This is a genomic window from Pseudomonas mercuritolerans (assembly GCF_025706525.1).
In the GTDB taxonomy this organism is placed as follows: Bacteria; Pseudomonadota; Gammaproteobacteria; order Pseudomonadales; family Pseudomonadaceae; genus Aquipseudomonas; species Aquipseudomonas mercuritolerans.
Map to the genome: position 1 here is coordinate 115344 of NZ_JAMSHA010000007.1, position 57671 is coordinate 173014.

Annotated in this window: 45 protein-coding genes and 1 pseudogene (2 of these 46 cut by a window edge); 19 read left to right on the top strand and 27 right to left on the bottom strand. The window is 57.3% G+C overall.

What is annotated here, in order from left to right; all coding sequences use genetic code 11:
* The 12 genes from ND528_RS20225 to ND528_RS20280 form a co-directional block, all read right to left on the bottom strand.
* Positions 1 to 32 carry the start of a polyurethane esterase gene (locus tag ND528_RS20225; RefSeq protein ID WP_263471180.1) on the bottom strand. 1822 nt of this gene lie to the left of the window's left edge, so 32 of the gene's 1854 nt are visible here — the first part of the coding sequence; the start codon lies at positions 30 to 32; its stop codon lies off the left edge, out of view.
* Between the two features lie 312 nt (positions 33 to 344).
* The gene (locus tag ND528_RS20230) at positions 345 to 3422 is read right to left on the bottom strand and encodes an autotransporter serine protease (protein ID WP_263471037.1); all 3078 of its coding nucleotides are present in this window, start codon (positions 3420 to 3422) and stop codon (positions 345 to 347) included.
* 238 nt (positions 3423 to 3660) lie between these two features.
* Entirely contained in the window at positions 3661 to 6606 is a 2946-nt protein-coding gene (eprS, locus tag ND528_RS20235) for an autotransporter serine peptidase EprS (RefSeq protein ID WP_263471038.1), read from the bottom strand.
* A 294-nt stretch (positions 6607 to 6900) separates the two neighbouring features.
* Positions 6901 to 8271, bottom strand: coding sequence for a TolC family outer membrane protein (locus tag ND528_RS20240; RefSeq protein WP_263471039.1), 1371 nt, complete (start codon positions 8269 to 8271; stop codon positions 6901 to 6903).
* A 2-nt stretch (positions 8272 to 8273) separates the two neighbouring features.
* Entirely contained in the window at positions 8274 to 9623 is a 1350-nt protein-coding gene (locus ND528_RS20245) for an HlyD family type I secretion periplasmic adaptor subunit (RefSeq protein ID WP_263471040.1), read from the bottom strand.
* On the bottom strand, positions 9620 to 11395 hold the full coding sequence (locus ND528_RS20250) for a type I secretion system permease/ATPase (RefSeq protein WP_263471041.1): 1776 nt from the start codon (positions 11393 to 11395) through the stop codon (positions 9620 to 9622). Before ND528_RS20250 ends, ND528_RS20245 begins: the two co-directional genes overlap by 4 nt.
* 168 nt (positions 11396 to 11563) lie before the next feature.
* Positions 11564 to 11986, bottom strand: a complete 423-nt coding sequence (locus tag ND528_RS20255) for a protease inhibitor Inh/omp19 family protein (protein ID WP_263471042.1) — start codon at positions 11984 to 11986, stop codon at positions 11564 to 11566.
* Positions 11987 to 12077: 91 nt separating this feature from the next.
* A complete protein-coding gene (locus ND528_RS20260) occupies positions 12078 to 13523 on the bottom strand; it encodes a serralysin family metalloprotease (RefSeq protein WP_263471043.1) in 1446 nt (481 codons plus the stop codon).
* A 455-nt stretch (positions 13524 to 13978) separates the two neighbouring features.
* The gene (locus ND528_RS20265) at positions 13979 to 15064 is read right to left on the bottom strand and encodes a polyamine ABC transporter substrate-binding protein (protein ID WP_263471044.1); all 1086 of its coding nucleotides are present in this window, start codon (positions 15062 to 15064) and stop codon (positions 13979 to 13981) included.
* Between the two features lie 55 nt (positions 15065 to 15119).
* Positions 15120 to 15464, bottom strand: coding sequence for a cupin domain-containing protein (locus ND528_RS20270; protein ID WP_263471045.1), 345 nt, complete (start codon positions 15462 to 15464; stop codon positions 15120 to 15122).
* Between the two features lie 31 nt (positions 15465 to 15495).
* Positions 15496 to 16902 carry an NAD(P)/FAD-dependent oxidoreductase gene (locus ND528_RS20275; RefSeq protein ID WP_263471046.1) on the bottom strand — a complete coding sequence of 469 codons (1407 nt, stop codon included), beginning with the start codon at positions 16900 to 16902 and terminating at the stop codon, positions 15496 to 15498.
* A 52-nt stretch (positions 16903 to 16954) separates the two neighbouring features.
* Entirely contained in the window at positions 16955 to 17770 is an 816-nt protein-coding gene (locus ND528_RS20280) for a helix-turn-helix domain-containing protein (RefSeq protein ID WP_263471047.1), read from the bottom strand.
* Between the two features lie 265 nt (positions 17771 to 18035).
* On the opposite strand from ND528_RS20280, the gene ND528_RS20285 reads away from it, so the two are divergent.
* Entirely contained in the window at positions 18036 to 18308 is a 273-nt protein-coding gene (locus tag ND528_RS20285; protein WP_039761582.1) for a DUF1652 domain-containing protein, read from the top strand.
* 49 nt (positions 18309 to 18357) lie between these two features.
* On the opposite strand, the gene ND528_RS20290 is transcribed toward ND528_RS20285, so the two are convergent.
* Positions 18358 to 20832, bottom strand: a complete 2475-nt coding sequence (locus ND528_RS20290; protein ID WP_263471048.1) for a UvrD-helicase domain-containing protein — start codon at positions 20830 to 20832, stop codon at positions 18358 to 18360.
* A 257-nt stretch (positions 20833 to 21089) separates the two neighbouring features.
* Between ND528_RS20290 and ND528_RS20295 the strand changes: the two genes are divergently transcribed.
* Positions 21090 to 21785 (top strand): pirin family protein, encoded by a 696-nt coding sequence (locus tag ND528_RS20295; RefSeq protein ID WP_016774845.1) that lies wholly within the window; start codon positions 21090 to 21092, stop codon positions 21783 to 21785.
* A 54-nt stretch (positions 21786 to 21839) separates the two neighbouring features.
* Here ND528_RS20295 and pgm read toward each other — a convergent pair whose 3' ends face one another.
* The 4 genes from pgm to ND528_RS20315 form a co-directional block, all read right to left on the bottom strand.
* The gene (gene pgm / locus ND528_RS20300; RefSeq protein ID WP_263471049.1) at positions 21840 to 23486 is read right to left on the bottom strand and encodes a phosphoglucomutase (alpha-D-glucose-1,6-bisphosphate-dependent); all 1647 of its coding nucleotides are present in this window, start codon (positions 23484 to 23486) and stop codon (positions 21840 to 21842) included.
* A gap of 108 nt (positions 23487 to 23594) precedes the next feature.
* Positions 23595 to 24995, bottom strand: a complete 1401-nt coding sequence (locus ND528_RS20305; RefSeq protein ID WP_263471050.1) for an aminotransferase-like domain-containing protein — start codon at positions 24993 to 24995, stop codon at positions 23595 to 23597.
* A 49-nt stretch (positions 24996 to 25044) separates the two neighbouring features.
* On the bottom strand, positions 25045 to 26511 hold the full coding sequence (locus ND528_RS20310; RefSeq protein ID WP_263471051.1) for a hypothetical protein: 1467 nt from the start codon (positions 26509 to 26511) through the stop codon (positions 25045 to 25047).
* Positions 26512 to 27057: 546 nt separating this feature from the next.
* Positions 27058 to 28080, bottom strand: coding sequence for a zinc-dependent alcohol dehydrogenase family protein (locus ND528_RS20315; protein ID WP_064362651.1), 1023 nt, complete (start codon positions 28078 to 28080; stop codon positions 27058 to 27060).
* Between the two features lie 270 nt (positions 28081 to 28350).
* Between ND528_RS20315 and ND528_RS20320 the strand changes: the two genes are divergently transcribed.
* Together ND528_RS20320 and ND528_RS20325 are read left to right on the top strand one after the other, a co-directional pair.
* Entirely contained in the window at positions 28351 to 29265 is a 915-nt protein-coding gene (locus ND528_RS20320) for a LysR family transcriptional regulator (protein WP_016774850.1), read from the top strand.
* 153 nt (positions 29266 to 29418) lie between these two features.
* Positions 29419 to 30684, top strand: coding sequence for a tyrosine-type recombinase/integrase (locus ND528_RS20325; protein WP_263471052.1), 1266 nt, complete (start codon positions 29419 to 29421; stop codon positions 30682 to 30684).
* A 623-nt stretch (positions 30685 to 31307) separates the two neighbouring features.
* On the opposite strand, the gene ND528_RS20330 is transcribed toward ND528_RS20325, so the two are convergent.
* The 4 genes from ND528_RS20330 to ND528_RS20345 all read right to left on the bottom strand — a co-directional run bounded on the left by ND528_RS20330 (position 31308) and on the right by ND528_RS20345 (position 35448).
* Positions 31308 to 31562, bottom strand: a complete 255-nt coding sequence (locus ND528_RS20330; RefSeq protein WP_263471053.1) for a hypothetical protein — start codon at positions 31560 to 31562, stop codon at positions 31308 to 31310.
* 406 nt (positions 31563 to 31968) lie between these two features.
* Complete coding sequence (locus ND528_RS20335) at positions 31969 to 32202, bottom strand: SOS response-associated peptidase (protein WP_263471054.1); 234 nt, start codon at positions 32200 to 32202, stop codon at positions 31969 to 31971.
* 1002 nt (positions 32203 to 33204) lie between these two features.
* Positions 33205 to 34833, bottom strand: coding sequence for a methyl-accepting chemotaxis protein (locus tag ND528_RS28720; RefSeq protein ID WP_263471055.1), 1629 nt, complete (start codon positions 34831 to 34833; stop codon positions 33205 to 33207).
* 156 nt (positions 34834 to 34989) lie between these two features.
* Positions 34990 to 35448: a hypothetical protein gene (locus tag ND528_RS20345; RefSeq protein ID WP_263471056.1), complete on the bottom strand. Its 459-nt coding sequence runs from the start codon at positions 35446 to 35448 to the stop codon at positions 34990 to 34992.
* Between the two features lie 300 nt (positions 35449 to 35748).
* Here ND528_RS20345 and ND528_RS20350 point away from each other — a divergent pair, with 300 nt between their 5' ends.
* Positions 35749 to 36711 (top strand): GlxA family transcriptional regulator, encoded by a 963-nt coding sequence (locus ND528_RS20350; RefSeq protein ID WP_263471057.1) that lies wholly within the window; start codon positions 35749 to 35751, stop codon positions 36709 to 36711.
* A 715-nt stretch (positions 36712 to 37426) separates the two neighbouring features.
* Here the strand turns inward: ND528_RS20350 and ND528_RS20355 are convergent.
* Positions 37427 to 37921, bottom strand: coding sequence for an enoyl-CoA hydratase-related protein (locus ND528_RS20355; RefSeq protein WP_408005047.1), 495 nt, complete (start codon positions 37919 to 37921; stop codon positions 37427 to 37429).
* 539 nt (positions 37922 to 38460) lie between these two features.
* Positions 38461 to 39342, bottom strand: a complete 882-nt coding sequence (locus ND528_RS20360) for a DMT family transporter (protein ID WP_263471059.1) — start codon at positions 39340 to 39342, stop codon at positions 38461 to 38463.
* A gap of 192 nt (positions 39343 to 39534) precedes the next feature.
* Here ND528_RS20360 and ND528_RS20365 point away from each other — a divergent pair, with 192 nt between their 5' ends.
* From ND528_RS20365 to ND528_RS20385, 5 genes are all read left to right on the top strand, one after another.
* The gene (locus ND528_RS20365; RefSeq protein WP_263471060.1) at positions 39535 to 40152 is read left to right on the top strand and encodes a TetR/AcrR family transcriptional regulator; all 618 of its coding nucleotides are present in this window, start codon (positions 39535 to 39537) and stop codon (positions 40150 to 40152) included.
* A gap of 186 nt (positions 40153 to 40338) precedes the next feature.
* Complete coding sequence (gene soxC, locus ND528_RS20370) at positions 40339 to 41646, top strand: sulfite dehydrogenase (protein ID WP_263471061.1); 1308 nt, start codon at positions 40339 to 40341, stop codon at positions 41644 to 41646.
* Positions 41633 to 42208 (top strand): c-type cytochrome, encoded by a 576-nt coding sequence (locus tag ND528_RS20375; protein ID WP_027912464.1) that lies wholly within the window; start codon positions 41633 to 41635, stop codon positions 42206 to 42208. The genes soxC and ND528_RS20375 overlap by 14 nt, the downstream gene beginning before the upstream one ends.
* A gap of 61 nt (positions 42209 to 42269) precedes the next feature.
* Positions 42270 to 42659 (top strand): DUF2946 family protein, encoded by a 390-nt coding sequence (locus ND528_RS20380; RefSeq protein ID WP_263471062.1) that lies wholly within the window; start codon positions 42270 to 42272, stop codon positions 42657 to 42659.
* Between the two features lie 72 nt (positions 42660 to 42731).
* Positions 42732 to 44882 carry a TonB-dependent receptor gene (locus tag ND528_RS20385; RefSeq protein ID WP_263471063.1) on the top strand — a complete coding sequence of 717 codons (2151 nt, stop codon included), beginning with the start codon at positions 42732 to 42734 and terminating at the stop codon, positions 44880 to 44882.
* Between the two features lie 210 nt (positions 44883 to 45092).
* On the opposite strand, the gene ND528_RS28490 is transcribed toward ND528_RS20385, so the two are convergent.
* From ND528_RS28490 to ND528_RS20400, 4 genes and pseudogenes are all read right to left on the bottom strand, one after another.
* Positions 45093 to 45947 carry a methyl-accepting chemotaxis protein gene (locus ND528_RS28490; protein ID WP_408005054.1) on the bottom strand — a complete coding sequence of 285 codons (855 nt, stop codon included), beginning with the start codon at positions 45945 to 45947 and terminating at the stop codon, positions 45093 to 45095.
* Positions 45948 to 45956: 9 nt separating this feature from the next.
* Positions 45957 to 47078 (bottom strand): annotated as a pseudogene (locus ND528_RS28495) (HAMP domain-containing protein); the annotation flags it as partial.
* A gap of 139 nt (positions 47079 to 47217) precedes the next feature.
* Positions 47218 to 48453: an NAD(P)/FAD-dependent oxidoreductase gene (locus tag ND528_RS20395; RefSeq protein WP_263471065.1), complete on the bottom strand. Its 1236-nt coding sequence runs from the start codon at positions 48451 to 48453 to the stop codon at positions 47218 to 47220.
* Between the two features lie 12 nt (positions 48454 to 48465).
* The gene (locus ND528_RS20400; RefSeq protein WP_041020384.1) at positions 48466 to 48813 is read right to left on the bottom strand and encodes a RidA family protein; all 348 of its coding nucleotides are present in this window, start codon (positions 48811 to 48813) and stop codon (positions 48466 to 48468) included.
* A gap of 459 nt (positions 48814 to 49272) precedes the next feature.
* Between ND528_RS20400 and ND528_RS20405 the strand changes: the two genes are divergently transcribed.
* The 9 genes from ND528_RS20405 to hutH form a co-directional block, all read left to right on the top strand.
* Entirely contained in the window at positions 49273 to 49479 is a 207-nt protein-coding gene (locus ND528_RS20405) for a hypothetical protein (protein WP_263471066.1), read from the top strand.
* Positions 49476 to 50612 carry an aminotransferase class I/II-fold pyridoxal phosphate-dependent enzyme gene (locus ND528_RS20410; protein ID WP_025214427.1) on the top strand — a complete coding sequence of 379 codons (1137 nt, stop codon included), beginning with the start codon at positions 49476 to 49478 and terminating at the stop codon, positions 50610 to 50612. Before ND528_RS20405 ends, ND528_RS20410 begins: the two co-directional genes overlap by 4 nt.
* Complete coding sequence (hutC, locus tag ND528_RS20415; RefSeq protein WP_025214428.1) at positions 50612 to 51349, top strand: histidine utilization repressor; 738 nt, start codon at positions 50612 to 50614, stop codon at positions 51347 to 51349. Before ND528_RS20410 ends, hutC begins: the two co-directional genes overlap by 1 nt.
* A 367-nt stretch (positions 51350 to 51716) precedes the next feature.
* Positions 51717 to 52499, top strand: a complete 783-nt coding sequence (locus ND528_RS20420; protein ID WP_027912468.1) for a transporter substrate-binding domain-containing protein — start codon at positions 51717 to 51719, stop codon at positions 52497 to 52499.
* Between the two features lie 55 nt (positions 52500 to 52554).
* Positions 52555 to 53274, top strand: coding sequence for an ABC transporter permease (locus ND528_RS20425; protein ID WP_030141827.1), 720 nt, complete (start codon positions 52555 to 52557; stop codon positions 53272 to 53274).
* Positions 53271 to 53981, top strand: a complete 711-nt coding sequence (locus tag ND528_RS20430) for an ABC transporter permease (RefSeq protein ID WP_030141828.1) — start codon at positions 53271 to 53273, stop codon at positions 53979 to 53981. Before ND528_RS20425 ends, ND528_RS20430 begins: the two co-directional genes overlap by 4 nt.
* A 16-nt stretch (positions 53982 to 53997) precedes the next feature.
* Positions 53998 to 54762, top strand: coding sequence for an ABC transporter ATP-binding protein (locus tag ND528_RS20435; protein WP_263471067.1), 765 nt, complete (start codon positions 53998 to 54000; stop codon positions 54760 to 54762).
* 371 nt (positions 54763 to 55133) lie between these two features.
* Complete coding sequence (gene hutU, locus ND528_RS20440) at positions 55134 to 56825, top strand: urocanate hydratase (protein WP_263471068.1); 1692 nt, start codon at positions 55134 to 55136, stop codon at positions 56823 to 56825.
* Positions 56822 to 57671, top strand: the 5' portion of a protein-coding gene (hutH, locus tag ND528_RS20445) for a histidine ammonia-lyase (RefSeq protein WP_263471069.1). 686 nt of this gene lie beyond the right edge of the window; 850 of the gene's 1536 nt are visible here — the first part of the coding sequence; it begins with the start codon at positions 56822 to 56824; its stop codon lies off the right edge, out of view. Before hutU ends, hutH begins: the two co-directional genes overlap by 4 nt.

The window sequence follows — 57671 nt, forward strand, 5'->3', positions numbered from 1 at the left end:
GTGCCGAAGTTCTTGTAATCGTATACACCCATTGCCATTGCCTCTCTTGTTGTTGGAATTGTCAGAGATAGCTCACAGCCAGAGCGCAGGGCTCCGGAGCATTTCATTTGTCGTTCAATGGTCCCTCAAATGTCATGTGTACGCCGTACCTGTGGGAGCGAGCCTGCTCGCGAAGGCGGCAGCACATTCAACATCACAATCGCCTGAACCAGCGCATTCGCGAGCAGGCTCGCTCCCACATTTGGATCTTCTGCACATTTGGATTTTTGTACTCGAACAATCCCATGAGCAGCGCTCCCTTTTCTTGAAAAACCGGCAGCCCGAGAAGCGCTGCCGGTTACGCCTCAGAACTGCCAGTCGAGCGTCAGACCGACTCCGTGATCTTTCTCGTTGGAGCCGATCAAACCGTTGTAGTCGAGGCTGACCCGCACGTCGCGATTGAGCGCCAGCCCGGCGCGCACGCCCACCACGGCAGCGTCACGATCCATCGACACGCTCTGCACGGTGAACGCGCTGTTGCCGTTGGCGAAGGCCAGATGGCTGTCGGCATCGACGCTGCTCAGGTTGTGCTGCCAGCCGAGGCTGGCGCCCAGTTCCAACTGATGCTTATCCGACAAGGCGAAGCTGCGCTTGGCGCGCACGCCGAGGGTGGAGAGCACCACGTCGCGGTTGTCTTCGCCACCCTTGAGCGCGGCAGCGTCACCCTTTTCGGTGAAGCTGTCGGTGTTGAGGTGCACGTAGGACAGATTGGCGAACGGCTCCAGGTTCATCGGTTGCAGGCCCAGGTCGTATGCGACCTCGGTGAACAGTTGCGCGGTGGTCGCGTCACGTTTGGTTTTCTGTTTGCCGCTGACGTCGCCGAACTGCAGATCACGCTTCACATCGATGCGATGCCAGCTGTAGGCGCCGCCGACGGTCAGGCGCAACGCGTCGATTTCGTGGCCCAGGTACGCACCCAAATGGTAGCTGTCGACCGACGCCGAGGAATGCGTGCCGCTGCCCATGCTCAACGAACTGTCGCTGTAACCGGTGACGAAACCGAGACGGGTATCTTCAGCGATCAGCCCGTCGACACCGGCCAGCAGCCCACCGATGGAGCTGTTGGAGTCGGCATTGTCATGCCCGCCATCGCTTTCGCCCCACGATCCGAGGACCTTGACCCAGACGTTGCTGCGCTCATCAGTCGGCGCATCGGCGTTGAACAGATCACGCTCCCGCAGGCGCTCGCCGACGGCTTCGCGCAGGTAGCGGCTGTCGTTGATCAGCAGCGTGCCGATGGCCGGGTGAATCTCGCCGGACAACTGTTGAAAGGCCTGCTGCGCCGACGCCGCGTTGGGCGACAGCAACAGGGTTTCGAACAGCGCATTGCCCGCGCCCAAACTTTCGGCGGCGGCACCGACGGCGCGTTGGTTCGGTGTCAGACCGACGCTGGCAAACGATGCCTCATTACGCCCGACCGCCAGCTGGATGCCGCCCGCCGAGTAATCGAGGGTGCCGCCGAGGAACGCGTAATTCGGCAAGACCTGCCCGAAGCGCCCTTCAATGCCGCCCGCCGCTTGCAGAATGTTGTAGCGGGTGCCGAGCAGGCTTTGCACTTCGCCGGTGCTGAGCAAGGTCGGGCTGTTTTCCAGCGACAGGCTCACCGTGGCGCCGTCGATGACGGCTTTGCCGCCCGCGACGATCTGGTCGCTGCTGGTTGGCGACAGCTCTACGGCGTAGGTTGAGCCCGGCGCGAAGGTCACGTCCCCCGCCACATTCAGGGTGCCGATGGAGTTGCCCGGCGCCACCGTACCACCGCTGTTCACCGCCAGCGCGCCGATGCGGCCATTGCCGCCGAGGATGCCGCCGTTGTTGACGGTGACCGCCGATTGCAGCGAACCGTTGATGGCCAGACGGCCTTGATTGACCAGGGTCGGGCCGCTGTAAGTGTTGTTGCCGGTCAGCACCAAAGTGCCGATGCCTTGCTTGGTCAGACCACCGTGGCCGCCGATGTCGTTGCGCCAGGTGTCGAGGCCGCACGTGATGTCGCTGCACACGCGTTCGGTCGGTTTGCCCTGATCGATGATCGCGCCGATGCCCGGCAGATCGGCGACAAACTGGCCGGAACCGTAAGCGCCCTGCACGCGGAACTCCTCGGGAATGTCCTGCTCAGTGACGAACATTGCCGGGCCGTCGATGGCCTTGCGCAGGTTGATCATGCCCCAGCCGTACAAGGCGTCGATGCCCGGTGCGCCAAGGTCGGTGGCGGTGGTGCGCAATACGCTGGCGACTTGATCGCCGGACATATACGGGAAGCGTTCCATCAACACCGCGATGGAACCGGCCACGTGTGGCGCGGCCATCGAGGTGCCGTTGTAGTTTTTGTAGCTGGTGGTCAGGTTGTCGGCGTTGGTACCTTCGATGATCGAGCTGTAGATCTTGGTGCCCGGCGCCGACACGCAATAACTCGCCGTATAGCCGCAACGCGAGGAGAACGTGCTGATCACGTAGGGATTGGCGCTGGCGGTGTCCGGGTTCTGCTGCAATGCGGCGACGGTGATCCAGTTCGGCGCGATGTCCGGAACGAAATAACCGAGGCCGGCAATGGCATCCGGGTTGTTCAGGTTGTAGTCGTTGCCGGCGGCAAAAATGGTGACGATGCCGCTGCGTGCGGCGGCAATCGCGCCGTCGTAGGCGCCGCCGGGTTTGGTGCCGAGCAGGGTGCGGATTTCGTTGAACTGCAACTGCGCGTCGTTGACGGTGAAGTGCGGATACGCCGGATCGCGGCCGCCGAGGTCGAAGCGGTCGGTGATGCCGATGCCCCAGCTGTTATTGATGATCCGCGCTCCGCTGGCGATCAGCGCATCCCAACCGGCCTTGTACACCGCGCCGTCGTTGCCACGCACGATGCCGTCTTCAGGCCCCGGGTCGCCGTTGTCGGCGCTGATGATCTGCGCCCCGAATGCGACGCCATGCATCACCCCGCCGTCGCGACTGCCCGCCGCGATACCGCCGACGTGGGTGCCATGGGCACCGAGCTTGCCGTCGGAGCCGACCGAGGGCGAACCGTCATAGCGGAACGCGTCGCCGGCTTTCACCGGAATATACGGGTCGGTGTATTCGCGGATACCACTGGTGACCAGGGTGACGACTTTGTTACTGCCAGAGAACTCCGGATGCGCGGCGTAGACCGGCTGATCGAAGATGCCCAGCTTCACGCCTTTGCCGGTGTAGCCGGCGGCGTAGGCGTAATCCGCGCCGATCGCGCCCAGGCCCCAGTCGGCCTTGAATTCATTGCTGCGCCAGCTCGACGGATCGCCGTTGTGGCCGTTTTCCACATAAGGCGCTGCCTGCGCCATCGCACTGGCACAGAGCATGGCGACTGTCAGGGTTTTCAGGGCAAAGCGGCCGCCCGATTGCGCGGGGGTATTGTTGTTATCCATCCACGACCTTCCTTAGTGATGTTGCGAAAAATCCGGTTGTTTCAATAGCTGTGGCGAGAGGCACCTTTGTCCGCTGTAGCCAATGACAAACCGCACCTGTGGCGAGGGGATTCATCCCCGTTGGGTTGCGAAGCGACCCCCCGGCAATTTTTCCAACCTACGTAAACACTGGTTTTGCGACTGCTGCGGAGTCGAGCGGGGATGAATCCCCTCGCCACAGTGGCTCAAACACATGCAATCAGAACTGCCAGTTCAGGCTCAGCCCTACGCCATGCAGCTTCTCGCGGCTGGCCAGTTGGCCGTTGTAATCGAGGTTGACCCGCACGTCCTTGCTCAACGCCAGACTGGCCTGCACCCCAACCAGTGCGGCATCGCGAACCAGCGCCGAGCTCTCCACTGAGTACGGCGTGCCGCCGCTGGCAAAGCGCAAATGTTGTTCCGATTCGATATCGCTGAGGCTGTGCTGCCAGCCGAGCCGCGCGCTGACGTCCAGCGCTTGCTGGTTCGCCAGATTGAAGGTTTTGCTCGCCCGCACGCCCAGGGTGCTCAACACCACATCGCGCTGATCGCCAGAGCTTTTCAACGCCGCGGCATCTCCTTTTTCGGTAAAACCTTCGGTGTCCAGATGCAGGTAGGTCAGGTTGGCGAACGGTTCCAGCGCCAGAGGTTGCAGCTGCAAGCGATACGCCGCCTCGGCGAAAACCTGAGTGGTGGTCGCATCAAGCTTGGCTTTCTGCTTGGCGCTGACCTCGTCGTATTGCAGATCGCGCTTCACATCGCCGCGATGCCAGCTGTACGCCGCGCCGCTACTCAGGCGCCAGGCGCCAATGTCGTGTCCGGCGTAAGCACCGAGGTGGTAGCTGTCGACTTTTGCCGAGGAATGGGTGCCCGAGCCCATGCTCAAGGAGCTGTCGCTGTAGCCGGTGACCAGACCGATGCGGGTCTGCTCATCAAGTGCGCCGTCGACACCGGCCAGCAGCCCGCCGATCGAGGTGTTGTAGCCGGCCGTGTCGTGGCCCGAATCGGTGCTGCCCCAAGCGCCAAGGGCTTTGATCCAGCCGTTGCTGCGGGTCGCCGATTCATCGTGCAACCGCTCGCCGACCGCATCACGCAACTGGCGGCTGTCGTTGATCAGCATTGTCCCCAGCGCTGGATAAATCTCGCCGCTCAGTTGCTGGAAGGCTTGTCGCGCCGAGGCCTGAGTCGGTGCACGAAGAACGCTTTCGTAAACTGAATTGCCAGCGCCCAGCCCTTCGACTGCAGCGGCCACCGAACGCTGGTTCGGCGTTTGCCCGACGCTGGCGAAGCTGGTCGCGTTGCGTTGGATATTCAGCTGAATGCCGGTTGCGGCGTAGTCGAGGGCGCCGCCGATGAACAGGTAGTTCGGCACCACCGCAGCGAACTGCCCCTGCACGCCACCTGCCGCTTGCAGGATGTTGTACTGGCGACCGAGCAGGCTTTGCGCTTCGGCGCTGCTGAGCAAGCTCGGGCTGTTTTCCAGCGCCAGGCTGACGCTGGCGCCGCTGACGGTTGCCGTGCCGCCGGCGACGATACGGTCGCTGCTGGAGGGCGATAGCTCGACGGCGTAAGTCGAGCCCGGGGCAAGTGTCACATCACCGCCGACGTTCAAGGTGCCGATGGAATTGCCCGGTGCGACCCGGCCACCGCTGTTGGCAGTCAACGCGCCGATGCGTCCGGAGCCGCCGAGGGTGCCGCTGTTGTTGACGGTGACCGCTGAGGTCAGCGAACCGTTGACCGTCAGCAGACCGCCGTTGACGGTGGTCGGGCCGCGATAGGTGTTTGCGCCGCTGAGCAGCAATTGTCCGGCACCGGACTTGATCAGGCTGCCCTCGTACACCCGGTTCGCCGCTGCCGCATCACGCAGCATGCCGACGGCGTAATCGGTCTGGTCCTGCTGACTGGCGCCGGCCGGGACACCGTTCTGCCAGCCTTTGTCCTGCAGGGTTTGCTGCCAGGCGCTGTGCTCGGCGAGGTCTTCGCCCTGGCGCTGGAGCAGCGCCTTGTCGGAGATGTCATTGCTCCAGACATCGCGCTGCCCTGCCCCCAGATTGGCATCGAACGCACCGAGCAATTGCCCCGGCCCGCGCATCGCCCGATTGAGATTGGCAACGCCCCAGCCGACGCGCTCGTTCGGTGCGTCGGTGACCGAGCCATCAAGTTGCGTGGCGGTGGTCAGCAGCACTTCGAGCGCCTGCTGGTTGTTCATGTACGGATAACGCTCCATCACCAGCGCCAGGGCGCCGGTCGCGTGCGGCGCCGCCATCGAGGTGCCGGATTTGATCGCGAAGCCGCCCCCGGGAATGGTGCTGTCGATCTTCGCCCCCGGTGTGGTGATGCACCAGTATTTGGCGATGCCGCACTGGTTGTATTTCTGCTGATTGCTCTGATCGAGCCCGGACACCGCCAGCCAGTGGCCCTCCAGATCCGGCTGAAAATACGGCAGCGCGGAACGTACACTGGCGTTCGGGTAGCCGCTGTTGCCGGCGCTGAAGACGTTGATCACACCGCGCCGGGAAACGTCGGCAGCGGCGTCGAGCCAGGTGCCCTTGTTCCAGTGCTGCGCGTAGGCGGCGTGCAGATCCGCGAGAGTGCGATAGCTGACATCCGGCGGCTGACTGCCCCAACTGTTGTTGATCGCCCGCACCCCGGCATCGGCGAGGCTGTCGTACACCGCTTTGAAATAACGCGGATCAGGGCTTGGACCGAAGAGGAAACTGTCGTTCTTGTTGGTGTTGCCGACGTAGATCTGCGCGTTGTACGCCACCCCGTGCATGCCGCTGCCGTCACGGGCGGCGCCCATGGTGCCGACCACGTGGGTGCCGTGGGAATCGTTGTTGGGGTTGAGCGTGCCGTCGACGTTGAACGCTGAGCCATCGACGTAGCTGCCGCTGGCGGTTACCGGGTGATAGCGATCGGCGGCGAATTCCGGGTGGGCGGCATCGAAACCGGAATCGAGCGCGCCGATCTTCACGCCCTTGCCGGTGATGCCGGCGGCATAGGCCTGATCAGCCTGCATGCGTTCCAGGCCCCAGTCACGCAGGAACTCGGCGCTGCGCCAACTGGCCGGATTGCCGGGCTCGCCGGGTTCGAGGTATTGCGCCTGAGTCGCCGAGGTCACCAGCAACAGCGTGCCGAGCGAAATCGGTTTGATGCGTACGTCCATGGTCATCACTCTCGTTTTTGTTGTTTTGTTCAGGGCTGAATTGCGTTGTCGCCTGTTCCCCTCACCCCAGCCCTCTCCCCGAGGAGAGGGAGCCGATTTGTATTGATGTAAACCTGCGTCCGGCTCGGTCGTTCAGGTCGATGCATCTCGCCAATTTCCCCGAATCGGTTTCCTCTCCCTGTGGGAAATGGAGCCGATTTCTATTGATGTCAAAACCTGCGTCCGGCTCGGTCGTTCAGGTCGATGCAGCTATCGCAGGCAACTCGGTCGATCCCCTCTCCCTCCGGGAGAGGGTTAGGGTGAGGGCTGTTGCGCGACCACAAATGCTTCGTCCACCCGCGCCAGATCCTGCTCATTCAGCGTCCCGGCGTAGTAATGCAATTTGGTCCACGCCATCAGATAGTCATAACGCGCCTGGGCCAGGTCGCGGCGGGTGGTGAACAGTTGCTGCTCGGCATTCAACGCATCGAGATTGGTGCGTTCGCCGCCCAAAATGCTTTGTCGGGTCGAGACCACCAGCGCCTCGGCCGACTTCAAGGCTTTCTGATAAGCGCGCAATTTGTTCACCCCGGACAGGCAGGCGCTGAACTGGCGGCGCAGTTCGATCAAGGTTTCGCGGGTTTTGCCATCCAGTTCGTATTCGGCCTGTTCCATGGTGCGGCTGGCTTGCCGTGTGGAGGCGGACACCCCGCCGCCGGCATACAGCGGCACGCTGACTTCCAGGCCGATGGTGTTGGTTTCGTAGCGCTGGTTATAGGTGTTGCCGCTTTCGGACTCGTTGTCGCGCATCGAGGCATAAGCACTGACTTTCGGCAGATGCCCGGCGCGGTTGCGCTCGACTTCATAGCGCGCCACTTCCACGGCCTGACGCTGCGAAGCGAGATTCGGGTTGTTGCTGATTGCCAGCTCATGCCAGGTGTCGAAGTTGGCCGGTTGCAGGGTGAAGGTCTGAAATTGCTGACCAAGCGGAGCCAGATCGACGATGTCCACCGCCGGCACGCCCACCAGCGCGCCCAGCTCGCGCAAAGCGGCATCCTGCTCGTTGCGCGCTTCGATCTCTTCGGCAGTCGCCAGCTCATAGCGCGACTCGGCTTCGAGAATATCGGTGCGCGTGCCCTCGCCCTGCTTGAACATGTGTTCGTTCTGCTGGAACTGCTGTTCGTAGGCCTTCTTCTTCGCCTGGGCGATGTCGATCTGGTCCTGGGCAAACAAGGCTTTGGTGTAGTTGTCCAGCACGCGCACCAACAGCTCCTGACTCTTGCCGCGAAAGGCTTCGTCGGCGAACAACGACTGCGCGACGCCCTTGCGATACGCCGCGTAAGCCTCGTAATCGAGCAGCGGTTGCTGCACCGTGAGCGCCGAGCCGTAACTGCTGTAATTACGCTCATCGGTGCGGTTGCGCGCACGATCATCCAGAGACGTAGCCTTGGACGAGTTGCGGCCCTTGTTGTAGGTGTAGCCGATCCGTGGCAGCAACCCGGCGCGGCCAATCGCGCGGTTTTCCAGGCCGGCATCGCGCTCCTTGATCGCCCCCAGGAACACCGGATCATTGCGCAACGCCTGTTCGTAAATCTCGAATGGCCCCATGGCCGCGACTGCCGAGTGACTCGCGAGCAGCGTCATTGCGGCCCCCAGCATGCAAAGCTTTTTCATACAGCCGAACATCCTTATTCCTCGGTCAACGCAGAACCGGCGCGATCGAGCAGCGGTTTGAACAGGTAGTTGAGGAGTGAACGCTCACCGGTGCGCACGAACATTTCCGCCGGCATGCCGGGTTTGATCACCAGGCCGTTGAGCTTTTCCATGGCCTGATCGCTGACGCTGCTGCGCAACACGTAATACGGCATACCGGTTTTCTCATCGACCATCTGGTCGGCGGAGATCAGGCTGACTTCGCCGGGCACACGCGGGGTTTTGCTCTGGTTGAACGCGGTGAACAGGATGTCCACCGGCAAATGCGTGCCGACCTTGTCGATCAGGTTGATCGGCAAGTGCCCTTCCACTTCCAGGGTGGTGCCCTGCGGAACGATCTCCAGCAAGGTTTCGCCCTGACGCACCACGGCGCCTTCAGTGTGCACACCGAGGTTGACCGCCACGCCATCGGCGGTGGCGAGGATCTCGCTGTGTTGCAGATCGAAACCGGCGGAGGTCAGCTGTTCGGACAGCGTCACGCTTTTCAACTGCGCATCGGCCAGTTGCGTACGCACTTCCTTCTGGTATTCCTCGCCGTGCTGCTGCAACTTCAGGCGCGACTCAAGGATGCCCTGCTCCACGCGCCCGCTTTCACCGGTGTTTTCTGCCAGCTGCTGCTGCACTTGCGACAGTTGCCGCTGGTAGTCCATCAAGCGGTTGCGCGGGATGTAGCCGTTGTCGGCCAGCGGTTGCAGATTGCTCAATTGTTGCTGCAAGGAACTGGCCTGAGCATTGAGGTCGCTGCGGGCGCGGCGCATGCCGGCCAGTTGCGCAGTGGCGCCTTCAATGTTGGCGCGCAGTGCCGCTTGTTCCCGGGAGAACGCTTCGCGGCGGCTGCTGAACAGTTGCCGCTGGCCTTCCAGCACCAAGGCCAGGCGCGGATCCGGGTCGTTGCTCAGCTCGGCCGGAAAGCTCACTTCCTTGAGGTTGTCGCGCTCGGCCTGCCAGCGCGCGAGGCTGGCCCAGGCCATGCGGTATTGCGCCTGCAGCGATTGCACATCGGCAGCCACTTGCGTCTGGTCAAGGCGGAACAGCGGCTGGCCCTGCTTCACGATCTGGCCTTCGCGCACCAGAATCCGGCTGACCACGCCGCTGCTCATCGACTGCACAGCCTTGCGTTTGCCCGACACCACCACGGTGCCCTGCACTGGAATGCCCTGATCCAGCGGCGCCAGCGCCGCCCAGGTGAAGAAACTGCCAGCGCCGACGATGGCCAGAATCCAGCCCATGCGCGCGAAGAATTTCGCGTCGCGTTCCGGGCGTTCGGTGATGTAGCCGTGTTCCATGGTCGCTTCGTTTTCAGTGTTCATGCTGGCGCTGCTCATACACCCGAATTCCTTGTCGAGGGCTGATACTGCCGGCTCATGCTGAGCCCGCCCGGTGTTTGTGCGGCTTTTTCACGTTGCTGTTCGTGCTGACCGGAAAGTGCCTTGAGCACATCCTGACTCGGGCCGAACGCCTGCAAACGGCCGTCGTTGAGCACGAGCAATTTGTCAGCCTGAGCCAGCACCGAAGAACGATGGGTGACCAGAATCACCGTGGTGCCCTGAGCCTTGAGTTGCGCGATGGCGCTGGCCAGTGCCGCTTCGCCGACGGTATCGAGATTGGAATTGGGTTCATCCAGCACCACCAGACTTGGCGTGCCGTACAGCGCGCGGGCCAAGGCCACGCGTTGCTTCTGGCCACCGGACAAACCGCTGCCGTCCTCGCCCAGTTGCGTGTCGTAGCCTTGCGGCAGGCGCAGGATCATCTCGTGAACGCCGGCCTGCTGCGCGGCGGCTACGACTTTTTGCGGGTCGGCTTCGCTGAAGCGCGCGATGTTTTCGGCAATGGAGCCGCTGAACAGCTCGATGTCTTGCGGCAAATAACCGATATACGGGCCGAGCTGGTCGCGGTTCCAGCGGTGAATATCGGCACCGTCGAGGCGCACGGTGCCGCCCAGAACCGGCCACACGCCGACCAGCACCCGAGCCAGCGTCGACTTGCCGGAACCGGAGGCGCCGAGCACGCCGAGCACTTCACCAGCGCCCAGATTGAAATTGACCAGATGCAGCGTCGCCGCACGCTGCCCAGGCGGGCCGGCGCTGACTTGTTCGAAGGTGATCTGGCCTTTCGGTGCCGGCAGTGCCATCGCCTCGTCGCTTGGCGGAAACGCCTGCAACAGCGCATCCAGACGCCGGTAAGCCAGCTTCGCCCCGCTCCACTGCTTCCATACGGCGATCAACTGGTCGATCGGGCTCAGCACGCGGCCCATCAGGATCGAACCGGCGATCATCATCCCCGCAGTCATGTCGCCCTTGATCACCAGCAACGCGCCCAGGCCCAGCACCAACGATTGCAGGCATAGACGCAAGGTCTTGCTCAGCGAACTGATCACCGCGCCAGTGTCGCTGGCCTGGTTCTGCAAGCCGAGAAAGCGCGTATGCATGCCAAACCAGCGCTTGCGCAGCGAGCCGAGCATGCCCATGGCCTGAATGGTTTCGGCGTTGTGCAGATGGCTGGTGGCCAACTGGCTGGATTGCTGGGAAAAACCGGCGGCTTCGCCCAGCGGTTTTTTGGTCATGTATTCGTTGAGGCAGGCCAGTGCAATCAGCAATAACGCGCCCGCCGTGGCCAGCACGCCGAGCCAGACGTTGAACAGGTAAATGACAAACAGATAGACCGGGAACCACGGCGCATCGAAGAAGGCGAACAGCGCCGGGCCGGTGACGAACTGGCGGATATGGGTCAGATCGCCCAGCGACTGCCCGGCATTGCCTTCGCCCTTGAACAGATTGCGCTCGAACGCGGCTTGATAGACCCGCAGGTTGAAGCGGCGCTCAAGCTGACTGCCGATACGGATGACGATGAAGCTGCGGATCAGTTCCAGCAGCCCGATAAAGGCGAAGAACCCGACCACCATCAGCGACAGCATTGCCAGGGTGGTTTCGTTCTGCGACGAGAGCACCCGGTCGTAGACTTGCAGCATGTAGATCGACGGTACCAGCATCAATACGTTGATCAACGCCGTAAAACAACCGACGCTGATCAAGATGCTTTTGTAGTCACCCAGTGCCTTGATTAACGGAGCGGTGGCCGGAGACTTCGCCATCTTCATTGATTCTTCCTGAATTCATGTTCTCGTCATTACGGACGAGCATTCCATTGATATTTCGCCTACCTGCCGAAGAGGACTTGCAAGTAGTGCTTACAATTTCATAACAAGTTAACCAGTGGTCGCTTATTACTTATGATCACTGGTGCTTATCAACTTTCCAGGCATTGCTTATTGCGGCGCACGCTCTAGCGTGATGACTAATCCGCCATCCAGTTTTTTTGTATAAACGCTCCCACGCTGGCGGCTGAAAAACGCAATTTTCGAACCTTTCTCGCCGATGATGGCAACGCCATCGGGCTCCGGAAACCAGCTTATCGGCGCTTCGCCCAACCACGCGGCCAGACATTCAGTGCCCTCGCCCAAAGTCTGGTTCGGCGCAAGCTCGACCAGGCAAGTGTTCGACGGCTTGTCTTGCAACGACCGCGTTTCGGGTGTGTCGTTGTGACCGGTCAATGTGGCCTGCCAGCGCCCGGCAAATGCCGAGGGGTCATCGAGTCTGAGGCTGCTCGCCATGCTTGTCGCTCCGGTCATCATCAGCGTGACTGCCATCAGCCATGCCATCGTTGTGTACGTAAAAACATTTCCGCGCATAGGACATTTCACTTCCGCTCGTAGCCTTGCTCGGCGATCAGGCCGATGCAAGCGAAGAAAGCGACGCACGAGGCGCCGCTTTCCTTTCACATCACGCCACGATGTCGCTGGTCGCTGCCTGGCCAACGGTGCTGACGATGAAGTCAGCCACGCCATGCCCGGAGAAATCCACCGACAACAGGCTGTTGCCGCCCGACGAGGTCAGCACTGCGTCGCCGGCAGAACCGGTGAAGCTGTTGACGAAGTGCAGGCCCGCGCCGTTGGTGATGCCGGTCAGGTCGATTTTGTCCAGACCGCTGACGAAATCGAGAATCTGATCGATCGCCCCCGGCTTGGAGTCCGAGCTGGCGGCGAACACAAAGGTGTCCGAACCGGCGCCGCCCCACAGTTTGTCGGCACCGCCAGCGCCGAAGAGGATGTCGTTGCCGGCACCGCCCTTCAGTTCGTTGGCCACGCTGTTACCGATCAACAGATCACTGCCCGAACCACCAATCGCGTTCTCGATGACTGCGCCCTTGGCGATCGACACGTTGCCGACCATGCCGCCAACGTCGGAGAACGAAGCGCTATTGAGGTTGATTTTCTGGTTCTGGGTAAACCCGGAAAAGTCCAGGGTATCCTTGCCGCCGGCATCCCAGACCGAGAACACCACCTTGTCGCTCGACGAAGAAGCGCTGAGGAAATCACGGCCGGCATTGGAATTGAAGCCGTAGGTGGTGTCGCCGGTGCGGGTGCTGGTGTTGGCGCCGTAGAGTTTCTGGATGGCTGCGATGTCATCCATCAGCGGGCCGGACGAATAGGCTTCGACGCCACCCTTGCTGAAGTTCTGGTTGGTGTTGCTTTCGCTCCAGTAACTCATGACGCTGTAGCCACGGGTGTCCTGGCCATAAGTCGCGTCGTTGTAAGTCGGGTTGCCGTTGCCGGCGTTGTAGTCGCCGGGGTGCGCAAGGCCAAGGGTATGGCCGATTTCGTGGGTCAGGGTCTGACGCCCGTAGTTGTTCAGATCCGGGTTCTTGTTCTGCGTGTAACCGCTGTTGATCAGGTACCACGAAGTACCGTCATAACCAGCTCCAGTGCCTGGCAGATAGGCAAACGCCGCAGCGCCATCCTGACCACCGCTGTAGTTACCGAAGGTCATGTGCCCGTCACCGCCCGAGGCTTTCTCGGTAAAGGTGACATTGGCCACGTCGGCCCACGACTGCATGGCGAGCTTGGCCTGCGCCTGTTGCTGCGCGCTGAACTGACTGAACCCGCTGATGCCGTGCTTGTTCATCGTGCTGTTCGAGGCCGAGGTCAGGAACGTATAAGTGAGCTCGATCTTGCCGCTGCCGTCCTTGTCCTGGTAGGCAGCGCCGTCACGCAGCAATTGCGTAGCCGCCTGGTCGACGGTGTACGAGGGTTTGCCATTGACCGTGAGGTTGCCGCCACGGTCGTACTGATGGCTGAAGCTATTGATCTGGTTGTACGCCGAGCTGAACGCGGCCAGTTGGAAAGCCTGTTCGGCGGAATCAACAGCATTGGTTTTAACTTTCGACATAAACACACTTCCTTGTTTAGCAATGGAACAGTTTTTGTCCGACAGGACGATCTTTGGCGAGATCGTCCTATTACTCGCCCAATGAAGGCGTAACGAACCTGACACAATTGGAAATCTGTCGTAAAGAGTTTTTTTGCGATCCAATTTGGTGGTATCAGGAAACTGCCGTAAACAAAGCGCGCGGGGAGGAAAGATTGTTTTTAGTTGCGATGAGGGTGGAAATTGTCTGACGATTTTCTATTTAAATATTAAATATCGCTAAGTTTGAATTTGTTGGGCAAGTCACACTTTCAGTCGGCAGTGCCAGTGCTTTGATATCAACTCCGCGACGATATTCGAACTGTAGGAGCTGACGAGTGAAACGAGGCTGCGATCTCTTGATCTTGATCTTCAAAAAATCAAATCAAAAGATCGCAGCCTCGTTGCACTCGTCAGCTCCGACAGAGGACGGAGGTTCAGCTACCGGTGCGGATCTTGTTCCACACCCGCGTCCGGATCCGGTCGATATTCAGCGGCATCGCTTCCAGCGCGAACAGCTTGCCCATCATCTCCGGGCTCGGGTAAACCTTGGTGTCGTTCTTGATTGCCGGGTCGATCAGTTTGTCGGCTTGTTCGTTGCCATTGGCGTAATGCACGTAATTGGTGATACCGGCCATGACATCGGGGCGCAGCAGGTAGTTCATGAAGGCGTAGCCGGCCTTTTCGTCCGGTGCGTCGGCGGGCATGGCGACCATGTCGAACCAGATCGCCGCGCCTTCCTTGGGAATCGCATAACCGATCTCGACGCCGTTCTTGGCTTCCTTGGCGCGGTTCTCCGCTTGCAGGATGTCGCCGGAAAAGCCTACTGCTACGCAGATGTCGCCGTTGGCCAAATCACTGGTGTACTTGGAGGAATGGAAGTAGCTGACGTAAGGCCGCACTTTCATCAGCAGCGCTTCGGCTTTCTTGTAGTCTTCGGGATTTTTGCTGTGGTGCGGCAGGCCCAGGTAGTTGAGCGCCGCCGGGAGCAATTCCGGGCCGTTGTCGAGGATCGCCACGCCGCACTTCTGCAGTTTTTCCATGTATTCGGGCTTGAAGATCAGATCCCAGGAATCCACCGGCGCGTTGTCGCCCAGCACCGCTTTGACCTTGGCAATGTTGTAGCCGATACCGGTGCTGCCCCACAGATAAGGGAAACCGTGCTCGTTGTCAGGGTCGTTGGTTTGCAAGGCCTTGAGCAGCGCCGGGTTGAGATTCTTCCAGTTCGGCAACTGACTCTTGTCGAGTTTCTTCAGCGCCCCGCCCTGAATCTGCCGCGCCATGAAGTGGTTCGACGGAAAAACCACGTCGTAACCGGATTTGCCGGTCATCAACTTGCCGTCGAGGGTTTCGTTGCTGTCGTAGACGTCATAAGTGACGCCGATGCCCGTGTCTTTCTGGAAGTTCTTCGTGGTGTCCGGGGCGATGTAGTCGGACCAGTTGTAGACCTTGACCGTCTCGGCCGCGTGACTGACGGAAGCGGCCAGCAGCAGCGGCGCCAATGCGAGGGTTTTCTGGATCATGGGGCGATTCCTGTATGGGCTTTTTTTGTTGGCAGGCAATCAAAGGATCAAACAATCAGAAAATCAGCACGTAGCTCTTGCGCACGGTTTCCTGGATATCCCAGATCCCGAGCGTGTTGGCTGGCAACATCAGTGCGTCGCCGCCTTGTATGTGCAGGGTTTCGCCGCCACCGTCAGGAGTGAACGTGCAACGCCCGGAAATGAAATGGCAGAACTCCTGCGCGGTGATCTGCCGCCGCCAGCGGCCCGGGGTGCATTCCCAGACGCCGGTTTCGACACCGTCGTCGCGCTCGACACCGGTGGTCGAGGCAATTGCGACGGGTTCGCCGAGGGGCACGGCGACCGGGTTGGATTCTTCGAGCTCAAGCGTGGCGGTGTTCTTGAAGTGGGTGATGCTCATGGCGTGACCTGTTTATTGAGGGAAACGACGTTCAGTGCATGAAACCTTCCATGAACCCGGCAACCCGGCTGGCGAGTTTGCGCCGCCAGGGCGCGGTCGCGGGATTGGCCAGGGTCTGGTCTTCGTGCACGAAACTTTTGATGATCGCGTTGTAGCCGAGCCAGCGGCATGGCTCTGGCTCCCAGGCACGCAGCGCGTGAATGCCGCCGTCGGGCAGCACCCACGGTTGCTCGGTCAGTTCGCTGTCGCGCTCCAGAATAAGATCCGCCAGGGTGCGTCCGCCGAGGTTGCTGGCACCAACACCCTCCCCGCCGTATCCGCCGGACAACGCGATGCCGTTGGCGCGGTCGCAAAGCATGTGCGGCTTGAAATGCCGCGACATGCCGAGATTGCCGCCCCAGGCGTGGGTGATCTGCACATTTTTCAGCTGCGGGAACAGTTCGCCGAACAGATAGCGGCGCAACTCGACTTCATCGCGGGTGAGGTTGAAGTCATGGCGCAGCTTGCCGGCGAACTGATAACCGCCACGGGCGCCGAAGATCAGACGATTGTCGGCACTGCGCTGACCATAGGTGACCTGGCGGCTGAACTCGCTGAAGGCCTGGCCGCGATTGAGGCCGATTTCGTCCCAGGTCGCAGCGGACAGCGGCTCGGTGGCGACGATCAGGCTTTGCACCGGCAGCTGATAGCGGCCAAGTGGCGGCAGCGTCACCGAATACCCTTCTACCGCCGGGACGATCCAGCGGCTGCGCACGCTGGCCTTGGCGGTACGCAGACTGCCGGACTGCCAGTGGGTGACCGGACTGTTTTCGTAGATTTTCACGCCCATGTTCTGCACGGTCCGCGCCAGGCCACGCGCCAGTTTCGCCGGGTGAATGGTCGCGACATGGGGGGCGAAGATGCCGCCGTAGGGTTTGGCCACGCGGATCTGCTGGGCCAACTGCTCGGGACTGAGCCAGCGGTAATCGTCGTCAGTCAGACCTTGGGCATGCAGCTTGCTCAGGTAATCGCGCAGAACGGTTTCCTGCTCTGGATAGCGCGCAGCACAATAAAGCACCCCGCCCTTACGGTAATCGCAGTCGATGCCTTCGCGTTCGATGACGATCTCCACTTCATCGGGGATGCTGTGCAGCAGATCAAACGACGCCCGCCGTTGCTGCGGCGATAAGCCTGCGAGCAAGCGATCCTCGCCCAGCAAATTACCCATCAGCCAGCCGCCGTTACGCCCGGAAGCACCGAACCCGGCGGTTTGCGCCTCGACGATGGCGATATCCAGGCCGGGCGCCTGTTTCTTCAGGTAGTACGCCGTCCACAGTCCGGTGTAACCGGCGCCGATGATCGCCACGTCGACGTCCAGATCGCGCTCCAGCGCAGGCCGCGCCAGTAGCGGCTCATCGAGCTGATCCATCCACAAACTGATCGTGCGCCACGCCGACATGCCAGACTCCGCCACTGAAAACTTTCGATGGCGTCGATCCTAGTGGCTGCCTTCAGTGGATGTCTTGCGCGCGTGCCCGCAGGGAAATTTGTTTGGCGTAGGCCTTGGGCGACTGACCGGTGTGCTCGCGAAAGCATTTGTAGAACGCTGATAGCGAATTGAAGCCGGCGGCAAACGCTAGCTCGTCGACACGTAACGGCGGCGTGGCGCTGTCCAGCGCACGTAGCAAATGCTGCAGGCGCGCCTGATTGACGTAGCGATAGAAGCTTTGCCCCAGCACCTGATTGAGCAGATAGGAAATCTGATTGCGGCTGTACCCGCACTCCTTCGCCACCCGTTGCAGGTCAAGCTCAGGGTCCAGATAGGGCTGCTGCTTTTCGAAATACTGCTGCAGGTCTTCGGCCATGAAACTCAGCTGCCGCGGTGACAGACCCAGCCGACTGACCGCCGGGCGCTGACTCGGCGCCGAACTGCCATCGGCTTGCGTACGCACCAGCGAGGCGTACTCGTTGACGCGCCAGATCAAACCGTCCTTGACCGTGATCGCTTCGCTGGAGCGAAACGACACCAGGCCATCGCCGCCGCGCAAGGTCACCTCGTATTGAATGAACGCGGTGTTGCCGTCCACCCGGATTCGGTCGCAATGCTCGAGCAGTTCGTCGGATTCTCGCGGCATGCTCACGCGCACGTATTCGCGCAACTCGTTCAGACCAAGTACGCGATTCTGAAAGAAATCGTTGTATTGGATATCGGCGTGATAAAGCGCCATCACGCTGTCCAGATCCCGGTGTTTCCAGCTCAGGTGATAGCGCATGACCGTGGCGGCCGTGGCCTGGGTCTGTTCTGGGCCGTCGTCATCGGCGTGCATAAGCGGCTCGGCGAAAAAGAACCGAGCTTGCCCAACTTCCTCTGCCGCTTCAACGAAAAATCCATAGTGGCGTTTTGGCGATAATCGATGAGCCAGTGACTTACATCAAAAAATGCGAATCAATCGCTAAACGGACTGAAAAAACTCACAGTTTTTTCACACACGGATGCTACTTTTAAAGCTCAAGCACTGGTTGAGCCAATGAAGGCTCTTCCCACCTAACATGAGCAAAAGGAAGCGCTCGATGAAGCAGGCGGGCAACACCATGAATAAAGGGTTCAGCAAGGTCACTTTCCCCAACGCTTGCCAGCTGATGCGCTGGCATTTTCATCCAATGGGTTTCGAGGCAACGATGGATGCGCCGGGCAGCATGATCGCCCGTCTGTTTGATCGTGCCAGCGGCGAAACCATGATCGCCATCGCCGGCATTCCCTGCGCAACGGTGATGAACGCGGCGGACGTCGAGCGAATCATCGAAGCCATCGAGGATGAGCTGGAAGCTTTCACTCCTCCGGAATCTCTCAAGAACTACGCATAAGCGCCTGATTTAAAATAAAAAGCCCGCAGTGATGCGGGCTTTTTATTGATCAGGCGCTGGCCTTTTCGATCCGATGATCGACGAAGAAAGGCTTGCCCCTGGCAACTCGATCCGAGGCCCGCGGCATGTTTACCGCTTGGGTTTCCTGCGGTTCGACGTACCAGTAGCAATGACTGACGGCGCGTGTGATACCGACGTAGGCAAGGCGCAGGATTTCGTCCTTTTGCGCAGTGTCGTACGGCTCGCTGTCACCGCTTTTACCCAATCCCGCCATGCGATAGACCTGATTCTTGTACGGAGAGCTGGTCAGATGCTGGCAATCACCCAGCAGGAATACTGCATCAGCCTGCAAGCCTTTGGCGCTGTGATAGGTCAGTTGTTTCAGCCGCCGCGCGTCGTAGGGCAAGCTCGAATCTACATTAAGTACATGCTGAATATGCCGCTCTATCAATAACTTATCGCTACTTTTTCGATAAAGCATCAAGATTGAATCGCCGCGCCGGTAATGCTCGGCCAGGCGCTGACCCAATGCTTCATCATCCCGCTCAAGCACGTTGACCGGGTGAAGCGGCTTGGGCTCACCACTGGCCTTGGCCTTTTTGCCCGCTATCGCTGGCGCGGCACGGACGATGTGTTCGGCGGCGTCGATGATGTGCTGGTGGCTGCGGTAGTTGTCACTGAGCATGACCCGCGTTGTGCTCGGTGAAGGGAATTCCTTGTTGAACTCCATGAAGTAGCTCGGCGAACTGCCGCGCCAGCCGTAAATCGATTGCCAGTCATCGCCGACGCACAGCAGCGACGACCGCTGCGCCCCTCGCCCGACATGCATGGCCGGGCCACGGCTGCGGATTTCATTGAGGCTGGCACGAATCCACGAAACGATCTGCGGCGATACGTCCTGGAACTCATCGATCATCAAATGCGCCATAGGCCGCAGCAACTCATCGCCGAGCAGCTTGAGGTTTTCCGGCGAGTGCTCGCTGAACAACGCGAACATGCGGTTGTAGGTCATCACTGGCGGCTTCTGATCCAGCAAGTGATCTTCAAATGCGCGCCAGAACAGGCTCAGGGCTTCAAAGAAAAAGCGATCGGGATCGTCCTTGGCGAAGCTCATCCGACTGACCGCGTCCGGTACATCCAGGCCGAGGTTTTCGATAAAGCCTGCTGCGGCGACAAAACAATCCAGCAATGGCGCCGATGCCAGCTCGCCTTTGACCTTGTAATCAAAGCCGGGACCGGCGCTGGCATCTCCGGCCAACGTCGCAAGAACGCGTTTGGATGACTCGTAACTATCCAGCCATATCAATGGCTTACGGCAGAAAGCTTGAAACAGGGTGCGCTTGACCGCCCACTCTGCACGGACACTCAGCTTGGCGTTGGGTCGGGTCAGCTGGGCGTTTTCCCTGGGATCAGAGCCGAGCACCACCCAGGCATCGAGGCTGGGAATATAGCCGTGAGCGTGGAACTTCGAACCATTGATTTCGAAGGCCTGCCGATTCGGTTCGATGCCTTTGATCGGCCACGCCCCTGCGCGAAACCACAGATCCTCAATCACATCGCAGAGCTCTTCATCGCGTTTGGCCGCCAGTTCGGTGACCGCCATGCGTTTCTGCACATCGGGGTGATCGCGTTCCAGTTCCTTCAACTGTAACCCGGCACGGGACAGCGGCTGGATCAACTGGCGGAAACGCTCATCGTCGTTGAACAGCCGGTGATAACAAGCATTAAGTTGCTGGCGCTGCGCGTCATTGATACGCAGGTCAAACGGATTGCTGTCGACCTCCTCTGCGTCGCTTTGCGGGCGATCGCTGAGGTTCTCGAAGGCCTGCAAAAGCTCGAAACCCGGCAGGCTGCGGACCATCGGCAGAATGCGTGAGTGGAAGGTTCTGACCAGCTCGCGGGCCTGCTTGAGGTTCAGCGGCTGGCCCCACAGCGTGAAGATTTCGATGAGTTTGTTGATGAAGTCCTTACGCGATTCGCGGGTGAAGGTCACCACGGTCATCGAATCCAGCTCAAAACCCAGATAATGGCTGAGCAACAGAATGCGCAGCACCAGCGTGGTCGACTTGCCGGCGCCGGCACCAGCCACCACCGAGGTGGACGGCGTATCGCTGAAGATCATTTTCCACTGCGCGGCGCTGGGCTGGGCGTGGGCCGGAAGCAAACGGGCGACGTCAGCCTTGATGCGCTTCTTCAGTTCCGCCGTCAGCGGCAGGCGCCAGTCATCGAACAGGTTGTTATCGACGCTGGGCGGCCGATGCTCGGTGTTGCGGCTGTCGCGAATCAGCAGCACCTGGCGGCCTTCCTCCAACCCCTCAAGCTTGCCCTCCTTGAAACCGTATTCGACGCCGGCGGTGTGGCCACTGCGAAATCCGTCGGCTTGCCCGTGCAGCCACGACGCCCGGTGCTGGGCGCGCAGCTTGGTCAACCCGTGACCAAAGAATCGCGCGGCCAGACGTTTGAACCAGGGCATCTCCGCCAGTGGACGAAGTTCAGGGGGAAGATCGGGGATGTGTTGCGCCACGCTGACGGACTCCAGGGTGTGAGGCTGTGGCGGCTATGGTGTCTGGATTTGCTGATGAGTTCTAGCGAAATGCTTACAGGTCATCGGTTTAGGCGACGAATTGAAAGTCGGATGAGACGATGTCGAGGGGGGATTCCCATCAAATAACCTGATCATGATGCGGCAGTTTTTGCGCTTTTTATCGATGATTGCCTGATAGATGATCGTCGTCATCAACCACGGGCCTCGCCCTGACGAACCTTATTAAGGAGACGATCATGCTTGAACTCAGACCCTTCAGCTCGCTGGGCGGTGCCCATCACGGCTGGCTGGACGCGCATCACCACTTTTCGTTTGCCGAATACTACGATCCGCAACGGATGAGCTGGGGCAACCTGCGCGTGTGGAACGATGACATCATCGCTGCAGGCACCGGTTTCCCGCAGCATCCGCACCGCGACATGGAAATCATCACTTACGTGCGAGAAGGTGCCATCACGCACCAGGACAATCTGGGCAACAAGGGCCGCACCGAAGCTGGCGACGTACAAGTGATGAGCGCTGGCACCGGCATTGCTCACAGCGAGTACAACCTGGAGGACAAGGAAACCAAGATCTTCCAGATCTGGATTCTGCCGACCGAAACCGGTGCGCCGCCGTCGTGGGGTGCCAAGCCGTTTCCCAAAGGCGAGCGTGAGGGTTTTGTGACGTTGGCCAGCGGCAAGGACGGCGACGATGAGAGCTTGCACATTCGCGCCAATGCGCGTCTGGTCGCCGCGAACATCAAGGCCGGTGAAACCGCTGAGTACCGACTGGACGAGGGGCGTCGCGCCTATCTGGTTCCGGCCACCGGCGTGATCGAAGTCAATGGCTTGCGTGCCCAAGCGCGTGACGGCGTGGCGGTGGCACACGAGCAAGTGCTGACGGTCACGGCGATCGAAGACAGCGAGATCGTACTGGTCGACCTGGCTTGATCTGCAGGCAATAAAAAAGGGCAACCATTACGGTTGCCCTTTTTCATGTGCGCATTATTTGCTGGAAATGGCGCCATCCACCAAAGTTTGCGCTTCGGCCACCAGTTGTTTGAGGTGGTCGTCGCCGAGGAAGCTTTCGGCGTAGATCTTGTAGATATCCTCAGTGCCCGACGGACGCGCGGCGAACCAGCCGTTCTCGGTCATGACTTTCAGACCACCAATGGCCTGATCGTTGCCCGGTGCGTGGCTGAGGATGCTCTGGATCTTTTCGCCCGCCAGCTCGGTCGAGGTGACCTGCTCCGGCGCCAGCTTGCTCAGCAATGCCTTCTGCTCAGGGTTGGCCTTGGCATCGACGCGTACCGAGAACGGTTCGCCCAGTTCATCGGTCAGGGCGCGGTAGGCCTGGCTTGGATCGCGTCCGGTGCGCGCCGTCATTTCGGCGGCGAGCAAGGCTGGAATCAGGCCATCCTTGTCGGTGCTCCATACACCGCCATCCTTGCGCAGGAACGAAGCGCCAGCACTCTCTTCACCGCCAAAACCCAGCGAGCCATCAAACAGGCCATCGGCGAACCATTTGAAACCGACCGGCACTTCGTACAGGCGACGGCCCAGGCGCTTGGCCACGCGGTCGATCAAACCGCTGCTGACCACGGTTTTGCCGACAGCAGCATCAGCGCGCCATTGCGGACGGTTCTGGAACAGGTAGTCGATGGATACCGCCAGATAGTTGTTCGGCGCAAGCAAACCACCGGACGGCGTGACGATGCCGTGGCGGTCGTGGTCAGGATCGCAGGCAAACGCCACGTCGAAGCGCTCTTTCAGGCCGATCAGGCCCTGCATCGCGTGGCTGGACGACGGGTCCATACGGATTTGGCCGTCCCAATCGACGGTCATGAAACGGAACGTTGAATCGACCTGTTTATTCACCACTTCCAGGTCGAGACGGTAGTGTTCGGCGATGGCCGACCAGTAGCGCACCCCTGCTCCGCCCAACGGATCAACACCCAGACGCAGCTTGGCGTCGCGGATGGCATCGAAGTCGATGACGTTGACCAGGTCGGCGACATAAGTGTTCAAGTAATCGTGACGATGGGTCGTGCCGGCCTTGAGCGCTTGCTCGTAGCTGATGCGTTTGACCCCGGCCAGTTTGTTCGCCAGCAGCTCGTTGGCCTTGGCTTCGATCCACTTGGTGATGTGGGTATCGGCCGGGCCACCGTTGGTTGGGTTGTATTTGTAGCCACCGCTCTGTGGCGGGTTGTGCGACGGCGTGATGACGATACCGTCCGCCAGGCCGGAAGTACGGCCGCGGTTGTAGCAGAGGATGGCGTGGGAAACTGCCGGGGTCGGCGTGTACTCATCGCCTTCGGCGATCATCACAGTGACGCCGTTGGCGGCGAGGACTTCCAGCGCGCTAGCGCCGGCCGGGGTCGACAATGCATGGGTGTCGATGCCGACGAACAGCGGGCCGGTGATGCTCTGGGCTTCGCGATACAGGCAGATCGCCTGGCTGATGGCCAGAACGTGCCACTCGTTGAAACTCAAATCGAACGAACTGCCGCGGTGGCCGGACGTGCCGAACGCCACTCGCTGGGTAGAAATCGATGCATCAGGCTGGCCGGTGTAATAGGCCGTAACCAGTCGCGGGATATCGACCAACAGTTCTGCCGGTGCCGGTTTGCCCGCAAAAGGACTGAGTGTCATGCAAAAACCTCTGAAATCGGAGTGGTTCAGGAAATGCAGCGCAGTTTACTGGCAGTTTGACCACTGTGCGACGGGATGTATCCGAAACTCGCCCGATGTTTTTTAACGTTATTGACCGGGCGACAGGCGCAAGGCATCACCGAGCAAGCCGATGACACTCGGCAAGTCGCGCTCGCCGTGGTTCAACGCGCTTAAACGCAGATGATCCGAGTGCAACCCTTGCAGACTGAACAGCTCGCCGGGCGCCACGATGATCTGTTGCTTGAGCAGGCGGTGGAACACATTCGTCATGTCGACCGGCCGTAACGAACGCACCCACACCGTCGCCCCGCCCTGCGGCTCGATGACATGCAGGGCATCGCCCAGACGCTCGCGCATTACCTGGATCAACACCGCCCGCCGCTCGCCCAGCATTCGCCGCAACACGCATAAATGCTGATCAAGCCGCCCGCCATTCAACAGCCGGGCAATGGCCTTTTGGCGAATGGGTGACAATCGAAACGCGCGCAGCAGAAAATGGCGCTGCAACGCCTCGCGCCAGTGACGCGACAAGACAAAACCGAATGGCGCTTCAGCGCCGATGAATTTTTCGAAAGTGGAAAACACCAGCAGGCGATCAGGATCAAGCCAGGTTCGCAATCGCTGCGAATCGTTGCGCTCGTCAAGTTCGCTGTAGCAGTCGTTTTCCAGCACCCAGACGCCATGTTGATTGAGCAGTTGCGCGGTGGCCTGCTGATTTTCATGGGTGAGGCCGTTGCCTTGGGGCATGCTCAATACCGAAGACAACAGAATCAAACGCACCGGCTCGTTCTGCAACAGTGATTCCAGTGTCGACAGATCGAGCACGCCTTCGGCCAGCAATGACCACTCGATCACGCGTACGCCGGACGATTCGAGCAGGCGCAATATCACCCAGTCGCAAGGCGATTCGACGATCACGGTGGCCTGGCGCAATTCAAGGACCGAAATCAGGATCTCCAGGACCCCGCGCAGATCAGCTCCGATATAGATGTCATCGGCGTGCCAGAAATGCTCTGTGGAGCTGGTGTACCGAGCCGCCAGCGCAACCCGCAATTCCAGCTCACCGCAAGGTTGTACGAATGTCTGTAGCTGACGCGGGTATTGACGCAAAAGCTCACGCTCCAATGTCAGCAACGGACTGTCCAGCGGCTGCAGCGAGGCCGGTTCGTCGGCGCTCAACACACACATCCCGGGACGTCCGGCGTTGACGTATACGGTCTCCAGCAAATCATTGCCGTTGCCGGGCGCATCCAGATGGAACAGCGCTTGCGCGTAATACCCGGATTTCGCTATGGAATAGACCCGGCCCTCCTTCTCCAGAAGCGAATAGGCGTACTGCACTGTCGAGATGGATACATTCAGCCGATCAGCCAGCTGACGCAGCGATGGCAGGCGCACCGTGGTGCTCCCCCCTGCATCATCAATCAGCATTGTCAGATATCGATAAACGGCTTGGTAAACGAAGTCATTGTCCCGCGCGCCTTTCACAACCTTGTTCCTGTACACAGCGGTTCACAACCCACCTCCTGGCTCACGGTCAGCGTTCCGTCGACCGCTCGAATGGCGAGGCGGAACCCACCTCATCCGATCCCGCATTTTCCAAGGCGCATTCGGCGGGTGCTTGAATCTGTACGGGGCCCATCGCGTAGAGACGGATCACCAGCCTCACCGGCAAACCGCTGACTTCCGTCAGCCACTTCAACACTTGCTCTGGCGCGTGCAAGCCCTGCATGGCGCGGTGCAGGTCAGGCATGGCGACGAGCATGCCGGGATGACAGTTGCGCAGGAACCGCTCGAGGCCTTTGCCACTGTCGATGAATGGTGCGAACAACAGGCACGCCAACTGCGTTTCGTTCAATCCGAAACCATTGCTCAGGTAATCCTCGGCAAGCGTGCGCAGCTGCTCTGGTCCGCCGGCGTTGTCGTAGCTGGACAGCAAGTGCTCGCAGACGGGCTCGGCAACCTGCTTTCGCCGCATGTCAGCCAACGTGTGCCGGACGTAGTCGTCGATGCCCGCCTCATAGGCACGCCCTTCGATGAACCGGGCGTACAAACCTCGCACATGTGCCGAGATCAAAGGGTCAGCAAAAATCGCTTCGCCCTGGTACAGCGCCAGGTCGTCGGGTTCATAACCGAGAAATTCTCCCAGCAGAAGCCAACGATCTTCGATTTTGCCAACCATCATGTCGTTGATGTCGATAAAACTGGTACGTCGGCAGGCCTCGAACTCGCCTTCGGGGCGCCAGGCAATGCGGTCACCTTCCGGGAGCAGCTCGCCATAGAAATTGTCACCAAGCCCGTCGAGCAGAGGAAACAGCGCTTCGAATCCGGCATTGACGGTGCCTGGCCCCGCTATCGCCACACGCTGCATGGCGCGGTTCAGACCCTCGAGAAATTGCTGCTGACTGCCTTTGTTTTCAGTGCTGATCATGGCGTCGACACCATTGTTCCAACGGGCAATCTGGCTGTAGTACTCGGCCGTCGCCAGATAGGCGTCATCCCATAATTCAGGGGTTTCAAGCCAGGTGCGACAGTGCCCGACCAGCAGCAGATTGACGCGACTGGCCTCACGCCCCTCATCGCTGACAGGCGTGCGATGGTCGAACGGCAGCACCTCGCGGTTATCGACCATCAGCACTTCGACCCGCGGATCGTCATAAAGAAACAGAGCGCTGTAGCTGCGATGCAGGTTCTGCAGGGCGACCGGGCTGTCGCCATTCCAGCGAAGGGAGGCCACGCGCAGCTGGAAAGTCGCCGGGGCGCGGCCGGCAATGGTCAGTTGCGCCGCCCGAAGCAGGGCCAGGGTGTAACAGCTGTCACGCAGGCCGGACTGATGCACCAGCACCTTGAACTGCCCGATGTTTTCCATGCCGCCAGCGGCCACCACCAGGCGCTGTATCAGCAACTGCAATGCCGTGCGCTCGGCTCGGGAAAAGAAACTCAGCAGACGCTGCAATACTTGCTGATAGACATAATTCATTGCCTGATCATGGATCGTGCTCATCGGTATTTACCCGGTATCAAAAGTTTCATGCCGCGCAGACATGACAATGAGCGCGCGACAATTGGATCAATAAGTAATAGACGCTGAAATGCTAACACTTACAAAGTTGTAGTTATTTGAAACACTTGACCTGAAAAAATTCTCCCAGATGCCAAGCGTGGCGCTCAACCGCCCGTAATCATTGACCTTTTGCCATCCACAAATGATCTGAGGAAACTTCCCACAACGTCCCACGACAAATCATTACAAGAAAAGGAGAAGCAACTTCCGAAACGCCCTACAGCAATTAAACAGAAATTGACGAAGCCAGCCGAGCCAGCCATTTGATATTGCCTTGGACAAATTGAATGCACAGCCATAGCTCATTCCTTGAGATGAAAGTAATCATTCAATTATCAGTGCTTATAGTGTGATTAGAAGATACAGATGGGGAGCAAAAACCAGTTCAGTTGCTGAATTGGTCAACGCTTCGTGGCGGGCAGGATCGGTTTGGGACGGGAAAATAAACAAAAGAGTCCGTGGGGCCACGGACTCTGTTTAGCTGATTTACGCAGGTTCGACTTGCAGGGCGACCCGCTCGCGGCACGGGCATTCATCCATGTAGCGATGTGCTTCGACGAACTCGTTGAACGGGAATACACGAGTCTTTAGCGGCAGGAGCACGCGGTCAGCGGTCAACTGGTTGATGTCACGCAGAGCACGTTGCAGAGCGACGTGATCCTGGACAATGCCCAGCTCCGGCTTGCCGGTGAAGTTGCCGATGCAGTGCACGAAGAACTGGATGTTCTTCTGGAACGCTGCGCACGCCGGGAACGGAGTCTGATTGCCGCCCTGCAGGCCGTACAGAACCAGACTGCCGCGTGGCGCCAGCACATCGCCGAGCAACGACATCTGCGGACCGCCAAGACCATCGAATACCACATCGACGCCGCGGTTGTCGGTGATCTTGTTGATGCGCATCAACAGATCTTCCTCTTCGGTGACAATGACCTTCTCCGCACCAAGGGACAGCAGGTACTCGCGCTCCTCGGCCGACTTGGTCGCGGCGATCACTCGCACACCCAGCGCTTTACCAAGCTGGACAAACGACGGGCCGGCGCAGTGGCTGGCGTCAGTCACCAGCGCAAATTGACCGGGTTTGACCCGCGCCAGATCGGCATAGGCAAAGTAGGCGATCAGCAGCGGCGTGTAATGCACGCTCGCTTCGATCGGGCTGAGCACATCCGGGTAGCGGGTCAGCGCGGTACGCGGCAGAACGATCGACTCGCCGTACACCGGATAATCGTTCGGACTTTCAGCCGGAAAACTGGCTACCTTGTCGCCGACGGACAGGTCGTCGACATCAGCGCCCACCGCAGTGACCACGCCAGCCATTTCATGACCGAGACCCGAAGGCAGACGTGCCTGGGACGACGCCAGATTCTGGCGCCACAGGGTGTCGTACCAACTGATGCCGATTGCCTCGACACGCACCTGCACTTCGCCAGGACCTGGCTGAGCAGCCGCATGCTCTTCGCATTTGAGCACCTCGGCCGGACCAAACTTGTGAAAACGGATCGTGCGGGACATCGCAAACCTCGTCAAAGTAACCTCTAATGCCATGAACTCTATCTGGGCTTTGGACCCAAGACCATCAGTGGCTATTAATAGTCGACATGCCTGTCATTGATTCCGCATCAAGGGCGGCATTGGCAAATTCCATGAAAAAAGGCCTGCCACCGTCGCAGTAAAGCTGAATTTTCCGGTGCAGAGTACCAGCCTTTCCCCGTAAGATTCATGCCGGCCATTGTTCTCATATGGCCGCCCTCGTCAAGTTTGATGACTCTGCCAGGACTCCAGATGAATCGTAATGACCTGCGTCGTGTCGACCTGAACCTGCTGATCGTGTTCGAAACATTGATGCACGAACGCAGTGTGACCCGGGCCGCGGAAAAATTGTTCCTCGGCCAACCGGCTATCAGTGCCGCTTTATCGCGCCTGCGCAGCCTGTTTGACGATCCCTTGTTTGTCCGCACCGGCCGCAGCATGGAACCCTCCGCGCGCGCGGTGGAAATCTTCGCCCTGCTCTCGCCTGCCCTCGATTCGATCTCGACCGCCGTCAGTCGTGCCGCCGATTTCGATCCGGCGACCAGCACGTCGGTGTTCCGCATTGGATTATCCGACGACGTCGAATTCGCCCTGCTGCCGATGCTGCTCAAGCGCCTGCGCGCCGAAGCACCAGGCATCGTCCTCGTGGTGCGACGGGTCAACTACATATTGATGCCGGGCCTGCTGGCCTCCGGCGAGATTTCGATCGGCGTCAGCTACACCACCGACCTGCCGGCGAACGCCAAGCGCAAGGTCCTGCGCCGCAGCGCACCGAAGCTGCTGCGCGCCGACACAGTACCGGGGCCGTTGAGCCTCGACGACTACTGCGCCCGACCGCACGCACTGGTGTCGTTCGCAGGCGACCTCAGTGGTTTTGTCGATGAAGAACTGGAAAAGCTCGGACGCAAACGGCACGTGGTGCTGGCCGTGCCGCAGTTCAACGGATTGGGCACGTTGCTGGCAGGCACCGATATTGTCGCGACCGTGCCGGATTACACAGCTGAGGCACTGACGGCAGCTGGCGGTCTGCGTGCTGAAGACCCGCCACTGCCTACGCGGACCTTTGAATTGCATATGGCCTGGCGCGGGTCGCAGGACAACGACCCGGGGGAGCGGTGGTTACGGTCGCGGATTCAGATGTTCTTTGGGGATCCCGATAGCCTCTGATGGAGTTCCATTAAATTCCACAAAATCGTTTAATAACAATATGTTATTGGATAATTAAGTCCACTTCCGTCTGTCTAAATCCTCTGGATTCCAGAGCTTATGGGGGCATAATTGGGGGCAATTTTCGGTTCCTTAAAAAGGATGCCCCCACCGATGCCCCCAGATAATGCGGTTGTTTTCAGACGAAAACTCAGCGATGCCTTTATCCGCTCGCTGACCGAACCCGGCAAACACGCCGATGGCGAAGTCCCTGGGCTCTACTTGGAAGTAAGGGCGTCGAGCAAGGTCGGCAAACCCCCTTCCAAGGTTTGGCGATTGAAGTATCGCCTGCATGGCAAGGAAAACCGATTCTCCATCGGCGCTTACCCCGACGTTGGTCTCAAGGAGGCGCGCGACATCGCCCGCGGCGCACGCCGCGACGTGGCTAACCACATGGCTCCGCTCAAGGCCAAGACCGCCAAGATCGAGGCGCAATTGCTCAATGAAGAGCGCACCTTCGCGTACGTGGCCGAGCAATGGTTGGCATTCAAGTCTGCCGAATTGGTGACCAAATCCATCTCGGGATTTACCGGAGCGCTGAACAATCACATCTTGCCTGCCATTGGCAAAAAACCGATCAGCGAGATCAAGTTAGAGCACATCACTACGATCATCACTGAGTTGCGCCGCCGGCGCACCATGGCCATGGCCCGGCGCGTGCGTACCATCATCCGTGCCGTCCTGGGCTTTGCCGAAGGTCGCAGCTGGGTGGAGCGCAACGTGGCGCTCAGTAACATCGAGGAATTGAAGATTCGCCACATCGTGACCAGCAACCCGGCGATCGAAAGACCGTCCGACCTGGGCAGGTTTCTTCTACGACTTGATGACTGCAGTGACGGCAGCGTTGCCACCGCCATGCGCCTGCTGGTCATGTTGCCGGTCCGCCCAGGCGAACTGGTGCAAATGCGCTGGGAAGATGTCGACTTGGTGGGTGCCGATTGGCGTTATGTGGTGAGCAAGACCAAGCATCTGGACAAGAGCAAACACATCGTGCCGTTGCCTGATCAAGCCTTGGTTCTGTTACGCGAACTACATAAAACTCGCGTGGTGGATGAAGAAGGCAAAGGCTGGGTGTTCGTCTCTCCGGTCTATCCGGGACGTCCCATAAACCCGACCTCTATGCTCAAGTCCTTTCAGCGCATCTGGCCGGAGTACAACATTACGGCCCATGGCTTTCGTGCCACGTATCGGACTATTGCCCACGAGCATTTGGGTATAGATCCTATTGTGCTGGAACTGTCTTTATCCCACCGAATGCCTGGTGCACTCGGGGCAGTGTATGCGCGGGCTCAATTGCTGGCGCAACGCCGAGAGGCTGCCCAACAATGGGCGAACTACCTAGATCAATTGCGGCAAAACGCGGAGCGAGCGCGGGAGTAACGAAAGATCGATGACATTTGAAAATTAGCAGACTGGAGCGAGAAGAAAGACAGGCATCTAGCGATGCGTATCCACTTGAATCTAAGGATTTCCATATTTCCTGAAACAGCATGGATGTCACTCTGCAAGACCGCGCAGTAAAAAGATTTCAAGTATTCACGTACCTAGTGTGGCGCAGCGGACGGGATCATAACTCACCTTCCAAATCTTTGAAATTCTTAGCCTTTCATAGCATAAAGTTTCATTGATGGACTTAATTGTGTACTCAATTCCGATCACCGCAAATAGCTTCGCTGGGCTTTCCTCAGCGTCATGTGTCTTGTTTTGTCTGTACAGACGCCTAATGCAGCTTAACCATCAGGACATGGAGGATGGCCACAAACTCGTCGTAACGGTCCGGTCTGTATCAGCTAGCGGCGAGCCGCCGACAGATAGCGCTCCCCAAAACAGCACCACTGCAGGGGGTCGAAAGCAAAATAAAATACAAATACCGACTGTCAGTAGCAGCCCCACAGAGCAGTGGAGCAAATATCCAGGCTGGCACAGGCCTCGGTAACACGCAGACCTTCATACAGCAACATAATGGCTCATAGCTGCAACCTTTTGAGTGCTTTTCCCATTGCTCATGAAGCTTGTGGTGGACGGGCTGACTTGTCGCCATGGATTGCATCAGCCAGCAAGCCCATGCGCGCGATAGCCGCAACTCCCTTAACTCTTCGGACGACGCCGAAGTAGCCTTTGGGCGGCAAAATAAGATGGCGAGCATCCACACCATTTGTCTCTCGCTCGCGACCATACATTTCAACGTATGCAACCTCTTTCATCCGGTCTGCAAACTCTGCCATCTCGTGAAATTGATTGAGGGTCGCGGTGCTCACGGCGTTGACCAACTCAATCGAATTGGCGTCTAGCTCCTGAACAGCTTGCTACAGGTGAAGCGCCAGGTCTGACTTTTCAACATCACTCTCTGGTTGTGCCCCGGGCGATTTTTCCTTGTAGTGGCACAAGGCGCAGCCCTTTTAGTCCTTGGTCTGCAGTGTTTTTTTCAATGTCGGCCAGGTCTTGTGCAAATGCCTGATCAGGCGGGCTCGGTTTCTTTTTCCACGGCTTGGTTTCGGGTTCCGGCTCTGCCGCATAAGCATCACCGCGTCGGGGGGTTCCTTGCAAGTGCTGCTCAAACTGCTCTTGTAGCCGTTGTAGCAGTTCGTCTTTGGTCGTTCAAGCATTCTCGTTTTCGTCAGTTCGGGTTAACGTAGGCCGTTACGTAGCCTTACATGGTGACCGTCAGTCGGGCCGGTACTGACGCTTGAACTCCATGTTATCGCTGGCCCAGACTTTCAACCAATCGGCATACAGCTCCTTAGGCAGGATAACCACCATGCGCTTTTCATCTTCGGGTTTACGGTAGTTGCGCATGAAAGGATGGTCATCGGCATTGAACGTGAGCATCGTGAAACTGCGCAGGATCCTGTCAGTACAAGGTTCGTGCCATTTCTCCCACAGACCGGCGACTCCCATCAATCCCCCATCCGACCGAACTATACGCGTGGGATTCGGTTTCCCGCTCGCCAGTCAGGTTCGTAGATGGCTACAGCTGGAATAATATAGAGGCGGGCCGGACGCTAGGCGGTGCGACGATGCGGCTTCACACTGGAATCTCTGATTGGCAATTGTACGTGCTCCGGGCGATTTTTGTGTCTCTGCTCCAGAACTGGACCAGGCCGAGCGAACCTGCCTGTACTTCATTCAGCGCTGGCAACTCTGCCTCGAGGTCGATGTGTTCCGCGCTGCGGGTGAATAGCCCGACGTAGCCTGGCCATAGATTCAGCTTGCCATGTTCATAAGGTTCAACGCAGAAGGTGTCAGACTCAATGCGGGTGCCTTCCGAAGGATAGCTCTCACTCTCTAAAATCCTACCGCATGGATAACATGGCCCGCCTATGATGGGACACATAGCGAGAATGTAGGCGATCGTCCTAAAATCTTGACAAACCGGAAATGACTTTTCTGCCCTAATATACAGTCAGGTTTAGCTGCAGGTTTTCCATGGCGTTGGTTGTTGGGGAGAAGCGCTAATTTGTATCAATAACAAATGGCTGATTACCGTTGATGTGAGTCGGCATTTATTGCAGTTCGGACGTTTGCAGATAACATTCAGCGTCCAACTCAATGATTAGGTAGTGGTCAGCTCCTGTAGCAGGTCGCGCAGCTTATGAGCAGTGTCCACTCGGTGATGAGCGACATGAAAACTGCGAGCCATGGCGGCGAAGTCCGGAGCCAAGATGTCCACACCTAATGGCACGATTGCCCGCGCTTGCATGTAATCGCTTGATCAGCCACCATCTCAGCGCGCTGTGCAAGTTCGCGAGTTGATACCATGCTTGCCATCGCGTCGCGCATCTCAGAGAGATTTCTTCCGATCATAAGCAACTCAGGCCTTGTTTTTCGCCGGTAACCGACATGTACGCTGGTGTCGCATAAACTAAATAAAAACCCTGAAACCTGTTGTTAGTGTACGCCTCAAACCTTGAATTTTTGCACGAGAGCATTCAGGTTGACTGCGAGTCGGCTTAGCTCATTGCTCGCTGTTATCGTTTGACCGGCCCCCTCACTACTTTGAATGGCCAGAGTCCGAATACTTATCAAACTTCTGTCGACATCTCTCGCTACGTGTGCCTGCTCTTCTGACGCCACAGCGATTTGAAGATTACGCTCATTAATTTGAAGCACAGATTCAGTAATTTTCCGCAGAGAATGGCCCGCGCCCTCAGCAGTTCTTTTGGTATTGTAGACTTCTTCAGTACTTTTCTGGATGGACTCTACCGTAGTGGCAGATCCATTTTGGATGGCTGTTATCATTTTTTCAATTTCAAGAGTAGAAATCTGAGTACGATGTGCCAACGCTCTTACTTCGTCAGCTACAACAGCAAACCCCCTACCCTGCTCGCCCGCACGCGCTGCCTCTATCGCTGCATTCAAAGCAAGAAGGTTAGTTTGCTCTGCGATGCTTCGGATCACTCCCACAACCTGACTAATATCTTCAGCCTGGCCTGCTAACTTAACTACTTGGGAAGACGAGCTTTCCACGAGTTCTATCAGAGTTTCAACGGCGCTCAGCGTCTCAGAGACTCGTAGATTGCCGAGCTTGGCCGACTCACTTGAATCCTGAGCCGCTTCGGATGTTGACGTTGCATTACGTGCAACCTCTTCTACCGCAGATGTCATCTCTGTAACGGCCGTAGCAGCCTGCTCGATTTCACTATTTTGCTGTTGAAGCAGTCGATCCGCTGCCTCTGTAATCGAGGTCATTTCGACGGCAGCTGAACTGAGTTGCATAGATGCCTCTGATATTTCGAGCACTGTTCCTTGAAGATTACTGGACATCAAGTTAAGCGCAATCATCAATCTGGATACTTCATCTGATCCCGAAACCTCCAAGCGGCGCGTAAGATCCCCTGAAGCAATTTCTTCCGCTAACCTAAGTGAATCCCCAATCGGCTTGACGATACTGCGCGTCAGAGCGATGGCTAATATTATTGTAAGCAAAAGAGCGATGATGATGACAATAGTAAGTACATTAGTACTTTTTTCGTAAACCATCCCAGCCTCATCACCCAAGGATTTTGCTTGCTCTGCATTGAACTGCCTTATAACGTTGAGCTTATCCTGAAAAAAGCTTGCATTATCAGCTTGAGTAGAATTTGCAAATGCCAGCGCACGCTCATGTTCAGATGAGTCTAGCTTTGTCAATTCCGCAAGCCCCGCGATGTAAACTTTCATCGCTCGGTCTGCGGCCTCGAATTGCTCTCGGTCTTGATCTCCGGCAATCAGGTTTTTTTTATAATATTCGCTGCGAGCTTCCAAAGTTTGCACAGCGTGCCGGACTTTCGCTTCAGCAGCCTGCTTGCCATCCACGTTTGTTGAATTGGCGAGCATTCTGATACTTTCCAAGCGAGCATTGAGCAAAGAGATTTGGATGTCGTCGATAGTCTGCGTGCTAGGTAGCGCGTTATCTGCTAACTGCTTTCCCGCAGCCCTAAGATGGGATAATTGAAAATATGAGAAAACCCCCAAACATATCAGTACGGCGGTAATGATTCCGAAACACAGGGCGGCTTTCTTGGGGATACTTAAATTCTTGAGATGCATAGCGACTCCGATAGTCGTTTTTCGTCATGAGTCAAGCAGATATGACTCGATGGCCTGTTCTAAAAAGGAAGATCGTTTTCACCAGAGGGAGTACGACTGTTTAGCAGGCGTCTTTATCGCTCAACACGAAGCAATTGGTTCAGCCAGGTGAATTTATTACTTGATGTCTACGAGGTTAATCTCTGCATTAAATAATTCATCATCGAGCTTCTTCAACGTGCGAATGCTTTTTATAAGAACTTTTTTGTACTCGCGAAATGCATCGTAAAGAGGGTCATCTAAACGTTCTGAAACATCCATTTCAGAATTTGAAGATAAAGAATTCAGGTAAATTAAGCTCTCACTAATGCTGCGTTTAATAGTAGTTTTCAATGCTTCCAAAGAGAAATTCAGCTTCTTTAACTCTCTTGCAAGCATGAAAGAAGGCAAATATGTAGTTTTATCGAAATCACTAATTTTGCAACGTACAGCTCTTTCCACCTCGATATTGGCCAGCCGAAAAGTTCGCTCTATTGCACGTACGGAAATTACGATCCCTCCCACATCTTCGACCATCTTTATCGTGAGCTCTTCGCACTTTTTTGTCGCTTCAACGTACTCATATAGTTTCAGCATAATAGCAACCGACACAGCCGTAATTTAATTATGGAATTTTGTAATTTTTGTATTCATTTACCATTGAGTAAATCCAAGTTAAACCAAACCACTCGAAACTTGAAAATCACCCTAGGATGCATACACAACTCAATCAGCGCCTTTTTTATTTATCACACTTGACCTGCTGATTGTTTAGGAGTGGAAATTTTCAGACAGTGACATTGTGCCACTATCTCATCCCAATTAAATGACAATAAATTGACGAATCACGCCAAAAAGAAGTATACCCTTACCAGACTAATAAATGGAGGAGCTCATATGATGGCTAAAACGATTCAGTTCATCACCTTCTCGCAGGCAAACTTAATCGACTTTGCAGGTCCCTTGGAGGTATTCTTAACAGCTAATTTTTACTCTGACCCGAAAGCGCAACCATATAAGTTATCGATAACTTCGCTTGATGATACCGCGACGCTCGCCGATAACGCTGATCTTCACACCATACCTTTAGAACGAAGCTCGCCTGCTCCTCATACATTAATAGTACCAGGAGGGCCTGGCATCCATAGCTTTTGCAGAAACCCCCGGTTCAATACCATATTTAAAGCGCATGCTGAAAAAGCTATAAGGTTAGTTTCCGTTTGTACGGGAGTATTCGCCTTAGCCGCAACTGGGCAACTAAAAGGTCGCGAAGCCACGACTCACTGGTCCGCTTATGCTGAATTCGAACAATCTTTTCCAGATGTATTACTCAAAAGAGGCCCCATTTTTGTTAACGATGGACATATATGGACTTCCGCAGGAGTTACCTCCGGTATTGATCTTGCGTTAGCGCTGGTCGAAATAGACCTAGGGCATGCCATTGCATTGAAAGTAGCGAAACACTTGGTTGTTTTTCTAAAACGGCCAGGCGATCAAAACCAGTTCAGCACTAGCTTAGATATGCAAACAAAAAGCGGCAATTTTTCGGACCTTCATGCTTGGGTTCAGGCAAATTTAGTAAGTGATTTATCCATCAAAGCATTAGCGACGCGAATGCACATGACTGAACGAACTTTTATAAGAAGATACAGAGAGAGTACAGGGATAACGCCGAGAAAGATGGTTGAACAGTTCAGGATCGATGCAGCTCGTAGCTTTCTCATCAATACAAGCCGTCCCCTAAAAGAAATAGCATACATTACAGGACTTGGCCATGAAGCCACTTTAATTAGGAAATTTTCAAGTTTTTTTGGCGTAACACCCAATGAGTATCGCGGGAGGTTCAAATCAAGCTTTTGATGTTGCGATAACAGCATAGTGAATACTCGTCATGCAAATTATGAGGCGAATAATGTATCGACAGACTTTATATGAAGGGCCTTAGCGGCCAATTTCAATGAGGTTGTAGGTATTGCGGTCGTTGCGGCTGGCGGCAAGGCCGCCTACCCGCAACATCTTGGATGTCGGCAGCGAACTCAGAGTAGTTTTTGCCTCCATCAGCGCTCGAAGGAATGGATGCTCACCCCGAAAGTAGTGCGCAGTCTATTTTCCAAGATATCGAGGCCTAGGGGACAGTTGCCCGGGCTCTTTTGCGGTTAGCGCTGAATTGAGCAGTATTTAATTTGTGCATTTTTGTTATAATGTAACAACTATAATAAGATTGGCGGGTAGCGTTGTGTTGCTTAAATCAAGCTTGCCAGCATGGAATATGCGCTGTTGCTCTTGCCAAGCGAGTCAATAATGTGGAGCGAAGCTTGGCTAACCCCAAGCTTCTCGTGATATTCCGCTATGGCATTACAGCAGCCGTCCGCGCGGATGCGGTCTTTGTGCTCAAGATATTCATCGCATGCTTAGCATGGGCGACGACAATGTGCTCGGCATCATCCAGTGCAGCAGCAATCATCCGGTGAGGGGAGGCATACCGCTCACGACCTCGTAGCCATGAAAAACGACGATCGACTGCTGGGTGTGCAATTGAATATTTCAAGCATGGCGACTTGAAAGCACGCAAATGCTAATGGTTGTTAATCAAGTGTTTGTCCAAGAACGCTGCAATACCTTCAATAGCATCCTCCTCCAGCGCATTGCAGGACATGACGTTCGCCGCATACGAGTAGGCATCCTCAAGACGCATAACCTGTTGGCGATAAAACATGGGTTTACCATATCTAATCGCCGCAGCACTCTTGGAAATTATCGCAGCTGTCAAAGTCTCTACAGCCATATCAAGCTCTTCGTTTTGGACGGATTGGTTTCTCAAGCCCCATTCTACCGCGGTATCAGCGTCGATAAATTCCCCAGTCAACAACATTTCAAAGGCTCGCTTAACGACCACGCTTCGGATCAGCGCAACAGACGGCGTAAAGCAAAAGAGTCCACGATTTATACCCAGGATAGTGAAGCGGGCATTCATCGCAGCTACTGCCAAGTCACAGCTAGCTACAAGCTGACAGCCTGCTGCAGTCGCTACTCTTTTACCCGGGCAACCACTGGAACGGGCAGCGATCAATTTTTCAACATGACCTCACTGCGTAGATTGAACAAACGCTTATAAAAGGCAATATCTTGTTTTTTTTCCGCATTTCGCGCAAGTCGTGGCCCGCACAACATACATGTCCTTTAACTGCCAAGATGGCACAACGAACACTGGAATCATAGGCAACTAAATTAAGCTTATCATTCAATACGTTAATCATGTCTTCCGACAACAAATTTTACTGTTGTGCCAGATTTAGCCATAAGTTCACAACGTCATTTTGACGCTTCCACAAAACGACATCATTTAAATCTTTCATCACCTTCTAAATCTGACAGGCGCACAGCACCTGCGCATCGAGCTACAAACTAAGGATTAATATCCAGTGGCACTCCTTCGTAGAGTTTACTATAAGAAATACTACTGAGTAATTGCGAGTACAGGAGTATAGCTTCTCATGGGAGTTCCGCGTTAAAGCAGTCCTATGGGTCTACCTAATCAGCCGATGCTCCCTCTTCGTCAACATCAGTAATTCATATGAAACAGGCACCTTACACCCAAGGGGCTCTGAATTACGCACGCTGCTTGCTGCCCAGCACCAACGCAACGCCCCCCAACACACCTACGGACGCCAACACCATCCTTAAGCTCAGGCTTTCATCAAGCAAAACGATGCCTGCCAGCGAAGCTAGAATCGGCACGCTTAACTGCACCGTTGCCGCTTGAAACGCTGCAAGATCACGCACGGCGATATACCAGACCGCGTAACCGACGCCTGACGCCAGCGCCCCGGAAAGAAGGGCGTAAAGCATCCCCAGCGAATCCCAGTGCAGCCCTGACAGAAACGGCAAGCTAGCAATCAGGACCAAGGGGATGGAGCGGATGAAATTGCCGGCAGTAGTCACCAGAGGGTCGACGCCCCCTTTGCCAAACAGTGAGTAAATTCCCCACGCCAGTCCCGATAGCAACATCGTGAGCGCACTAAGGGCATCGGGGGATGCCGCGCCTGGCAGCAACAGGCTGAGCAAGCCAGCAAGCGCTAACACAAATCCAACGATTGCCCGCTTGCGCATCCGCTCACCTTTGAACATGCCGTACAGAACCATGCTCAGCTGAACCGCGCCAAACAGCAGCAATGCCCCCGTCCCGGTCTCCAAATGACGGTACGCGAAGGAAAAGGCGAAGACGTAAACGAACAAGGCTGCGGCCCCCTGCCAACTGCCTTTGCCTATGGTTGAGGTCCGCCTCAAGGCACACAAGAACCATAACACCAAGGCCCCGCTGGCCAGCCGGACCACGCTGAAACTCGCAGCATCAATGTCGGTGTGCTTAAGCGCCAGGCGGCACAGCAAGGAGTTCGCGGCAAAGGCGAGCATGGCGAAACAGATCATCGCAATCAATCTTGCCGCGGCTGACGAGCTGGACGCCTTCGTTACGGGGTTGCTTATTGTCATGGTCGATCCCAATGCCTAGGCAGGCTCTCAGAACTCTTGACGCCACCGCGCCCTTAAAAACACGTTAAACGCCTCTGTACCGATCGGTCAATATAACTATCTTCCTGTAACCATGGGATAGGCTTCTCCCGTCTGTATCCTTCATCGCGCACGCATGGGTATGATTGGCGCTCAACCGGTTGGAATTGACCCATGGGAAAAAAGAACGCCGTCGTCGCTGTCGAACCTGCTGAAACAAGCACTAAGGAGCGGATACTGAAGATCGCTGCGCAGCTGTTTTCGACGCGCGGGTTTCACGCGACCGGCATGGCTGAGTTGGAGAAAGCCACTGGCCTGGCTCGCGGCGCGCTGTATTACCACATCGGCAGCAAGGAAGAATTGCTGTTCGAAATCACCAGCCGGTATCTGCGGGTACTCATCGCAGAAGGCACGCCTCTGTGCGAGAGCGATTTGGCTGCGGAAGATAAATTTCGCCAGTTCTCGGCCATCGTGATGCGCACGATTGTCACCCACCTGGCCGAAATGACGGTGTGTTTCCGGGAAGTGTATTCGGTCATTGGCGAGCGCCAGACCGAGTTGCTCGACCTGCACCGACAGTATGAAAAGCTCTGGTCGCACATCCTCAAGGCTGGCGTGAGCGAGGGGACCTTCCGCACATCGGACTTGTTGGCCGTGAAGGCTATCCTTGGTATTCATCACTACAGCTACTTGTGGATCAAACCCGGAGGCCCACGCTCGCCGGAATCCATCGCGACGTTTTTCTGCGACACCCTCCTGCCCGGACTGAAGGTTGAGCCACGCCTGGCTTGACTGTCATCAGCGGCGCTTCAAATGCGCCGCCTCCCTCGACCTCCTCCTCATTCACCTCCCATCACCGATGATTGTCCTTGCGACTGGACCACGCGCGTTTTTCGTTCTAGGCTGACTACAGACCGACCGATCAGTCTACAGGCTTGCCGTTGGGTCCATCCCGACAAAGAACCAGAGGGAACAACAATGACAAAAAAATCCATGGTCCCCGCCCAGCAAGACCCGTCTCAAACAGCTTTGGCTCGCCGGGATTTCTTGATTAAAAGCGGGGCCGTTATCGGTACTGCTGCCTATGCGCTGGGTAATAGCGATCTGGTCAACGCAGAGACGACCAACATCGCCCCGATTGATCCGAGCCAGCCTCTTGAAGTTCCGCAATGGACCCGCAGTCTTGGCGCCCCGACGGCAAGCCCTTATGGCAAACCTTCAACGTTCGAAACCAAAGCCGTCAGGAATCTGTATCCCGGCCTGAAGGACACGATGTCCGCCTACAGCACCTCGCCACTTCAGGAGCTGGACGGCATCATTACCCCGAACGGCCTGTTCTATGAGCGTCATCACGCGGGCGTCCCACAAATCGATCCGGCACAACATCGGTTGGTAATTCACGGCCTCACCGAAAACGCCTTGATCTTTACCGTGGACGAGATACGCCAGTTCCCCGCCGTGTCACGAGTGCACTTCATGGAGTGTTCGGGCAACCCATCGTTTCTACCTCCGTGGGGCAAAACGGCCGCCGAAGTCAGTGGCCTGGTCAGCTGTGCTGAGTGGACTGGCGTTACCTTGAAGACACTGCTGGATGAAACCGGGCTCAAACCGCAAGCCAAGTGGATCATTGCCGAAGGTGCGGACGGCGCGGCAATGACGCGCAGCATTCCCATCGAGAAATGCCTGGGCGATGTGATGGTGGTCTACAGCCAGAACGGCGAGCGTCTAAGGCCGGAACAGGGCTACCCGCTGCGCCTGTTTGTTCCCGGCTACGAGGGCAACACCCACATCAAATGGCTGCGCCGACTGCACGTCACCGATGCGCCCGCCTACAGCCGGGAAGAAACCGCCAAATACACCGACTTAATGGCCGACGGTAAAGCTCGGAAGTTTTCCTTTGTCATGGAATGCAAATCACTGGTGACCTACCCTTCCGGTACCCAGAAACTGACACGCAAGGGCCTGCATGAGATGCGTGGCATCGCCTGGAGCGGCCACGGCAAAATCACCCGTGTCGATGTCTCCGTCGATGGCGGCAATACCTGGACGCAAGCCAGGTTACAGGAGCCCATTCTGACCAAGGCGCTGACCGCCTTCAGGGCGCCTTTCGAATGGAACGGCCAAGAGTTGATGATCATGAGCCGCGCCATCGACGAGACCGGCTATGTACAGCCGATGCTGGAACAGCTGATCGATGAACGCGGCAAGGTCTCTTTCTACCACAACAACTCGGTGCAACCGTGGCGCGTGTCCAGCAGTGGGGAGGTGACCAATGGACGGGCTTAAAGGTGGTTCGTTTTTCATCGGCTTGCTGTGCGCCTTTGCGCTGACCCACGCCTCGGCACAATCCCAATACGGTTTGGGCACCAAGGCTACCGAAGCGCAGATCGCCAGTTGGAACATCGACGTGGCGCCCGACGGCAAGGCTTTGCCTCCAGGGCGCGCAACGGTGGCGGACGGGGAAAAGGTCTACATGAACAGTTGCGTCAGCTGTCATGGGGTGAAACTCGAGGGCGGCGTCGGTCCTGCGTTGGCGGGCGGCGAAGGAACCCTGACTACTGACAAACCGCTCAAGACAGTCGGCAGCTATTGGCCCTATGCAACGACGCTTTTCGACTACATCCGCAGAGCCATGCCCTTCCAGGCGCCACAGTCATTGTCCAACGAACAAGTCTATGCAGTGACCGGCTACATCCTGCACATGAACAAGCTGCTGGACGCCAACGCGACCGTGGAAGCATCGACCTTGGTGGATGTAAAGATGCCGAATCGAGACGGTTTTTATACCGACGACAGACCGGACAGCAAGGCTGTTGCCTGTATGTCGAACTGTTTAAAAGCTCACTGACGGATCAAAAAATGTAAAATCCGCTCGCCGATAAACCGTTCCTTCTCAACGAGCTTTGCTGATGAAGCTGGCCAGCCGCGAAAAATCGATGATTGCCTGGGTGCTGTACTTCAGCATCCTGTTCGGTTCGTTGCTGTGCGCGATGGGCCATGGACAAATGGCCGGCTTGCGATTGAGCGGTTTGGACGGCGGACTGTTTTGCTCTACTGACGGCGGGGCAATATTCGAGGGCCTGCAGGATGTGCCCGCCCCTTCGCTGCCCGTCGTCGCTGATTGCGTCATTGCGAGCCTGTTCGGTGCGATCATGCTGGCGGCGTTTTTCGGGCTGCTCGCCCTGCTTGCCGGCGAGCCAGCCAAGCCCTTGCCCGCACAACCGACCCGTTGCCTACCCAGGCAGCGATGGCCGCTGATCAATCCTCGCGCCTCCCCCGCCCTGCTTCCCGCGCTCTGACATCTTCACCACCCGCCGCTGCATCAAGCGCGGCGGGGTGTGTGCTCATCGAATTAAGCCAGGAAGCTCTTCATGTTTCGCTTGACCACTTTAGCGCTGCTCGCGGGCAGCACCTGCGCATGGGCGCAAGACACTGCCCTGAACTTACCCACCAGTTACATCAATGCCTCGGCCGACCAGCCGAAACCGGCCACCCGCCTGGACCTGGATACCCCCATCGAAAGCGGCTCGCGCCTGAATCTCAGTGCCCGGGAAAATCCCGCCTCTGTAAGCGTGGCCGATCGCAAGACGATAGAACGTATCGGCGCACGCAACTTTCAAGACGCGGCGAACGCTCTGCCTGGGGTTAACGCTTCTGCGCCACCCGGCTGGGGCGGCTATGTATCGTACCGCGGCTTCAACGGCGCCCAGATCAGCCAGTTGTTCAACGGCATCAATCTGCAATACGGCGGCGCAGCACGTCCGGTCGGCGCCTGGATTTATGACCGGGTGGAATTGCTCGGCGGCCCGTCCTCGTTCCTCAACGGCAGCGGTGCCGTGGGTGGCAGCCTGAACGTGATCACCAAGCTTGCCAACCGCGAGGAAGATACCTTCGAAGGCCGGATGAGCTACGGTCGCTACGACACCTGGGAAACCGCGGTCGGCTTCAATAAAGCGCTCAACAGCGGCGATGGCCCGCGCCACTATGCGCGCCTCGACTACAGCCGCACCAGCAGCAACGGCTACATAGATCGCCAGGAGAACGGTGCGGGCAACTTGGCCTTCTCGCTGCTCAGCGACATCAACGACCGACTCTCCCATACGCTGGCGATCGAATACCTGGAAGAGAAGGAAGACAGTCCCTACTGGGGCACGCCGGTACTGCAACCGCTGACCGGCAAGCTGCAGATCGACAAGCACAACCGCTTCAACAACTACAACGTCGAGGACGGTCGCTACGAGCAGCGCACCCGCTGGATACGCTCGATCACGGACTACCAGTTGGACGACAATACCCAGTTGCGCAATACCTTCTACCACTACGATGGCCAGCGCGATTACCGCAACCTTGAGGTCTACCGCTACAACAGCGACAACAGCGCCATCGCCCGCTCCGGCGGTTACCGCCAGCGGCACGACCAGGAGGTCAACGGTGACCGCTTCGAGCTGACTCACCAGGCTCAACTGTTCGGCCTGGCCAGCGATTGGGCGCTGGGCGTGGATTACAACACCAACCAGCAAACCAATTACCCGTTGTCCAAAGGCGCCTTCGACACCATCGATCCAGATGGCTTCGAGCCGGGCCACTTCCTGGACATTCCGGGGATGGATGCACCGCGCAGTAAAGGTCGCAGCACTTGGACTGATACTTCTTCGGCGTTCGTCGAGAACCGCACGCGCCTGACCGAGCAACTGGCACTGATCACTGCGCTGCGCTATGACCATATCGATTTCGAGGTAGTCGATCATGCGGCGCAGGCCAGGCTCGACAAGCGTTGGGATGCAATCACGGGACGCCTGGGCCTGGTGTACGACCTGACGTCGAATGTCAGCCTTTATACCCAATACAGTACCTCGGCCGAGCCGCCGGGAGGGACGCTTACCGGCGCCTCCATTGCCCAGGTGAGCGACTTCGACTTGAGCACCGGTCGCCAATTCGAGGTGGGCAGCAAGTTCGATTTTCTCGACGGTCGCGGCTCGGCCACCGCCGCGGCCTACCGCATCGTGCGCAAGAACATCTCCGTCCCCTCCTCGACGGTGCGCAACACCACCGAACAAGCGGGTCAACAAACCTCCACCGGCATAGAGCTGGCCGCTTCATTCAAGGTCACGCCCAAGCTATTGGCGGCCGGTAACTTCAGTTGGGTAAGGGCTGAGTACGACGAGTTCAATGAAACCATCGCCGGTGTTGTGTTCTCGCGCAAAGGCAAGAATCCGGTGAATATTCCCGACCGCGTAGCCAATCTCTGGCTGACCTATGACGTGGCTCCTGACTGGCAGCTCGGGGCTGACGTGCGCTATGTGTCGTCGGTCTACGCCAACACCGCCAATACGACCTGGGTGCCCTCGTACACTGTCTATGGTTTGTCCATGACCCACGATCTGGACAAACACGTACAGGTCAGCGCGCGCCTGCGCAACCTGACCGACGAGGTCTATGCCCGTTTCATCCACCAGAGCAACACCCAGTATTACGTGGGCGAGCCGCGCAGTCTGGAAATCGCTGTGCAGTGGAAGTACTGACGACCCCGAACGGAATGCAGCACACGGTCTGGCGACCTGACAGGTCTAATCATGATTCGGAGCGCACTCCTTCCCGCGTTGATCAGCCTTTTTGAATGGCCCGCTGGACGGGACCGCCAGGGACGGCGGCTTTCACTGTTTTTTCTCTGGGCTCAACGCTCATGGGGCTTACCCTCTAATCGGCAATTGAGCGTCCATTGTTCGTACGGACTAAAACTTGAAGCGCCCGACCAATCCTTGAAGCTGGCCAGAAATGGCCTTCATTCGCCCCGATCCGGCATGGGCTGAATGCGCGAACTCCTCTACCATCTGCGCATCGGCGTGGATCTGTGCGATGTGCCGATTGATCTCCTCCGCCACTTGATGCTGCTCCTCTGCCGCCGTGGCGATCTGGGTGTTCTGGTCGCGAATCGAGTCCACTGAAGCGCGGATCTTGTCGAAGCTGTCGCGGGCCCGCTGGATCCGCTGCACGCTAGCCTGGGACGCTTGCAGGCTGCCTTGCATCTGCTGGGTGACTTCCTGGGTGCGGCGAGCGAGGTTACCCAGTAGGCTGTCTATTTCGCCGGTAGAGTCGGAGGTGCGACGAGCCAGGGCGCGAACTTCATCCGCGACCACTGCAAAGCCACGCCCTTGATCACCCGCACGGGCGGCTTCGATGGCGGCGTTGAGCGCCAGCAAGTTGGTCTGCTCGGCAATCGAGCGAATGGTGTCGAGAATCGCATTGATGTTATTGCTGTCTTGCTCGAGCAGCTGCATGGTCTGGGTCGATACCTGCAGCTCCTCACTGAGCTTGAGTACGCTGCCGGTGGCTTCGCTGATTTGCTTCTGGCCATCGTGCACGTCGCGGTAGCCTTCGTCAGCACTCGACGCCGCGGCACTGCAGGAACGTGCGACCTCATTGGCAGTGGCGAGCATTTCATTGAAAGCGGTGCTTACCAATTCCACCGCCTCACGTTGGCGGCCGGCAGCCAGGTTCATGTTATTGGCGACTTCGTTGGTGTCAGCGGCAGCGACTTGCAGATCGGACGACGCATTGCCAATACGCTTCACCAACTGAGCGATCATGCTTAGAAACTGATTGAACCAACCGGCCAGGTTGGCAGTTTCGTCCTTTCCCCGTACTTGGAGTTGACGTGTAAGGTCACCTTCACCTTCGGCAATCTCTTGCAACCCATCAGCCACGCCACGAATCGGGCGCACGATCACGCTGGCAAAACCAGCACCAACGATGGCGAACACCACGGCCAATGCAACAGCGATGGCTGCAATCAACCAGGTCAGGCTCATGGCGTCGGCCATCACTTCATCACGCTTGATCAGGCCAATAAAACGCCATCCCAGGCCATCGGAACTCAGGACGTTGACCATGTATGGCACACCATCGATCTCGACTTGAGTCACCCCATCAGCGCTTTTGGCCAATTCGGCATAGCCGGGTCCTAGCTCACCTAACGGCTTGAAATTGTTTTTGGCATTTGCGGGATCGACCAAGACATTGCCATTGGCCTCGACCAACATCAGGTAACCACTCTTGCCCAACTTGATGGCTTTGACCAATTCAGTCAGTTGCTTGAGCGATACGTCCACGCCAACGACGCCCACCGGGGCACCGCTCGCGTCATTGATCGTGCGGACCGTACTGACCAGCACCATGTCATCGGGTGCCCAATAATACGCGCCCGTCCGTACGGTTGAGCCTCGTGCGGCTTCCTTGGCCGCCTTGTACCAAGGTCGCACCCGTGGGTCGTAGCTGGCCATTGTCTGGTCATCGGGCCAACCTGCAAAACCTCCGTCATTGAGTCCAAGGGAAATGGAAGCCGTGGTTGGGTGGGTTTCTGCGAAACTGTCGAATATCATCTGGATCTGTCGATCGACCTTCGTCACAGGCGTTTGCGGGGCGTAAGCGGCCGTATAGTTCTTCAATCCCTGAACGTTGGCGATCCGAGGGTCTTTGGCAAGGTATTCGACGTTTTGGCGGATGCTGTCGAAAAACTGCCGCATCCCGCGGTCAATCTGCCTGATTTCACGGCCACTGCTATCCAGGAAACTGGCTTGCGCTGCGCTACGCAAGTTCAGTACGACAACCATTGCGACCAATATGACTGGCGCGCAGGCGATAGCGGCAAACGCCCACGTGAGTTTCTGTTTGATGTTCATGAGTACTCCTGGGCAGGCAGATGGAACGTGGGCGCCCATGGGTAAAAGCGCCCGCGGCGAGTGCCGTAAACGTTGCTCACACGACGTGGAAACGAGACAACTCGGTCGTCATTTTTCTTTCAGATAATGCCTGCCCTCCTCTCAAGAGGAGGGACGAGAAGGCCGACGCATCGTCAATTCAGAAACGCCCAGGAGCGAAGGGTGCCGGCTCGACCACTGGTGTTTCTCCCATCATTAATTCCGCAAGCAGCCGGCCACTGACCGGACCTAGCGTAAATCCTTGATGAGCATGGCCGAAGTTGAACCAGAGCCCCTTATGCGACGGCGCGGCACCAATGACCGGTTTCATGTCAACGGTACAAGGTCGCGCACCGCTCCATGGCGTCCGCTCAACCTGAGACCCCAATGCCAAGAGTTGTCGGGCCGCGCTTTCGGCCTTCCCTAGCTGCACTGGGGTCAGAGGCGCATCGAGACGGGCGAATTCGGCCCCCGTTGATAGACGCACACCACGCTTCATCGGCGCCAACATGTAGCCTTGCTCGGTATCAAGCACCGGGCGACTCAAGTTTGCCCCGTCGGCGAAATGGGCGTGATAACCACGCTTGATAAACAACGGGATGCGGTAACCCATGGGCCTCAGCAACTCTTGGGCCCAAGGACCAAGCGCCACGACGACCTGTGATGCTTCGACCGGCCCGGACTCGGTGGAGACTCGCCAGCCGGCTCCCGCTTGGCGCAATGAACGGGCATCGCCGCGTTCAAACTGTCCGCCCTCACGCAAGAAGAGCTCGGCATAGCGTTGCACCAGCTCACCCGGATCAACACAGGTCCAAGGTTGAAGCCAGTGAATCCCCCCAACGAGAGCTTCACCCAAAGCGGGTTCTGCGAGCCTGAGCCCGGCGCCGTCCAACGCTTGCGACAATACACCGTGCGCACTCACACGCTGGGCGCTCTCCATCGCCTTTTCATATTTTTCCGGGGTTCGAAAAGCTTGAATCCAACCTTTGCGCACGATCAGGTGTTGGGCCGCGCTTTGCTCGATCAACTCGGAGTGCTCGCTGATTGAATGCTCGACCAAGGTCCGAAAGGCGTCCGCAATAGCTCGGTAATGCCTTGGCGCTGAGTTGGCCCAATACCTGGTCAGCGTAGGCATGTACTCCGGCATCGCACGCAGATGATAGTTGACGCCGATATCGCGCTTGGTCACCACTCTCATCAGGCTCGCCAGGTCCCTTGGGAACCCGTACGGTTCAACGGCCTCGCGCTGGATGATCCCGGCATTACCGTATGACGTCTCGCGCCCGGGCGGCCCCTTGTCTACCAAGGTCACCGCACAGCCCCGGCGTTGCAGATGCAGGGCCGTGCTTATACCGACGATGCCGGCGCCCAGTACTACTACTTGTTTGTCGTTCACGCTGCCTCCAACTCAAGCACGCTGCTGCGCGATGACACTGATTTCAACCAACGCATCCACCACGAGGCCGGCACAGACGGTAGCGCGAACAGGCAAATTGGCCGTAAAAAACGAAGCATAAATCCGGTTGAACTCGGCGAAGTTACTCCGCTCGGTCAAGTACACCGTGACGCTCACCACGTCATCCAACGACAGTGACTCAGCTTCCAATGTTTGAGCAATGCGCATCAACGTCAGGCGCGTTTGTGCCTCGATACCCGCCGGGAAGCTGCCGTCCTCATTGAACGGCAGTTCACCGGATAAAAACACTAGGCCTTGGCTGTGGCGGACTTTTGAAAAGGGCAAATTACTAACCGTCATGGGGGACTCTCTCTAAGCGGATTATGAAAGCGCCTATAGCAGGCGCCACTTTTAGCCATCGACTCGACCGAGCGTGTCACGCCAGATCGGAAATAGGTCTACAAGCCTGATCGATGCGACTGTATATACAGGACTAAGCATTTACCGTGCCTGTTAGACAAGGATCCCCTTCAGACCCCTGATCCGAAGTGGATCGAGCACTGCTTCTGTCCAAAATACTGTCCGCAGAAAGGCCTACCATGCGCTTCCTTTCGACTCATCAATGAGACACCGGAAACACTCCGATGCAACCTTCAGTTACACCTGAACTGATATTCATGTGAGCACCCCCTGGCCTGGAAGGCGTTTACGAGCAGCGATCAACAGAAAAGATAAGGCTTGGCCTGAACATTGCGTTACCTATATATACAGGATCATACAGCAACACTTCCTTGTTGCCCTGCACCTAAGAGGTAATCAATGAAAAAACTGCACCCGATGACTGCCGCGACTACCGAAGGGATGAGCCTCGCAGGTCAGATCGCCGAATTGGCGACACTCTTCCACTACAGCCTCCCGCACGAAATCCTTCAGAGCGCTGAACAGCCGAGCCCGCAGCGTCCCCTGCGGCACCATCCAGATCGCAATACCTTCCAGCAAAATTCCCGAGAGGTTAGCCTTGTATGAACGCCAACGACCTGACCCTGCTTGCTCGCGCTGAAGTACGCGAATTGGCCAGTTACAACGCCGGCCTCGCCGCTGATGCAGTGCGCAAACGCTTCGGTCTGACACGCGTCGCTAAATTGGGCAGCAATGAAAACCCAATGGGCACCGCCCCCGCTGTCAACGCCGCGACCACCCAAGCCTGCCATGAGATTGCGCTGTACCCCGACTCTGGCTGCCAGGCACTGCGCTCCGCACTCTCGGAAAAACTTGATGTTCCGGAAGATCGCTTCGTGTTCGGCAACGGTTCTGAGGATTTGCTGAGTGTCATCAGTCGAGTGTTTCTGGATCATGATGATGAAGTGGTTACCGTGGTGCCCTCCTTCGGCTTGCATTTCATTTTTCCAGTGGCAGCCGGCGCTCGGGTAATCGGTGTCCCCATGACCGACCAAGGCACTTTTGACGTGGCGGCGATGATTTCCGCCCTTACACCGCATACCCATGTGCTGATGTTTTCCTGCCCCTCCAATCCGGTTGGCTGCACCTTGAGCGCAATCGAATTGAAGCAATTGCTCGATGCATTACCTCCCAAGTGCTTGCTGGTGTTTGACGAAGCCTATTACGAATACGCCCAATGGGAGCCTGAGTACCCAGACTGCCTCGGCTTGATCCAGGCCAGCGGCAAGCCGTTTATCCTGCTTCGAACCTTCTCCAAGGCCTATTCATTGGCAGGTTTACGCATCGGCTACGGCATTGTCAGCGACCCGCTACTGGCCGATTTGATCAATCGCCTGCGCACCCCCTTCAATGTCAACCGAGTGGCCCAAGCCGCTGCGGTCGCCGCGCTGGCCGATGAAAATCATCTGAATGCCGGCCTCTCCCACGTCGCCAGCGAACGCCGACGACTGGAGATCGCACTGCAAGAGCAAGGCATCACAACTGCCCCCTCCATGGCTAACTTCCTCTTTTTCAGCACCCCTTATCCTGCCGAAGTCATCAACCAGGCATTGCTGCGCGAAGGGGTCATCATCAAGCCTTGGCGCGAAGCGGGATATACTCAGTACTTGCGGGTATCTATAGGAAGCTGTGAGGATAACGATCTTTTCCTCCATTCCTTGGCAAGAGTCCTTGCCGCACAAGAGACACGGACCGACTGATGATCAAAAATGCACCACAAGCGCTCTACCGACGCGCGAAGGAATTTGTGCTGGACCAACTTCGAGCGGGCGTTTGGAAACCTGGCGACCTGATCTACTCAGAGAACCAGTTGGTGCAAGAGCTGGGCATCTCGCGCATGACCGTCAATCGAGCCCTGCGCGAGCTGACCGAAGAAGGTCTATTGGTACGGATTTCAGGTGTTGGAACATTCGTAGCCGAAAGCAAGCCGCAATCGAACCTGTTGCGCATCACCAACATCGCTGACGAGATTCTCGCTCGGGGTCATAGTTACGGCTGTCGCGTCCTGCACCTGGGACGCGAATCCGCATCGATGTCAGTCGCTTCCGCCCTGGGCCTGCCCACGGGCTCTTCGGTTTTTCATCTGGTTTGTGCGCATAGCGAAGAAGACGTGCCAGTGCAGCTTGAGGATCGTTACGTCAATCCCGAGCTGGTGCCAGAGTTCCTGAAACAAAAATTCGGCGAACACCTGCAACCGGCCAAATACCTTCTGCAAGTGATCAAGCCCGACGAAATGGAACATATCGTAGAGGCCTGCCACCCCAGCGCCGAGGAGAGCAAGCATCTGCAAATTGATGCAACCGAACCTTGCCTGGCCCTCATACGCCGGACTTGGAGCCAAAACAAAATTGTCACCTTTGTGCGGCTCGTCCACCCCTCCTCCCGCTATCGCTTGGGTAGCCGCCTACCCATGAACGCAGCGCACAGAGACGTCTGACTCTTCGACATCTGCCGTAAAGCTTGACCAGCGCCGCTTCCAAAGGGCGTCGGTCGCTTTCTGATTCATACATCACAATAGACCCAGGCCCTACGCCCGTAGTGACCGGAAAAACGAAACTGATCACCCCCCCTCCCCTCAGCGTTTCCAGCCCTTCTTCCACCCATGCACATCCGAGCAGATAAATGGCTGCTTGATTGGCTATGCCTGTATGTACAAGTATGTATTTACGCGGTAAAGTCGATCCGTCACCTCGACACGTTTAAACCAAAAAATGGGCTCTGTGTACCACTCCCATAGCGACACACACGAGCTCCGTACCGCATCCGTGCGCTCAAGCGCTCTTTGGTCCTTAGGAATAAAAACAATGAAAAAATCTATTTTGACCCTCTCTGTACTGGCGTTGTGTGTGGCTGGCAGCTTTGCCTCGGCCAAGGAGTACAAGGAGTTGCGGTTCGGCGTTGACCCCTCTTATGCCCCTTTCGAGTCCAAAGCTGCCGACGGTAGCCTGGTGGGCTTTGACATCGACTTAGGCAATGCGATTTGTGCTGAATTGAAAGTGAAGTGCAAATGGGTCGAGAGTGATTTTGACGGCATGATTCCCGGCCTGAAAGCCAACAAATTCGACGGGGTGATCTCCGCCATGACCGTGACATCCTCGCGCGAAAAGGTCATCGATTTCTCCGATGAGCTGTTCTCCGTTCCTACCTCCTTCGTTTTCAAGAAAGGCTCCGGCCTGACCGAAGATATCAAGACGCTCGTCGGCAAGACGGTTGGTTATGAGCAAGGCACCACCGAGGAAGCTTATGCCAAGGCCGTACTGAACAAAGCCGGGGTCAAAACCCAAGCCTATGCCAACCAGGATCAGGTCTATTCGGACTTGGTGACTGGCCGTCTCGATGCCTCGATCCAGAATATGTTGCAAGCCGAAATGGGCTTCTTGAAGTCGCCGCAAGGGGCAAATTTTGAGGTAAGTAAAGCCGTCGAGCATGAACTATTGCCCGCGAAAACCGCGGTAGGTCTCGCCCAAGGCAACGCCGATCTCAAGGCCCTGCTAAACAAAGGCATCCAGGCACTGCATGAAGATGGCAGCTATGTAGCCATCCAGAAAAAACACTTTGGTGATCAGAATATCTACAGCGGTAAATAACACGCTGCGCCCATTTTCGGATGGGCGTTTTTCTTGATTGACGAAGGGCTGTCCAATGCTAGAAAACCTATTGCAGACTCTAGGCTTCAGCCTAAGGGGTTTTGGCCCGCTGTTGCTGCAAGGCTCCTGGATGACTGTCAAATTATCCGCACTGTGCTTGTTGCTGAGCGTGGGCCTGGGATTGATCGGTGCCAGCGCGAAACTCTCGAAGTCAGCCTTGCTACGCATCCCTGCGCAAGCCTACACCACGCTTATCCGCGGCGTGCCCGACCTGGTCTTGATGCTGCTGATCTTCTATAGCCTTCAGACGTGGCTGACGAATCTGACCGATGCCTTTGGCTGGGAATATATCGAAATCAATCCGTTCAGCGCAGGGGTCATCACCCTGGGCTTCATCTACGGTGCGTATTTCACCGAAACCTTCCGCGGAGCGATTCTCGCCGTTCCAAAGGGGCAATTAGAAGCAGCCACGGCCTATGGCCTGACCCGCGCCCAACGATTCCGCCTGGTGCTTTTCCCGCAAATGATGCGTTTTGCATTACCGGGCATTGGCAACAACTGGATGGTGATCCTGAAAGCGACCGCACTGGTCTCGATCATTGGTCTGGCTGACTTGGTCAAGGTTGCCCAGGATGCAGGAAAGAGTTCCTATCAACTGTTCTTCTTCTTGGTCCTTGCAGCGTTGATCTATTTGGTTATCACCACCGCATCAAACTATGTCTTGCGCAGGCTGGAAAGTTTTTACGCCGCAGGAACTCGGGAGGCCGTGCGATGATCGAGCTATTGCAAGAATATTGGAAACCCTTCCTGTACCACGATGGTTATCACATCACGGGCTTGGCGATGACACTATGGCTGCTCAGTGCCTCGCTCTTCTTCGGCTTCTTGATGGCGGTCCCGCTGTCGATTGCCAGGGTATCAAGCAACCTTTTCGTGCGCTGGCCCGTGCAGTTCTATACCTATTTGTTCCGTGGCACGCCTCTGTATATACAGCTACTGATCTGCTACACCGGCATCTACAGCCTCGCTGCGGTGCGCTCCCAACCGCTGCTTGATGCATTCTTTCGCGATGCGTTGAACTGCACCATTCTGGCCTTTGCCTTGAACACTTGCGCCTACACTACGGAGATCTTCTCCGGGGCGATTCGCAACATGAATCATGGTGAAGTCGAAGCAGCGAAGGCCTTTGGGCTTCGAGGATGGAAGCTTTACACCTATATCATCATGCCGTCTGCATTGCGTCGCTCACTGCCGAACTACAGCAACGAAGTGATACTGATGCTGCATTCCACCACGGTCGCTTTCACCGCCACGGTACCGGACATCCTCAAGGTTGCCAGAGATGCCAATTCAGCAACATTTCTGACCTTCCAATCGTTCGGCATCGCCGCAGCGATTTACCTCGCTATCACTTTCTCTCTGGTCGGTCTGTTCCGTCTGGCTGAGCGCCGTTGGCTGTCGTTCCTCGGCCCAGCTCATTAATTCAGGGTGCTTGAATATGTACAAACTGACCGTAGAAAACCTGCATAAAAGTTATGGCGACCACGAAGTCCTCAAGGGTGTTTCACTGAACGCAAAGGCCGGCGACGTCATTAGCCTGATCGGTGCCAGCGGGTCGGGCAAAAGCACCTTTTTGCGCTGTATCAACTTTCTGGAAATCCCTAGCAACGGCGCCATGAGCCTCGACAATCAGCCGATACGCATGATCCATGACCGCCACGGCATGCGCGTTGCAAACGCAGACGAACTGCAGCGGCTGCGCACGCGACTGGCGATGGTATTCCAGCATTTCAATCTGTGGAGCCACATGACCGTGCTCGACAACATCACAATGGCCCCTCGCCGAGTGTTGGGGGTCAGCAAGAAGGATGCAGAGGAGCTGGCTCGGCGTTACCTGGACAAGGTTGGTTTACCATCGCGAGTTGCCGATCAATACCCGGCCTTTCTCTCGGGCGGCCAGCAGCAGCGCGTCGCGATAGCCCGGGCGCTGGCCATGGAACCGGAAATCATGCTGTTCGACGAACCGACGTCTGCCCTGGACCCTGAACTAGTAGGAGAAGTGCTGAAGGTCATTCAGGGCCTCGCCGAAGAAGGCCGAACCATGATCATGGTGACGCACGAAATGAGCTTCGCTCGTAAGGTATCGAACCAGGTGTTGTTCTTGCACCAAGGGCTCGTAGAAGAGCAAGGGCCGCCTGAGGAAGTGCTGGGGAACCCCAAGAGCGAGCGTTTGCAGCAATTTCTCAGCGGCAATCTGAAATAACCGAAGTGCCTTAAGCCGGCTGGCCGCTTACCGCGCCTGAAAAATGTTCTCAGGCGCGGTTGAGGCCGAAATGGTTCGCCGTTCTGTTGACTAGAAAAGCCCTGTACGAGAGCAATCCCAGCGTCTTTCCTATGGCTCAGCTCATGATCCCTGGCTGAAACTGTCACAGCGCGCCCAGTGCGCAAAGCTTGATGGTAAAACCTGCATCAATGCCATTCGAACGAAAAAACTAATCACGTGAAGATATTCATGCCGACAACATTAGCGGTCAAAAATCTGCTTGATTAAGCTTGTATATACATGATTATATTTACTCGCCCGATGTAGCGAAAACCAACAATAAGCTGCAAGTCATCTCGAGAGGATTACCGGTGAGCAAACCACTCCATTTCCGCAATGTCGAAATCCGCGCCCCTCGCGGTAACACGCTGACCGCCAAGAGCTGGCAGACCGAAGCGCCGCTGCGCATGCTGATGAACAACCTCGACCCGGAAGTGGCCGAGAACCCCAAGGAACTGGTGGTCTACGGTGGCATCGGCCGCGCGGCGCGCAACTGGGAGTGCTACGACAAGATCGTCGAAAGCCTCACCAACCTGAACGACGACGAAACCCTGCTGGTGCAATCCGGCAAGCCGGTGGGCGTGTTCAAGACCCACAGCAACGCCCCGCGCGTCCTGATCGCCAACTCCAACCTGGTGCCGCACTGGGCCAGCTGGGAGCACTTCAACGAACTCGACGCCAAGGGCCTGGCCATGTACGGCCAGATGACCGCCGGCAGCTGGGTCTACATCGGCAGCCAGGGCATCGTCCAAGGCACGTATGAAACCTTCGTCGAGGCTGGTCGCCAGCATTACGATTCCAACCTCAAGGGCCGTTGGGTGCTGACCGCCGGCCTGGGCGGCATGGGTGGCGCGCAACCACTGGCCGCGACCCTGGCCGGTGCGTGCTCGCTGAACATCGAGTGCCAGCAGGTGAGCATCGATTTCCGCCTGAAAACCCGCTACGTCGACGAGCAGGCCAAAGACCTCGACGACGCCCTGGCGCGCATCGAGAAATACACCGCCGAAGGCAAGGCGATTTCCATCGCGCTGTGTGGGAACGCGGCCGAGATCCTGCCGGAAATGGTCCGTCGCGGTGTGCGCCCCGACATGGTCACCGACCAGACCAGCGCCCACGACCCTCTCAACGGCTACCTGCCGGCCGGCTGGACCTGGGACGAATACCGTGCCCGCGCCAAGACCGTGCCCGCCGCCGTGGTGAAGGCCGCCAAGCAATCGATGGCCGTGCACGTCAAAGCCATGTTGGCCTTCCAGAAAATGGGTGTGCCGACCTTCGACTACGGCAACAACATCCGCCAGATGGCCCAGGAAGAAGGCGTCGAGAATGCCTTCGACTTCCCGGGTTTCGTCCCGGCCTACATCCGTCCGCTGTTTTGCCGCGGCATCGGCCCGTTCCGCTGGGCGGCGCTATCCGGTGACCCGCAGGATATCTACAAGACCGACGCCAAGGTCAAGGAACTGATCCCCGACGACGCTCACCTGCACAACTGGCTGGACATGGCCCGCGAGCGCATCAGCTTCCAGGGCTTGCCGGCACGGATCTGCTGGGTTGGCCTGGGCCAGCGCGCCAAGTTGGGCCTGGCGTTCAACGAGATGGTGCGCAGCGGTGAGCTGTCGGCGCCGATCGTCATCGGCCGTGACCACCTCGATTCCGGTTCCGTGGCCAGCCCGAACCGTGAAACCGAATCCATGCAGGACGGTTCCGACGCCGTTTCCGACTGGCCACTGCTCAATGCCCTGCTCAACACCGCCAGTGGTGCGACCTGGGTGTCACTGCACCACGGTGGCGGCGTCGGCATGGGCTTCTCCCAGCATTCGGGCATGGTGATCGTCTGCGACGGCACCGACGAAGCGGCCGAGCGGATTGCCCGCGTGCTGCACAACGACCCGGGCACTGGCGTGATGCGCCATGCCGATGCCGGTTACCAGATCGCCATTGATTGCGCGAATGAGCAAGGCTTGAACCTGCCAATGATCACTCTTGTTAAAGGAGCCAAAGCATGAAAACACTTAACGTTATCCCAGGCCAATTGAGCCTTGCCCAACTGCGTGCCGTTTACCAGCACCCGGTAAAAATCACCCTCGACCACAGTGCCTCTGCGCAAATTGAAGCCAGTGTCGCTTGCGTGGAGCAGATCCTCGCCGAGAATCGCACCGCCTACGGTATCAATACCGGTTTCGGCCTGCTGGCCTCGACCCGTATCGCCAGTGAAGATCTGGAAAATCTGCAACGTTCGCTAGTACTGTCCCACGCCGCTGGTGTGGGTGAGCCGATCAGCGATGCGCTGGTGCGGTTGATCATGGTGCTCAAGGTCAATAGCCTCAGCCGTGGCTTTTCCGGCATACGCCGCGTGGTGATCGATGCTCTGATAGCATTGATTAACGCTGAGGTGTATCCGCATATTCCCTTGAAAGGTTCGGTCGGCGCATCCGGTGACTTGGCGCCTTTGGCGCACATGTCCCTGGTGCTGCTGGGAGAAGGCAAAGCGCGTTATAAGGGCGAATGGCTGGAAGCCACCGAAGCACTGAAGGTGGCCGGTTTGGCGCCGTTGACGCTGGCTGCCAAAGAGGGTCTGGCGTTGCTCAACGGTACCCAGGTGTCTACTGCTTATGCTCTGCGCGGTTTGTTCGAGGGCGAAGACCTGTTTGCAGGCGCCTTGGCCATCGGTGCGTTGACGGTCGAAGCTGTCTTGGGCTCCCGCTCGCCGTTTGACGCACGCATCCATGCCGCTCGCGGCCAGAAGGCCCAGATTGATACAGCTACTGCTTATCGCGACCTGCTGGGCCAAAGCAGTGAGGTCGCCGATTCGCACAAAAACTGCGGTAAGGTCCAAGATCCCTACTCTCTAC

What these genes read in the sequence shown, in the direction of transcription:
- ND528_RS20335 (WP_263471054.1), bottom strand. Translation starts at nt 32,202, where the DNA reads ATGGGAGTCGCCGGTCTGTGGGAGAAATGGCACGAACCTTGTACTGAC.
- ND528_RS20435 (WP_263471067.1), top strand. Translation starts at nt 53,998, where the DNA reads ATGTACAAACTGACCGTAGAAAACCTGCATAAAAGTTATGGCGACCAC.
- ND528_RS20320 (WP_016774850.1), top strand. Translation starts at nt 28,351, where the DNA reads ATGAATCGTAATGACCTGCGTCGTGTCGACCTGAACCTGCTGATCGTG.
- ND528_RS20240 (WP_263471039.1), bottom strand. Translation starts at nt 8,271, where the DNA reads ATGTTCGGCTGTATGAAAAAGCTTTGCATGCTGGGGGCCGCAATGACG.
- ND528_RS20400 (WP_041020384.1), bottom strand. Translation starts at nt 48,813, where the DNA reads ATGACGGTTAGTAATTTGCCCTTTTCAAAAGTCCGCCACAGCCAAGGC.
- ND528_RS20245 (WP_263471040.1), bottom strand. Translation starts at nt 9,623, where the DNA reads ATGAGCAGCGCCAGCATGAACACTGAAAACGAAGCGACCATGGAACAC.
- ND528_RS20270 (WP_263471045.1), bottom strand. Translation starts at nt 15,464, where the DNA reads ATGAGCATCACCCACTTCAAGAACACCGCCACGCTTGAGCTCGAAGAA.
- ND528_RS28490 (WP_408005054.1), bottom strand. Translation starts at nt 45,947, where the DNA reads ATGATCGCTCAGTTGGTGAAGCGTATTGGCAATGCGTCGTCCGATCTG.
- ND528_RS20230 (WP_263471037.1), bottom strand. Translation starts at nt 3,422, where the DNA reads ATGGATAACAACAATACCCCCGCGCAATCGGGCGGCCGCTTTGCCCTG.
- ND528_RS20260 (WP_263471043.1), bottom strand. Translation starts at nt 13,523, where the DNA reads ATGTCGAAAGTTAAAACCAATGCTGTTGATTCCGCCGAACAGGCTTTC.
- ND528_RS20365 (WP_263471060.1), top strand. Translation starts at nt 39,535, where the DNA reads ATGGGAAAAAAGAACGCCGTCGTCGCTGTCGAACCTGCTGAAACAAGC.
- ND528_RS20325 (WP_263471052.1), top strand. Translation starts at nt 29,419, where the DNA reads ATGCCCCCAGATAATGCGGTTGTTTTCAGACGAAAACTCAGCGATGCC.
- ND528_RS20275 (WP_263471046.1), bottom strand. Translation starts at nt 16,902, where the DNA reads ATGTCGGCGTGGCGCACGATCAGTTTGTGGATGGATCAGCTCGATGAG.
- ND528_RS20310 (WP_263471051.1), bottom strand. Translation starts at nt 26,511, where the DNA reads ATGAGCACGATCCATGATCAGGCAATGAATTATGTCTATCAGCAAGTA.
- ND528_RS20350 (WP_263471057.1), top strand. Translation starts at nt 35,749, where the DNA reads ATGATGGCTAAAACGATTCAGTTCATCACCTTCTCGCAGGCAAACTTA.
- ND528_RS20385 (WP_263471063.1), top strand. Translation starts at nt 42,732, where the DNA reads ATGTTTCGCTTGACCACTTTAGCGCTGCTCGCGGGCAGCACCTGCGCA.
- pgm (WP_263471049.1), bottom strand. Translation starts at nt 23,486, where the DNA reads ATGACACTCAGTCCTTTTGCGGGCAAACCGGCACCGGCAGAACTGTTG.
- ND528_RS20430 (WP_030141828.1), top strand. Translation starts at nt 53,271, where the DNA reads ATGATCGAGCTATTGCAAGAATATTGGAAACCCTTCCTGTACCACGAT.
- ND528_RS20295 (WP_016774845.1), top strand. Translation starts at nt 21,090, where the DNA reads ATGCTTGAACTCAGACCCTTCAGCTCGCTGGGCGGTGCCCATCACGGC.
- ND528_RS20250 (WP_263471041.1), bottom strand. Translation starts at nt 11,395, where the DNA reads ATGAAGATGGCGAAGTCTCCGGCCACCGCTCCGTTAATCAAGGCACTG.
- ND528_RS20285 (WP_039761582.1), top strand. Translation starts at nt 18,036, where the DNA reads ATGAATAAAGGGTTCAGCAAGGTCACTTTCCCCAACGCTTGCCAGCTG.
- ND528_RS20265 (WP_263471044.1), bottom strand. Translation starts at nt 15,064, where the DNA reads ATGATCCAGAAAACCCTCGCATTGGCGCCGCTGCTGCTGGCCGCTTCC.
- eprS (WP_263471038.1), bottom strand. Translation starts at nt 6,606, where the DNA reads ATGGACGTACGCATCAAACCGATTTCGCTCGGCACGCTGTTGCTGGTG.
- ND528_RS20420 (WP_027912468.1), top strand. Translation starts at nt 51,717, where the DNA reads ATGAAAAAATCTATTTTGACCCTCTCTGTACTGGCGTTGTGTGTGGCT.
- ND528_RS20410 (WP_025214427.1), top strand. Translation starts at nt 49,476, where the DNA reads ATGAACGCCAACGACCTGACCCTGCTTGCTCGCGCTGAAGTACGCGAA.
- ND528_RS20345 (WP_263471056.1), bottom strand. Translation starts at nt 35,448, where the DNA reads ATGCTGAAACTATATGAGTACGTTGAAGCGACAAAAAAGTGCGAAGAG.
- ND528_RS20405 (WP_263471066.1), top strand. Translation starts at nt 49,273, where the DNA reads ATGAAAAAACTGCACCCGATGACTGCCGCGACTACCGAAGGGATGAGC.
- ND528_RS20255 (WP_263471042.1), bottom strand. Translation starts at nt 11,986, where the DNA reads ATGCGCGGAAATGTTTTTACGTACACAACGATGGCATGGCTGATGGCA.
- ND528_RS28720 (WP_263471055.1), bottom strand. Translation starts at nt 34,833, where the DNA reads ATGCATCTCAAGAATTTAAGTATCCCCAAGAAAGCCGCCCTGTGTTTC.
- ND528_RS20280 (WP_263471047.1), bottom strand. Translation starts at nt 17,770, where the DNA reads ATGCACGCCGATGACGACGGCCCAGAACAGACCCAGGCCACGGCCGCC.
- ND528_RS20425 (WP_030141827.1), top strand. Translation starts at nt 52,555, where the DNA reads ATGCTAGAAAACCTATTGCAGACTCTAGGCTTCAGCCTAAGGGGTTTT.
- ND528_RS20380 (WP_263471062.1), top strand. Translation starts at nt 42,270, where the DNA reads ATGAAGCTGGCCAGCCGCGAAAAATCGATGATTGCCTGGGTGCTGTAC.
- soxC (WP_263471061.1), top strand. Translation starts at nt 40,339, where the DNA reads ATGACAAAAAAATCCATGGTCCCCGCCCAGCAAGACCCGTCTCAAACA.
- ND528_RS20375 (WP_027912464.1), top strand. Translation starts at nt 41,633, where the DNA reads ATGGACGGGCTTAAAGGTGGTTCGTTTTTCATCGGCTTGCTGTGCGCC.
- hutC (WP_025214428.1), top strand. Translation starts at nt 50,612, where the DNA reads ATGATCAAAAATGCACCACAAGCGCTCTACCGACGCGCGAAGGAATTT.
- ND528_RS20315 (WP_064362651.1), bottom strand. Translation starts at nt 28,080, where the DNA reads ATGTCCCGCACGATCCGTTTTCACAAGTTTGGTCCGGCCGAGGTGCTC.
- ND528_RS20360 (WP_263471059.1), bottom strand. Translation starts at nt 39,342, where the DNA reads ATGACAATAAGCAACCCCGTAACGAAGGCGTCCAGCTCGTCAGCCGCG.